The 57671-nt window shown below is 41.8% G+C and carries 49 protein-coding genes and 4 tRNA genes; 23 read left to right on the plus strand and 30 right to left on the minus strand.

The window, feature by feature from the left end:
* The 9 genes from AAEY87_RS00005 to AAEY87_RS00045 form a co-directional block, all read right to left on the minus strand.
* Nucleotides 1-185: GTP-binding protein (locus AAEY87_RS00005; protein ID WP_350655419.1), on the minus strand; the 185-nt coding region annotated here is incomplete at its 3' end.
* A 430-nt stretch (nt 186-615) separates the two neighbouring features.
* Nucleotides 616-690: transfer RNA gene (locus AAEY87_RS00010), tRNA-Thr, on the minus strand.
* Between the two features lie 116 nt (nt 691-806).
* A tRNA-Gly gene (locus AAEY87_RS00015) sits at nt 807-880 on the minus strand.
* Nucleotides 881-994: 114 nt separating this feature from the next.
* Nucleotides 995-1078: transfer RNA gene (locus AAEY87_RS00020), tRNA-Tyr, on the minus strand.
* A 66-nt stretch (nt 1079-1144) separates the two neighbouring features.
* Nucleotides 1145-1220: transfer RNA gene (locus AAEY87_RS00025), tRNA-Thr, on the minus strand.
* A gap of 238 nt (nt 1221-1458) precedes the next feature.
* A complete protein-coding gene (gene trpE, locus AAEY87_RS00030; protein ID WP_068034466.1) occupies nt 1459-2955 on the minus strand; it encodes an anthranilate synthase component I in 1497 nt (498 codons plus the stop codon).
* 310 nt (nt 2956-3265) lie between these two features.
* Entirely contained in the window at nt 3266-4507 is a 1242-nt protein-coding gene (locus tag AAEY87_RS00035) for an FHA domain-containing protein (protein ID WP_350655420.1), read from the minus strand.
* Between the two features lie 89 nt (nt 4508-4596).
* Nucleotides 4597-5451, minus strand: a complete 855-nt coding sequence (locus AAEY87_RS00040; protein WP_350655421.1) for an RsiV family protein — start codon at nt 5449-5451, stop codon at nt 4597-4599.
* Nucleotides 5452-5639: 188 nt separating this feature from the next.
* The gene (locus tag AAEY87_RS00045) at nt 5640-7262 is read right to left on the minus strand and encodes a peptide chain release factor 3 (RefSeq protein ID WP_068034460.1); all 1623 of its coding nucleotides are present in this window, start codon (nt 7260-7262) and stop codon (nt 5640-5642) included.
* Nucleotides 7263-7524: 262 nt separating this feature from the next.
* Between AAEY87_RS00045 and AAEY87_RS00050 the strand changes: the two genes are divergently transcribed.
* Nucleotides 7525-8874 (plus strand): MBL fold metallo-hydrolase, encoded by a 1350-nt coding sequence (locus AAEY87_RS00050; RefSeq protein ID WP_350655422.1) that lies wholly within the window; start codon nt 7525-7527, stop codon nt 8872-8874.
* A 243-nt stretch (nt 8875-9117) separates the two neighbouring features.
* On the opposite strand, the gene AAEY87_RS00055 is transcribed toward AAEY87_RS00050, so the two are convergent.
* On the minus strand, nt 9118-10035 hold the full coding sequence (locus AAEY87_RS00055) for a hypothetical protein (protein ID WP_350655423.1): 918 nt from the start codon (nt 10033-10035) through the stop codon (nt 9118-9120).
* Nucleotides 10036-10333: 298 nt separating this feature from the next.
* On the opposite strand from AAEY87_RS00055, the gene AAEY87_RS00060 reads away from it, so the two are divergent.
* The 4 genes from AAEY87_RS00060 (at nt 10334) to AAEY87_RS00075 (ending at nt 15632) form a co-directional block, all read left to right on the plus strand.
* On the plus strand, nt 10334-10747 hold the full coding sequence (locus tag AAEY87_RS00060; protein ID WP_350655424.1) for an organic hydroperoxide resistance protein: 414 nt from the start codon (nt 10334-10336) through the stop codon (nt 10745-10747).
* 240 nt (nt 10748-10987) lie between these two features.
* Nucleotides 10988-13942, plus strand: coding sequence for a DNA polymerase I (polA, locus tag AAEY87_RS00065; protein WP_350655425.1), 2955 nt, complete (start codon nt 10988-10990; stop codon nt 13940-13942).
* A gap of 114 nt (nt 13943-14056) precedes the next feature.
* The gene (locus AAEY87_RS00070; protein ID WP_350655426.1) at nt 14057-14653 is read left to right on the plus strand and encodes a hypothetical protein; all 597 of its coding nucleotides are present in this window, start codon (nt 14057-14059) and stop codon (nt 14651-14653) included.
* Between the two features lie 190 nt (nt 14654-14843).
* Complete coding sequence (locus AAEY87_RS00075; protein ID WP_350655427.1) at nt 14844-15632, plus strand: SDR family NAD(P)-dependent oxidoreductase; 789 nt, start codon at nt 14844-14846, stop codon at nt 15630-15632.
* Between the two features lie 79 nt (nt 15633-15711).
* Here the strand turns inward: AAEY87_RS00075 and AAEY87_RS00080 are convergent, their stop codons facing one another.
* On the minus strand, nt 15712-16953 hold the full coding sequence (locus AAEY87_RS00080) for a right-handed parallel beta-helix repeat-containing protein (RefSeq protein ID WP_350655428.1): 1242 nt from the start codon (nt 16951-16953) through the stop codon (nt 15712-15714).
* Between the two features lie 214 nt (nt 16954-17167).
* On the opposite strand from AAEY87_RS00080, the gene AAEY87_RS00085 reads away from it, so the two are divergent.
* Nucleotides 17168-17518, plus strand: coding sequence for a hypothetical protein (locus AAEY87_RS00085; protein ID WP_350655429.1), 351 nt, complete (start codon nt 17168-17170; stop codon nt 17516-17518).
* Between the two features lie 97 nt (nt 17519-17615).
* Here the strand turns inward: AAEY87_RS00085 and hemH are convergent, their stop codons facing one another.
* The gene (gene hemH, locus AAEY87_RS00090; RefSeq protein ID WP_068325926.1) at nt 17616-18635 is read right to left on the minus strand and encodes a ferrochelatase; all 1020 of its coding nucleotides are present in this window, start codon (nt 18633-18635) and stop codon (nt 17616-17618) included.
* 404 nt (nt 18636-19039) lie between these two features.
* On the opposite strand from hemH, the gene metX reads away from it, so the two are divergent.
* The 3 genes from metX (at nt 19040) to AAEY87_RS00105 (ending at nt 21952) form a co-directional block, all read left to right on the plus strand.
* Nucleotides 19040-20347: a homoserine O-acetyltransferase MetX gene (metX, locus tag AAEY87_RS00095; protein ID WP_350655699.1), complete on the plus strand. Its 1308-nt coding sequence runs from the start codon at nt 19040-19042 to the stop codon at nt 20345-20347.
* Nucleotides 20344-20961 carry a methionine biosynthesis protein MetW gene (metW, locus tag AAEY87_RS00100; protein ID WP_068034441.1) on the plus strand — a complete coding sequence of 206 codons (618 nt, stop codon included), beginning with the start codon at nt 20344-20346 and terminating at the stop codon, nt 20959-20961. Before metX ends, metW begins: the two co-directional genes overlap by 4 nt.
* 409 nt (nt 20962-21370) lie before the next feature.
* The gene (locus AAEY87_RS00105; protein ID WP_068034439.1) at nt 21371-21952 is read left to right on the plus strand and encodes a tetratricopeptide repeat protein; all 582 of its coding nucleotides are present in this window, start codon (nt 21371-21373) and stop codon (nt 21950-21952) included.
* A 101-nt stretch (nt 21953-22053) separates the two neighbouring features.
* Here the strand turns inward: AAEY87_RS00105 and AAEY87_RS00110 are convergent, their stop codons facing one another.
* Nucleotides 22054-22686 carry a peroxidase-related enzyme gene (locus AAEY87_RS00110; protein ID WP_350655430.1) on the minus strand — a complete coding sequence of 211 codons (633 nt, stop codon included), beginning with the start codon at nt 22684-22686 and terminating at the stop codon, nt 22054-22056.
* Nucleotides 22687-22933: 247 nt separating this feature from the next.
* On the opposite strand from AAEY87_RS00110, the gene trhO reads away from it, so the two are divergent.
* A complete protein-coding gene (gene trhO / locus AAEY87_RS00115; RefSeq protein WP_082785611.1) occupies nt 22934-23992 on the plus strand; it encodes an oxygen-dependent tRNA uridine(34) hydroxylase TrhO in 1059 nt (352 codons plus the stop codon).
* 98 nt (nt 23993-24090) lie between these two features.
* Here the strand turns inward: trhO and serA are convergent, their stop codons facing one another.
* Nucleotides 24091-25317 carry a phosphoglycerate dehydrogenase gene (gene serA, locus AAEY87_RS00120; RefSeq protein WP_068325921.1) on the minus strand — a complete coding sequence of 409 codons (1227 nt, stop codon included), beginning with the start codon at nt 25315-25317 and terminating at the stop codon, nt 24091-24093.
* 342 nt (nt 25318-25659) lie between these two features.
* On the opposite strand from serA, the gene AAEY87_RS00125 reads away from it, so the two are divergent.
* The gene (locus tag AAEY87_RS00125) at nt 25660-27102 is read left to right on the plus strand and encodes a D-2-hydroxyglutarate dehydrogenase (RefSeq protein WP_350655431.1); all 1443 of its coding nucleotides are present in this window, start codon (nt 25660-25662) and stop codon (nt 27100-27102) included.
* A 126-nt stretch (nt 27103-27228) separates the two neighbouring features.
* Here the strand turns inward: AAEY87_RS00125 and AAEY87_RS00130 are convergent, their stop codons facing one another.
* Nucleotides 27229-27858, minus strand: coding sequence for a BLUF domain-containing protein (locus tag AAEY87_RS00130; RefSeq protein WP_068034431.1), 630 nt, complete (start codon nt 27856-27858; stop codon nt 27229-27231).
* A gap of 534 nt (nt 27859-28392) precedes the next feature.
* Between AAEY87_RS00130 and AAEY87_RS00135 the strand changes: the two genes are divergently transcribed.
* Together AAEY87_RS00135 and AAEY87_RS00140 are read left to right on the plus strand one after the other, a co-directional pair.
* Nucleotides 28393-30030: a carbon-nitrogen hydrolase family protein gene (locus tag AAEY87_RS00135; RefSeq protein WP_068034429.1), complete on the plus strand. Its 1638-nt coding sequence runs from the start codon at nt 28393-28395 to the stop codon at nt 30028-30030.
* 192 nt (nt 30031-30222) lie between these two features.
* Complete coding sequence (locus tag AAEY87_RS00140; RefSeq protein ID WP_068325915.1) at nt 30223-30774, plus strand: protein disulfide oxidoreductase; 552 nt, start codon at nt 30223-30225, stop codon at nt 30772-30774.
* 97 nt (nt 30775-30871) lie between these two features.
* On the opposite strand, the gene AAEY87_RS00145 is transcribed toward AAEY87_RS00140, so the two are convergent.
* From AAEY87_RS00145 to AAEY87_RS00165, 5 genes are all read right to left on the minus strand, one after another.
* A complete protein-coding gene (locus AAEY87_RS00145; RefSeq protein WP_350655432.1) occupies nt 30872-31465 on the minus strand; it encodes a glutathione S-transferase family protein in 594 nt (197 codons plus the stop codon).
* A 168-nt stretch (nt 31466-31633) separates the two neighbouring features.
* Nucleotides 31634-32242, minus strand: a complete 609-nt coding sequence (locus tag AAEY87_RS00150; RefSeq protein ID WP_350655433.1) for an alanine dehydrogenase — start codon at nt 32240-32242, stop codon at nt 31634-31636.
* A complete protein-coding gene (locus tag AAEY87_RS00155; protein WP_350655434.1) occupies nt 32175-32681 on the minus strand; it encodes a hypothetical protein in 507 nt (168 codons plus the stop codon). The genes AAEY87_RS00150 and AAEY87_RS00155 overlap by 68 nt, the downstream gene beginning before the upstream one ends.
* 212 nt (nt 32682-32893) lie before the next feature.
* Nucleotides 32894-34264, minus strand: a complete 1371-nt coding sequence (locus tag AAEY87_RS00160; protein ID WP_082785610.1) for an NCS1 family transporter — start codon at nt 34262-34264, stop codon at nt 32894-32896.
* A gap of 61 nt (nt 34265-34325) precedes the next feature.
* Nucleotides 34326-35024, minus strand: a complete 699-nt coding sequence (locus AAEY87_RS00165) for an aspartate/glutamate racemase family protein (protein ID WP_068034421.1) — start codon at nt 35022-35024, stop codon at nt 34326-34328.
* A 218-nt stretch (nt 35025-35242) separates the two neighbouring features.
* Between AAEY87_RS00165 and AAEY87_RS00170 the strand changes: the two genes are divergently transcribed.
* From AAEY87_RS00170 to AAEY87_RS00185, 4 genes are all read left to right on the plus strand, one after another.
* Complete coding sequence (locus AAEY87_RS00170; RefSeq protein ID WP_068034418.1) at nt 35243-35959, plus strand: GntR family transcriptional regulator; 717 nt, start codon at nt 35243-35245, stop codon at nt 35957-35959.
* A 791-nt stretch (nt 35960-36750) separates the two neighbouring features.
* Nucleotides 36751-39594 carry an isoleucine--tRNA ligase gene (gene ileS / locus AAEY87_RS00175; RefSeq protein ID WP_350655435.1) on the plus strand — a complete coding sequence of 948 codons (2844 nt, stop codon included), beginning with the start codon at nt 36751-36753 and terminating at the stop codon, nt 39592-39594.
* A complete protein-coding gene (gene lspA, locus AAEY87_RS00180) occupies nt 39587-40237 on the plus strand; it encodes a signal peptidase II (protein WP_350655436.1) in 651 nt (216 codons plus the stop codon). The genes ileS and lspA overlap by 8 nt, the downstream gene beginning before the upstream one ends.
* A gap of 411 nt (nt 40238-40648) precedes the next feature.
* Complete coding sequence (locus AAEY87_RS00185) at nt 40649-41254, plus strand: O-acetyl-ADP-ribose deacetylase (RefSeq protein ID WP_350655437.1); 606 nt, start codon at nt 40649-40651, stop codon at nt 41252-41254.
* A 241-nt stretch (nt 41255-41495) separates the two neighbouring features.
* On the opposite strand, the gene AAEY87_RS00190 is transcribed toward AAEY87_RS00185, so the two are convergent.
* Complete coding sequence (locus AAEY87_RS00190) at nt 41496-41975, minus strand: hemerythrin domain-containing protein (protein WP_350655438.1); 480 nt, start codon at nt 41973-41975, stop codon at nt 41496-41498.
* A gap of 199 nt (nt 41976-42174) precedes the next feature.
* Complete coding sequence (locus tag AAEY87_RS00195; RefSeq protein WP_350655439.1) at nt 42175-42834, minus strand: DUF1294 domain-containing protein; 660 nt, start codon at nt 42832-42834, stop codon at nt 42175-42177.
* A 149-nt stretch (nt 42835-42983) separates the two neighbouring features.
* On the opposite strand from AAEY87_RS00195, the gene fkpB reads away from it, so the two are divergent.
* On the plus strand, nt 42984-43493 hold the full coding sequence (gene fkpB / locus AAEY87_RS00200) for an FKBP-type peptidyl-prolyl cis-trans isomerase (protein WP_350655440.1): 510 nt from the start codon (nt 42984-42986) through the stop codon (nt 43491-43493).
* A 49-nt stretch (nt 43494-43542) separates the two neighbouring features.
* Nucleotides 43543-44583: an aldo/keto reductase gene (locus AAEY87_RS00205; RefSeq protein ID WP_068034404.1), complete on the plus strand. Its 1041-nt coding sequence runs from the start codon at nt 43543-43545 to the stop codon at nt 44581-44583.
* Nucleotides 44584-44705: 122 nt separating this feature from the next.
* On the opposite strand, the gene AAEY87_RS00210 is transcribed toward AAEY87_RS00205, so the two are convergent.
* A complete protein-coding gene (locus tag AAEY87_RS00210) occupies nt 44706-45530 on the minus strand; it encodes a lysophospholipid acyltransferase family protein (protein WP_068034402.1) in 825 nt (274 codons plus the stop codon).
* A gap of 438 nt (nt 45531-45968) precedes the next feature.
* Here AAEY87_RS00210 and hflX point away from each other — a divergent pair, with 438 nt between their 5' ends.
* From hflX to AAEY87_RS00230, 4 genes are all read left to right on the plus strand, one after another.
* Nucleotides 45969-47447 carry a ribosome rescue GTPase HflX gene (gene hflX / locus AAEY87_RS00215; RefSeq protein ID WP_068325893.1) on the plus strand — a complete coding sequence of 493 codons (1479 nt, stop codon included), beginning with the start codon at nt 45969-45971 and terminating at the stop codon, nt 47445-47447.
* Between the two features lie 469 nt (nt 47448-47916).
* Nucleotides 47917-48351, plus strand: coding sequence for a CidA/LrgA family protein (locus tag AAEY87_RS00220; RefSeq protein WP_350655441.1), 435 nt, complete (start codon nt 47917-47919; stop codon nt 48349-48351).
* A 16-nt stretch (nt 48352-48367) separates the two neighbouring features.
* On the plus strand, nt 48368-49057 hold the full coding sequence (locus AAEY87_RS00225) for an LrgB family protein (protein ID WP_068034397.1): 690 nt from the start codon (nt 48368-48370) through the stop codon (nt 49055-49057).
* A gap of 503 nt (nt 49058-49560) precedes the next feature.
* Nucleotides 49561-50376, plus strand: a complete 816-nt coding sequence (locus AAEY87_RS00230) for a lytic transglycosylase domain-containing protein (protein ID WP_068038919.1) — start codon at nt 49561-49563, stop codon at nt 50374-50376.
* A 122-nt stretch (nt 50377-50498) separates the two neighbouring features.
* On the opposite strand, the gene tsf is transcribed toward AAEY87_RS00230, so the two are convergent.
* The 7 genes from tsf to AAEY87_RS00265 all read right to left on the minus strand — a co-directional run bounded on the left by tsf (nt 50499) and on the right by AAEY87_RS00265 (nt 57494).
* Entirely contained in the window at nt 50499-51383 is an 885-nt protein-coding gene (gene tsf / locus AAEY87_RS00235; protein WP_068034395.1) for a translation elongation factor Ts, read from the minus strand.
* A 332-nt stretch (nt 51384-51715) separates the two neighbouring features.
* Nucleotides 51716-52531, minus strand: coding sequence for a 30S ribosomal protein S2 (gene rpsB, locus AAEY87_RS00240; RefSeq protein WP_068034393.1), 816 nt, complete (start codon nt 52529-52531; stop codon nt 51716-51718).
* Nucleotides 52532-52964: 433 nt separating this feature from the next.
* Entirely contained in the window at nt 52965-53414 is a 450-nt protein-coding gene (locus tag AAEY87_RS00245; RefSeq protein WP_068034390.1) for a chemotaxis protein CheX, read from the minus strand.
* 41 nt (nt 53415-53455) lie between these two features.
* Nucleotides 53456-53905, minus strand: a complete 450-nt coding sequence (locus AAEY87_RS00250) for a chemotaxis protein CheX (protein ID WP_350655443.1) — start codon at nt 53903-53905, stop codon at nt 53456-53458.
* Nucleotides 53906-53935: 30 nt separating this feature from the next.
* The gene (locus AAEY87_RS00255; RefSeq protein ID WP_068034386.1) at nt 53936-54298 is read right to left on the minus strand and encodes a response regulator; all 363 of its coding nucleotides are present in this window, start codon (nt 54296-54298) and stop codon (nt 53936-53938) included.
* Between the two features lie 20 nt (nt 54299-54318).
* The gene (locus tag AAEY87_RS00260; RefSeq protein WP_350655444.1) at nt 54319-56529 is read right to left on the minus strand and encodes an ATP-binding protein; all 2211 of its coding nucleotides are present in this window, start codon (nt 56527-56529) and stop codon (nt 54319-54321) included.
* 68 nt (nt 56530-56597) lie between these two features.
* Nucleotides 56598-57494, minus strand: coding sequence for a substrate-binding periplasmic protein (locus AAEY87_RS00265; protein WP_350655445.1), 897 nt, complete (start codon nt 57492-57494; stop codon nt 56598-56600).
* Nucleotides 57495-57671: the final 177 nt, after the last annotated feature.

Raw genomic sequence — 57671 nt, forward strand, 5'->3', positions numbered from 1 at the left:
GTGATGCCACGTGCTTTTTCTTCTGGAGCTGAGTCAATAGACGCGTAGTCTTTGGCTTCGCCGCCTGAAGTTTTAGCCGCTACGGTTGCGATAGCAGCGGTAAGGGTGGTTTTACCGTGGTCAACGTGTCCGATGGTACCAACGTTGACATGTGGTTTTAGACGTTCAAACTTGGCCTTTGCCATGGGTATTTCCTCTTTATTGGTGAATCTTCATTAATCAAAGATCGGTAAATAGCTGTTTGACGGCTTATGACAGAATTAAAACCATCAAACCGTTGACGCTAGGGTAGAACTATTAAACTTTAGTTATTAGCATAAACATACTATATGGGCACTATGCTAACATTTTCAATCTTTTCAGTATATGCGGTCATTATAATAGGTAGTAACTTATGTCAGTAACTTATCATATCTTAGTAGCTTACATAATAACTAATATACTGACAGCACTAAAAGGCAACACCTCGGTGTTACCTTTAAATTATCATTTACCGAGTTGACTTTACATTTTTCAATATCAGCGCAGAACTTTATATTTTTGTATAACGTGAATATCTTGGTAACCCATAACTGCACACAACGTTAACGTTGCAAAAATCATATGAATAATAAATGGAGCTCATATTGAGAATTGAACTCAAGACCTCTCCCTTACCAAGGGAGTGCTCTACCGCTGAGCTATATGAGCGTATTTTAGGTAACCCTTATGGGTTTACTAAAAAAAATATCACGAAACAGTCAATAATGATAACTGATTGTCGTGATTAATTGTTCAATAATGATTTGCAATTGATGCCACATATATGGAGCGGGTGGCGGGAATCGAACCCGCGTCATTAGCTTGGAAGGCTAAGGTGTTACCATTATACCACACCCGCAATAACTCTTATGCAAAGTAACTCTCATAGTATAAATACAGAATAATAGTATAAATATAAAGAGTAATTATGTATAGCGAGTATGCTTGGCGTTATGACAAACTTAAGAAAATATGGTGGTGGGAGAAGGATTCGAACCTTCGAAGCTTTCGCGACAGATTTACAGTCTGTTGGGTTTGACCGCTCCCCAATCCCACCTTAGGTTGCTTTGAACAAAATCACTTTAATTTAAAGCAAATTCATAAAAAGCTACTTTGAAAGAGATGGTGCCGACTGCCGGGATCGAACTGGCGACCTACTGATTACAAGTCAGTTGCTCTACCAACTGAGCTAAGTCGGCTTGTTCTCTCAAAGTGGTGGCTATTCTATCAAATATTTTGACAGACGCAAGCTCTTTTTCGTTTTTTTTACGCTTATTTTGATAAAAAACTTCAAGCACTTGATTGTACTAGAGTTTTTTATACAAAAAAATGCTGTTAATTGCACTTACTATATCTCACTACTCTACTTTTCTAGGTACTGAGTAAATAGCACCTAGCAAATAGTACTGAACAAACACTATTTAATAACAATAGCCTCTAGCGAATGCGCAATCCATCACAGGCCATTTTTACTGCTTTGACCAGTGCCAAGGCCTTTTTGTTAGTTTCGTCCCACTCTGCCTCTGGTATTGAGTCAGCAACTACTCCAGCCCCTGCTTGGATATGTATTTTACCCCGGCGCATTACTGCGGTACGAATAGCAATAGCAGTATCCATATTGCCGTGCCAGCCTAGATAACCAACTGAGCCACCAAATACGGTACGGCGAACTGGCTCAACCTCGTCAATGATTTGCATAGCACGAATTTTGGGCGCACCTGATAGCGTACCTGCTGGGAAAGTGGCACAAAAAACATCAAGCGCATCTTTATCAGGCAATATTTTGCCTTCGACGTTAGAGGCAATATGCATCACTTGTGAATAGCGCTCGATAAACATTTTTTCGGTGACTTTGACACTACCATATTCACAAACACGGCCAATATCATTACGTCCAAGATCAATCAACATCAAGTGCTCAGCGATTTCTTTTTTATCAGAAAGTAGCTCTTTTTCAAGTGCCAAGTCTTCTGCTTCATCTTGACCACGTTTGCGTGTGCCTGCCAGCGGACGGACAGTTACTGTGCCATTTTCGATACGTGATAAGATTTCAGGAGATGCGCCGATGATATCAAAGCGCTTATGATCATCAAGCGTATAACCGTGCACTAAGAATAAATAAGGTGATGGGTTTAAGAAGCGCAATGCCCGATATACAGCTAGTGAATCACCAGTGTAATCTGCAGTTAAACGCTGCGCAGGAACAACCTGCATCACGTCCCCTTCCAATATATAGTCTTTTATTTTATTGACGTCAGCGCAGTATTTTTCTTGACCGGTTTGTGATTTGAACCTTGGTGTAGGCATAATTGGCGCGCTTAAATTGGGCATTTCAGCGAGCTTGTCTTCGATCTTTTCAAGCTCACGAATGGCAGCGCCATAACCATCCTCATTATTACAATCTGCATAGACGATAATTGACAAGGTATTTTCGAGATTATCAAAGACAATCACACTCATCGATAGCATCAGCCACATATCAGGTAGCGACATTGGGTTCGGCGCATCCGATAATCCAACGCTCGGCTCAATAACTCGTACCATGTCATAACCGAAATAGCCCACTAACCCACCGCTGAAACTCGGTAACGCTTTTACCTCATCTACCGTTGGCATTTTATATTGCGCCATAAGCTTGCGAATATAATCAAATGGATCATCAACCGCATCGATATCGATTTTGTCATCTTTTTTGATGGTCATATAACCATCCGTATACTGCAAAATTAAGTCACTACCCAGACCAATCATCGAATATCGTGCCCAACGCTCACCGCCTACCACAGACTCAAATAGATAAGCTGAACCGCTTAAATCACGTACTTTAGAAAACACAGAGACAGGGGTTTGTGCATCCATTAAACGTTTTTTGACGAGGGGCGCATGGCTATACCCCTGTGTCTTAAAGGCATCATATTCTTCAAAGGTCATCATAGTAAACAGTCTCTTAGCACAAATTTGGCAAAAGATAAAAGTAGTAAAAACAGGAGTAATAGAATCACAGTACAAGCTTAATATTACGATGAATAAAGCCTGAACTAGTAAGAAATTGGAGACAGACCAAACTTAATCAAAACTTGGCTAGCCAGTATAACAAAACTGGCTAACGTTAGTATGGTTTAGGATTACTGAACAGTTCGTACCTCTATCGTAGAACCTCTCAAAAAGGCGAATAGTAAGACAAATAAGCTAAACGATTATTGCTTAAATAAATTGCTAATACTAGGACGTGTTGAACGAATTATCAAACACCGCCCATATTAAATAACCACAAAGCGATTCCGATAATAAGAATGACGATAAATACCCAAATAAACCAGCTACCACTAGGTTTTTTCTCTACATATCCTGCATTGGCAGGATTATCGATAGCTTGATCCATCGCATTGTTGCCTTCAGTACCCAGATCACGAGCCTGCCCTAGGTTAGCAGTCCCAGAGAACTGTGCAGTTGCCGCTTGTTTGGCACGTAGTACATCTGGATCAGCTTCTTCTTGCAGTGTTGTTTTGGTCGTCTTGTCATGCTCTGGAGCGACTTCTGGCTCTTGATGAGCTACTGGCTGCTTCGTCGCTACAGACTCGTTGGCTGTAAGCTCATTGTTTAGTGGCTCATTGTTTAGCGTCTCTTGAGACTTATCATTAGACATCACTGTCTCCTTTTCTGCTGCCGTACTTGGCGCTGAAGTTGGTTGAGAAGCAGGTTCTGCTATCGGTGCAGCTGGCGTCTCTGCTGTCTCACTGTCCGCAGATGACAGCACTTCTGTAACTATCGTCTCTTTGACTACTGGCTCGTCCACCTTCTCGTTCAATACCCTTTCGGTCTTTACGCTATCCATCTTTGTGCTATCCACGCTGTCTACAACCGTATTTTCTTCGGTAGCGGGCGCTACGGGAGAGACTACTGGTGAAGAAACAACCGAATCCGCATCTATTACTGACTCATCAAGCGTCTTAGTTGTATCCTGAGCGTCAACCTGAGATGACTCCAGCACTGCTGGCTGTTCTGTAGGTGTAACGACCACAGAAGGGGCTTCTTTTTCTTGTTCGTCCGTATTAGCTACTTCAGCATCAGATGACGTAACGTCAGCTTGCGTACCAATTACTGGTTTAGCCACTGGGGCTGAATCCGTTTCGGCTTCCATTGGAGCGGCAACTTTAAAAACAAAGCTAGCAAAACCAACAGTATCATTAGAATTAAGATGCGTGGATTTATTCCCTTCAATACGTTTATCATTGATAAAGGTACCGTTCGATGAGTCCAAATCCTTAATATATAAATCACCGTTTAAGACACTAAGTAACGCATGGTTGCGTGATACTGACTTGCTTCCTAGCACTACATCATTATCATTCCCACGTCCGATAGATAAGCTATCATTAACGGTTAACGTTAAATCGCCAAGCGCCTCTGTTAGCGCATTAAGCTGCCAAGTAACCGTTTCTGCTTCTGTCTTTGACACATTATTCTCATCTAAGTTGCTTGTCATTTTGCTACTCCTTATTATAAAAATTTTGTTGAAACTGTTAGGTAATACCGCTTATTTAGTCATGCTGCAACTGATTAATTATTGCTATCTTATTTTGGAATGAAATGAGGTTTGATAATATTATCAAGTTTGCTATATGGAATACTAAGCACTGGCATACCGTAAGCATATGGCCCGATAGAGTAATGCTGGTAACGAATATCGATACCTTTATCAGTCAATGTTACATTATCACTTAAGGTAAATGGCCAGCTTTTCTCATAGCTACCAACGTCATCAGCGACCGTGCTAATCCACTTTTTATAAGCATCATATGCTAACGCTTCAAAACGCGATTCTTTGCCCTTCTGCAACATGTCTGCTAGCTGTATTTGCTTTTTGCTACTTTGATCAAATATGAGATATTCACTAAACGGCATACCATGAGCGCCACCCGTAAAGACATAAGAACTTATCTCAAACAACTCAAAATTATTTACATGACCCAAATATTCAGGCGTGATCATTAAGTTATAAACAAACGCACTGTCCTCAGGTAAATCAGCAAATTGTGAGGCAGTAAAGTCATCAATGGCCGCTTTAACATCTGCTTGATTGCTTTTGGATTTGATAGGTGCCGACTCAGACGGTTTACTGTTGACGACTAAATTATTGATACGTGCATTGACAATATCGTTTATCCAAGCGTGATTGGTTTTAAGATATTTGACCTCAATCTTTGGACAGTTTTCGCGCTCAACACAGCGCTCTTGTAAGCTTTTAGGCAAATTATAATCGAGATAGTCTGTCGTACTGATGAGGGTAGAGGCATTGGCAGGTAGGATAATTGCACTCAACAGGATAGCACTACCAAAAACCGTAAGCGACTGTAGACCACCATTTATAATGGCTCTGCGCTTAGTTCTTAGACGCTTTATGGTATGAGTCCGAGTAGCTTTTGACATATATCCTCTTTAATTAATAGACGACATTTACAGATATTCTACCGTAATCATCATTGGTTATTGTAGGAACACTGTTTTAGCCGTTAGATTTTTAGCAGTATTTCTTTATTTTAAATAAAACACCTAAACGAAAAAAGACACGGCTGGCGTGTCTCTTACTAAAAATATGTATGATTAAATAATTAATTTTAATGCTCGCGTGTACTACTGAATGTCACTTCTGGATAGCGATCCTGCATCAGCTGCAAGTTGACACGTGATGGTGCAAGATAAGTTAAATAACCACCACCATCTAATGATAATTGGTCATGGGCTTTGCGTTTAAATTTAGCCAATGCTACCTCATCATCACAATGAATCCAGCGTACCGTTGCGATAGATACCGGCTCAAAAACACATTGTACTTTGTACTCTTCTTTTAGACGATGTGCGACTACTTCAAACTGGAGCACACCCACTGCGCCCAAGATTAAATCGTTATTAATCTGCGGCATAAAGACCTGTGTTGCGCCCTCTTCGCTTAACTGCTGCAAACCCTTTTGTAAGGCTTTAGATTTGAGTGGATCTTTGAGCACCACACGGCGGAAAAGCTCAGGGGCAAAATGTGGAATGCCGGTAAAGTTCAGCACTTCACCTTCGGTAAAGCTATCGCCAATTGAGATAGTACCATGGTTATGCAAACCGATAATGTCACCTGGGTAGGCTTCTTCTAACGCTTCACGGTCACCCGCGAGGAAAGTCAGAGCATCGGCAATGCGTACCTCTTTACCCAGACGCACGTGCTTCATCTTCATACCTTTCTCGTACTTACCTGAGCAGACGCGTAAGAATGCAATACGGTCACGGTGACGCGGATCCATATTTGCCTGAATCTTAAAGACAAAACCAGTAAAATCAGGCTCAGTAGCGGAGACTTCGCGCTCATTGGTAGGATGAGCTTTAGGGGGTGGAGAATACTTCACAAGCGTATCCAGCACCATATTGACACCAAAGTTACCCAATGCGGTACCAAACAATACTGGTGTCATCTCGCCAGCTAAAAACGCATCTACACTAAAATCTTCCAGCGCCATTTGTACCAGCTCAAGCGACTCTTCAAAAGAGTCAAACATTAGCTTACCCAAACGCTCACGGATATCAGGATAATCATAGCCTTCGCGAGTTTCAGCGACGGTCATATCACCGCCGTGACCCTTTTGATAAAAATAAGTTTTGTTTTCAGTTAAATGGTAGACACCAATAAAATCCTGTCCCATACCAATGGGCCAAGTTAACGGAATACATTTAATCTTAAGGACAGTCTCAATCTCGCTAAGCAGCTCAAGCGGTTCACGAATCTGACGATCCAGCTTATTGACAAATGAGATAATCGGCGTATCACGCATCCGGCACACTTCCATCAACTTGATGGTACGTTCTTCAACACCTTTAGCACCATCAACCATCATCAGCGCGCTATCCACTGCGGTCAAGGTACGATAGGTATCTTCACTAAAGTCGGCGTGACCTGGGGTATCGAGCAGGTTGACCACATGGTCTTGATACGGGAACTGCATGACTGATGTGGTAATTGAGATACCACGCTCTTGCTCCATACTCATCCAATCTGAGGTAGCATGACGATCAGTTTTTCGGCCTTTAACTTCGCCTACAACCTGAATCGCTTGACCCCATAGCAAGAGCTTTTCGGTCATGGTGGTCTTACCAGCATCCGGATGCGAAATAATAGCAAAGGTGCGGCGTTTAGCAACTTCGCGGGCAAGCTTAGCTGGAGATAGCTTGGTTGCTGGGAGTTTAGAATCTGCGCTCATAATGGATAACTTATCGTTAAATTTTGGAAGGAAATAGCAGGATATAACAGTAGGTATGAAGGATTTTAGTGGGCGTATTGTAGCGGATTTACGCCTAAAATGCTATTTTTACTGGCGTTTACTGGTGTCTTGAAACAATATGCATACTCATAATATATAAGATAGTACAGCAATCATAATACTTACTTGATACCCTTTTCTAATATTAAGCTTTGATATTAAAAGTATGTACTCTTGATAACTATCTAGTAAGGAGATGGCTATGCTGCTCGAAAAGATTAAGACACCCGGACTTGCGCATTTATCTTATCTAGTCGGGTCAGGCGGGAAAGCTATAGTGATTGACCCGCGTCGCGACTGCGCAATTTACGTAGAAAAAGCGCGCGCAGCAGGGCTTGAGATTACCCATATTCTTGAAACCCATCGCAACGAAGATTTAGTTTCTGGCGCGCCAATTTTAGCAGACATGACGGGTGCTACCGTACTGCACGGACCGAACCCCGAACAGCCTATCGTCTATGCTCAAACAGTACGTGACGGTGATTGCTTCACCGTTGGCCAGCTTAAAATTCGAGTACTAGAAACGCCTGGCCACACTGATGACCATCTTGCTTATGCGCTATTCGATACCGCTTACCCAAAAAAGGCCGTTGGAGTTTTTACCGGTGACGCGCTATTCGTTGGTGATGTTGGGCGTACTGATTTCTACCCTGATCGACGCGAAGAAGTCGCAGGCCTGCTTTATGATTCGCTACAAAAGATCTTAGCGTTAGGCGATCAGGCTATTATTTACCCTGCCCACGGTGCTGGATCAGTCTGCGGATCAGGCATGGCAGAGCGCGAATTTTCTACTATCGGTCACGAAAGATTAAATAACCCACGTTTACAAATCACAGACCGCGACGCCTTTATACAATTCAAGATTAACGAAAATCACTACCAGCCGCCGTATTTCAGACTAATGGAACGACTCAATATGGAGGGTGGCGATGCGCCTCCGTTGGTTATTCGACCACGCAATATTTCGCTCCAACAACTCAATAGCTGTGACGCTGATCATTTAATCGATATTCGTGAGCCAATGGCATATGCTTCCGGTCACCTGCCCGGCGCTATGAGTCTACCTGTGGGCATGATTTCCGCCTTTGCCGGATGGTTCATCGGAGAGGGAGAAAGCTTAGCACTGATTGCATCTAATGAAGAGCAGCTTGCTACTGCTATGGAACATCTGGTGAGAATAGCTTTTGATAATGTTATAGGAGGTTATGTCGGTGTGGTCCCTGCTGCCGCGCAAGGTCAGAAGATGCAACAAACGCCTATGATCGGCACAACTGAGGTTGAAGATCGCCTTCATAACGCTGAAAACTGGACACTGCTCGACGTCCGTGACGCTGACGAACGAGCGACCACCGCGATTGAAGGGTCACAGCATATCTATGTCGGTGAGCTTAATGAACGTTGGCACGAACTCGATAAAAACCATCGTTATACATTGATGTGTGCCAGTGGCGCGCGAGCGACGGTAGCGGCAGGATGGCTAACGAGTCGAGGTTTCGACAAGCTTGATATTTATCTAGGTTCAATGGGGGCATGGAAAGCCGCGCATGACTGATATCTTAAACGCGATTATTTTTCTTCTCGAAGCGAATGCCTTCTTTTAGTTAGCAAATTTTTGAATAGTCGCGTTTAAATTAATTATTGCCTTAGGCTTAGCTGATACTTGGGCGATGGCAATAATTTCTTAAATAGCACTGACGGATTATTTATCTCAGACGAATAATCCGTAATCTGGCTCATATAATTTATTGATAACACGTCCTAGAAAAACTTATGTTAGAACTACTTTTTAGATTTTTTAATAATAGCGTTCGATTTGCTCTGCTAAGAAATCGCCAGCTACGTCATTGACCAATGTGCAATCAACAACCCCGCGACGACTGTCTGTATTAGGATTAGTCGTACCTTTAGTCACATAGTCCACTTCGTAAATATCTCCTTTATAATCAACACCGCTATATAAATACGCAGGCTGATTTTTGGCTTCAAAAAACTCTACTTTAGCCGCTCTTTCATCATTGCCTGATCCTACTCTAAATTTAGTAGTACTGAATTTGCGATTATCATTAAAACGCTCTTCCGTCGCCTCAATCCAATCGTCAAGCGTTTGATAGATGGTTTCATTTTTTGCATTAAAGGCTAAGAATAACCGCTCGCTAGTCGTTACAGGGATATAGCAAACTGACCCAACTGGGAAGCTAGCATCGGTTGCAATCCTAGGATAATTATTCAAATCAGTACGAATACCATTACTATTAGTTAGCGTATTGCCATCGTTGTAGCTATCGGCTTTAACCCCCGATAAATCAAGAGTCTGGTAAGTGGTCTCATAATCAAATTTATTATTACTATTGTTTTCATAAACAGGACGCTTAATCGTACGCCTATTTACTTCAATATTTTTATTTTCAAGCCTACCTTCAAAGTTATCTGCCAATACTGTTTTGTCTAAATCATTGATCCCTAGGTTACGGTAGTTATTAACAATATTCCTAACTTTAATCTCACGCTCACCAGTGCGATAGGTCTCATTGATGCGCGCAACAGCATTAGCATTCGCTTGATTATCATAACTACTATCGAAGCTCGTTATCGTAAACTCGTTGCTATTACCTGAACCAAAAATACCATTATCTTCATCGTTGCAGCCAGCGAGAGTGATAGCCAATAAGGAGATGGTAAGCGGAGCAAGTAGTCGTTTATTTACTTTTTTCATCGCAGAGTGTCCTTATTAGTGAAGATGGTTTAATAGTAAAGGTATTGAGCTATGGTTGTTCCTGACGCTCGTAGCATACCTTTAAATATTTATATTATACTCCTAGCTTACATTAATACTGCTGGAGCGTGTATATCAAGCATGTACTTAAATTTACTAACCTATAAGACTTGCTTACAAATTGATAGCATAGGTTTACTACCGCTATATAGAGTTGCGTTAAAAATTTGTTATGCTGGTCAAGTTATATGGCTAACAAAATGAATTTACTATAAAAACTGACAACAAAGGATGTGTTATGAAAACTTTATATTCTACCAAAGCCACTACTACTGGCGGCCGTGCAGGTTCAGCTAGCTTAGCTGATAGCGATCTTAGCATCAATATGGTAGCACCAGGTTCTGGAAAAGAAGGTAATAACCCAGAGCAGCTTTTTGCCATGGGCTATAGTGCCTGCTTTGATAGCGCACTTGGTGCCGTCAAACAAATGGAAAAGGCCAAATTTGACTCGACAACTCAAATAGAAGTAGATTTGCTGCAAGGTGAAGGTCATGATTATAAGCTAGCAGCGAAAATTCACGTGACTGGCGAGAATACAGACTTATCTGCTGATGAGTTCCAAGAACTCGTCAAAAAGGCTCATCAAGTCTGCCCGTACTCGAAAGCCACACGCGGTAATATCGATGTTGAAGTGACTTCAGAAGTAAAATAAGTACTCAACTACTATTAAGTATTCAATCACTGTAGTGTCATCAAATATAAAAAAGAACTCAGCTGGTCTGGGTTCTTTTTTTATTGACCATTGTTTTGGCTCGTACACATCGTGACTGTTTATTAGTTAGCCATCAATTTATTAGTTCGTCATCAATTCGGCAAGAAGGGTTTTTATCGTTATAATGAGTGCATCTTTTTACCCAATACTTGCTGCCCAATATTTGATAAGTGACTTTCTATGACCGACAACGATCACAATTCCCACTCGCCTATTAATCCCAATACGCTACCAAACTTTGCCTCCATGCCAAATGTGGCGACGATGGATACCAACCACGTAAATAAAGACCAGCCGCCCTTTATTTTGGTCGATGGCTCTTACTATCTATTTCGCACTTACCATGCCTTGCCAAAAACCATGCAAAACTCTCAAGGCTTAATCACCAACGCCATACGTGGGACGTTAAATGCGCTATTGAAATTAATGCGTCGCTATCATCCAACCCATATGGCGGTCTGCTTTGATACCAAATCGCCGACCTTTCGTCACGCGATGTCAGAAGAATACAAAGCCAACCGTCCAAAAATGGATATTGAGCTGGCTGAGCAGATTCCTTACATTCATCGTTTGGTGACGGCACTAGGGCTTCCTCTACTCCGTATCGAAGGCGCAGAAGCTGATGATATCATCGGTACGCTTGCCTATCGTGCCGTTGCTGAAGGCCATCATGTGGTCATCTCGACTGGTGATAAAGACATGATGCAGCTGATTAATGACTGTGTGATATTAGAAGACAGCTTTACAGGGAAGATTACTGATAGCGCAGGCGTGGTCGAAAAATTCGGTATTAACCCTAAGCAGATGATTGACTTTCTGACCCTCATGGGCGATTCGTCTGACGGCATCAAAGGCGTACCGGGTATCGGTAAAAAGACTGCCAAAGACTTGCTTAATGAATATGGCACTATCGACAATATGCTAACAAACGTCGCCGATATCAAAGGACGCGCTGGCAAAAATCTGGTCGAATATGCCGATGATATTCCGATGAATGCGCAGCTGGCAACTATCGTTACCGATTTAGAAATTGGCCAAGACTGGCAAGATTTAAAAATCAATACTGATCCTTGTGCTCACATTGATGAGCTAAGGGCATTGTACAATGAGCTTGAGTTTAGAAATGAGCTGGCCTCACTTGATCATCCCAATCATCCAGCCAACGGCTCGCAAAGTGTCGCCAATAGTCAGGCGGATGCTGAGTCACAAGCGCAAATCGCTAAATCTCTTCAATCAAACACCATTGATAATGTCACCGACAGTAAAAGCCATGATAGAGCATGGCATACGATTTTAGACGAACCCGCTTTTAACAGCTTAGTTAAATTATTAGAGTCTGCGCCGCATTTCGTTATCGATACCGAAACCACCAGTGTCTATTGGCGTCAGGCGGAATTGGTTGGCTTGTCTTTTGCGGTAAAAGCGCATGAAGCTTATTATGTTCCGCTCACGCATAGCTTAGAAGGTGATGAGCTGACTGCAAAGCAACTTGATCGCGACACAGTATTAGCAAAACTTAAACCTATTTTGGAAAATTCCAAAATAGGTAAAATCGGTCAACATCTAAAATATGACGCCCATATTCTCAGTCATTATGATATCGACTTAGTAGGCGCTATTCATGCCAGCCCTAATAACTGGAAGATGGACACCATGCTTGCCAGCTATGTAATTAACGCCGCCATCACCCGTCATGGTATGGATGATTTGGCACGCCATTACCTGCAAACACAGACCATCAGTTTCGAGGATGTCGCTGGTAAAGGCGCTAAGCAAGTTACATTTGATCAAGTGGCTATCGATATTGCCAGTGACTATGCTTGTGAAGATGCCGATATTACTTATCAGCTATTTGATGTCTTTAGCAAAAAACTTAATGAAGATGAAAACAACGCCAAACTACTGCACGAGTTAGAAATTCCAACTGCTGAAATACTCTGCCACATGGAAGCGCATGGTATTTTGATTAAGCGTTCATTCTTAAATGAGTTATCCAAACGTTTTGATGAAGAAATTATCGCTCTAGAAAAACGCGCTTATGAGGTCGCTGGCGAGGAGTTCAATTTAGGCTCACCAAAGCAGCTTGGTGAGATGCTGTTTGATAAGCTTGGCGTCATTGGTGGTAAAAAAACCAAGTCAGGGCAATACTCGACTGGTGAAGCGGTATTGTCAAAAATCGATCACCCACTAGTGGAAATTGTACTTGAATATCGCGGTCTATCTAAGCTTAAAAGCACTTATACCGATGCGCTTGATAATGTCGCTGATTCTGAGACTGATCGCGTGCATACCAGCTATCATCAAGCATTGACCAGTACCGGACGTTTATCATCTACTGATCCTAACTTACAGAATATTCCAATTCGTACCGCCACTGGTCGCCTGATTCGCCAAGCCTTTATTGCGCCACAAGGTCGCGTTATTTTAGCAGCGGATTACTCGCAAATTGAGCTACGTCTCATGGCGCATTTCTCAGGCGATAAAAACCTAACTCATGCCTTTAATGAAGGGTTGGATATTCACGCTGCTACCGCAGCTGAAGTGCTAGGAAAAGATGTCGCTGATGTCACCCCGACCGAACGTCGTAATGCTAAAGCCATTAACTTTGGTCTGCTCTATGGCATGAGCGCCTTTGGACTTGCCAAGCAACTACAGATGAGCCGCGGTGAAGCGCAAGATTACATCGATATGTACTTTGAGCGTTACCCAGGCGTCAAAGATTATATGATCAACACTCGTGCCAGCGCCCATGACAAAGGCTATGTCGAGACTATATTAGGCCGTAAGCTCTATACACCTGACATCACCCATAGCAATCGCATGGTCAAACAAGGTGCTGAGCGTGCTGCGATTAACGCGCCACTACAAGGCTCAGCTGCTGACCTAATCAAACTTGCCATGATTGCCGTCGATAAAGTACTACCTAAAGAGCAGGCGAAAATGCTGCTACAAGTCCATGATGAATTAGTATTTGAAGTGGATACTGATAAAGTGAATGAAATCAGCCAACTCATTACTGATGCGATGCAAGACGTCTTAACGGCTACCGCTGTTGAAAAAGGTTGGCATGTAGACTTTGCTGTGCCGTTATTGGTTGAGACTGATAGTGGTGTGAATTGGGATGAGGCGCATTAGATTGGCAATATTAATAATGGGATTTGACTAATTAGTTATTATTAATAATATTATACTATTCAAATTAGCGTTATAATAAACGCATATTAAATTACCCAGTCCTAATGAGATAATTTGCAGTTTAAAAGTGAGCCTTTGGGTTCACTTTTTTATTTCTTAAAAAATCAGGAGCCCTTTATTTTGGCTACAGATGGCATCATCGAAGTCCCCGGTATTATACTTATAATAGTGTGTTTAGTACGTTGCGCGCAGTATGTAATGCAGAGTCACAGCAAGCAAAGTCGTTATTTTTGGTTAGCATCAGTGCTCGTGTTTTTTGCAGTGATTCGTCGCGAGTTGAACTACTTACCAGAATTATTTATTCCAAGCGATTTTTCGCTTCTTAGTCATTCTTATGATTGGTGGGAAGATAGCGTACTTACAGTTGTCTATATCCTCATTGTTGGATTACTCACCTATTCATGGCGTTATCTCTGGGCAGTATTAAAAGATGTTGACGTATCAATATATGTCATCGTCGCCGTATTGGCGATAATACAATATATGGGTGAGAACGCGATTATATTCCCTTATGCCTTTGGTGGGATAATTGAAGAGTCGGCAGAGACCGCTATTTACGGCATTGCTTTGATTTATTTGTGGAAATTTAATTTAACTGATTTCAAAAGTCAGACAGCAAAAAATCTAGATTTAGAGACTGCAACGCGATAGCAAGTAGAGTTGATTATGGTATCTACCTTAGCGATTAACTTTGCTTATTAATTTGCTATACTAAATATAAGCACGAGGGACGATAGCAGTTTTGATTTTGTTAATATTCGCGCAATAGGTATAGCTGAATATTGCCACCTGACGTTGTACCTCGATTTACTCGTTATTGATAACTATTAAGTCACTCATTATGAATATACTTATTACTGGTGCATCGCGTGGTATCGGTCTGGCCACTGCCAAAAAGCTGGCAGCAAAAGGTCATAGCGTTGGGCTATTTGCGACTAATACTACGACGCTTGAACAAGCTACTAAAGACAAAGCCTTCAAAAAGGCTATCAAACAAAAGCGTATCGTAACTGGTCAGCTTGATGTCGCCCAGCCAGATATGTGGGAAGATGCTATCACTCAAATGATTGATAACTTTGGTAGTATCGATGCGTTGATTAATAATGCTGGCGTGCTGGTCAGCGGCGCATTGCCAACGACGGATTTGGATGAGCAACTGGCTTTGATTGATGTCAACTGTAAAGGCGTGCTCATTGGCTGTCATAAGCTTGCCCCTTATTTGGCTGATAGCAAAAATGGTAAAATCGTCAATGTATCTTCAGCGTCTGCTATTTATGGTCAGCCTGAAGTTGCTACGTATTCGGCTAGTAAGTTTTTTGTCCGCGGTCTCACCGAAGGCCTTAATATCGAATACCGAAAGCTCGGTATCAAAGTCATCGATGTCATGCCGCTATGGGTAAAGTCTGATATGACAAAAGACATCGAGGTCACGAGTATTGATCGTTTAGGTATTCATTTGACCGTCAATGACGTAGCGAAAACGTTGTGCAAATTGACTACCAGTCCTAATCGTAAGATAAAAGGTACGCACTATGCCGTTGGCTTGCCAGCGAAAGTCTTTCAAAAACTGGCACAAGTAACCCCTGATCCTGTGATTCGCTGGGTAAATACTAAAGTTGGTGCGAAGTAGGTTTTTAAGCTATCGTATTAAACGAATCTTATAATTACTTTGAAATATAAAAATCATAATTTATAAGAAGTACTGACGGCTACCGAATTTCGGTGGCCGTTTTGCTTGCGTCTCGAATTTTAATGGCTTGCTCGATGGTTTTATCGGTGAAGGTATTGTCTTTAATAAGCGTACCTTTTATCGCCCCTGCTGCACTTTCTTCGCGAATTTCAGAACCAATATTAATAGACACATTAACGTCATTAGCAAATTGATTGCCACTTATCAGCGTGCCATCGTCCTCGACGATAACGCCCTGCTCGACTTGCTCAAAACGATTATTAATAATCTGATTGTCTTTAGCGCTGTCTAAGTGATAGCTGGCAAAGGGCGTTTGCTTAACCAAATAAGCACCACATGCAAAACCTTTTAAATTGCGCGACTGCCTTGATGCGACCCAAACACCGACTGGTTCATCTTGAAAGATATTATGGCGAATAATATTGTCACGACTGGACTCGGTACGCTTAAAATGATTGCCCCGCGTCGGATCGGCAGCATGCTCAAAACAATTGCGATACAGCAATATACTACCTGCGCCATTATGGATGAATTGATTATTCTCAATAAGATTATTGCTTGAAGAATCCACCGCTATCGCCTCTCGATTAGGCTTAAAAGTGCGAAAGCCATTACCGATAAAGACAGAGTTTTTAATCACATTATCGCGACTACCAAATTCGAGATATAACCCAACGGTTCCTGCGTTTTGAATGCGTACTTTATCAAAAGTAATGCCATGTACATGATCGCCGACGAACATACCACTGTTAATACTGTTGCGACTAGTAACGTTAACCACGCGAATATTTCTTGGAGCGAGTGCCCGATTGGCAGCAGGATCGATAAAGCCTCGTACGTAGCGCTGATTTGGTTGGCTATACTGACGAATATGTAGCGCATGACCATAGCCATCTACATGACAATTGGCAACGGCAATATCTTCGATAGCGTTATCTGTCTTGGGTTTAATCGTAATTGCACTGGCCGTTGATTGGTCATCAGCCATCGTACTAAGCCTTGCTCCCCGACAGTCGAGTGAGCTGTGTGAGTCATTTAATTCAAAACGTATCGACTGTTCTGTCAAATCACAACTTGGACTAAGGGCGCTGTGTCCTTGTACTTTTACTATCTGTTTAGGCGTCAACTGTTCGCAATCAATAATGGTCGTGGCTGTCGGTAGCTTAGCGTCAATCATTAGCGACTGTTTTGAATGAGCCTTATCAGAACTGGTATTGGTACTAGCAAAGGGCAAACGTTCACAAGCCGTCAAACTTATCATGGCACTTATCAATGATAATTTAACAAACAACCTACTGTTTAATACCATCACGTGTTTCCTGTTTTACTAATCGTCTTACATTTTTTGAACATCCTGTGACACCTTACTACTATTTGTATTCATCATAACCCGTCAAACTGATCCTGATAAACAGTTAATCTTGATAAACAATTCTTGATAAACAATCATTACCAATAATAACAAGGATTCAATGATGGACAATTCAAAAACCCCACTACCAGAAGAGATGGATCATATTGATGGCAATACTCGTAACGATGATGACAGTCTAGATAATCAGGACAATCAACTGGTCGATTTAGATAATCCCATGTTGCACACTATCGATAATAATGATGTGATTGACAATAGCGCAGGATTTGACAATTCGCAAGCAGGCAGTGGCGCAACCCAAGGACTTACACCAATGCATCGTCAAAACGTCGATGAAGCGCAAGTGGATGAGTTGTTGGTTGAAGGCAATTTAGATGACAACGACTATCCTGATATCATCGATATCGCTGATAAAGACGCTGCTGAACGTACCAATGATGATGATTTTTAAGCCAGTCGTTCAATGATAAGGAAGTAGAAAAAGAATTTAGACAAAAAAATACCGGACATAATGTTCGGTATTTTTTATGATTTAAAAATTTAATTCATTAAGCCCAGCCATCCAATGTTCCCGCCCAACCTTTGACCAATGGCGCACTTAGCGCTTCTAGCAAATCAATGTGCGCTTCATCAAGGTTCAGGGCTGGAATATAATGATACTCTTGCCCGCCTGCATGCAGGAAGTTCTCACGGTTCTCAATTGCGAGCTCTTCTAGCGTCTCCAAACAATCGGCGGAGAATGCAGGACTGATGACTTGTACCGAACGCACGCCAGACTTACCCCAATCCTCTAACACCACATCGGTATAAGGCTTGACCCACTCTTGCTTACCAAAGCGCGACTGGAAACTGATAATCCATTCATCATCCTGTAGTCCAAGTGCATGCGCGACTTGGGCGGCAGTACATTTACAGCGCTTCGGATACGGATCACCTTTATCAGCATAGGGCTGTGGAATACCGTGGAAGCTAAACATCAATTTTTCAGGTTTGCCATGCTCTGCTTGAAAACGGCGAATAGAATCTGCCAATGCTTGAATATAAAGCGGATGCGCAAAGTAGTCTTTGACAATCGTATAGTTTGGCAAATTGCGTTGCTTTAACGTCCACTTCGTTAGCGCATCATATACCGCACCGCCAGAAGAGGCAGAATACTGCGGGAATAGTGGCAAGATGACGAAATGATCAACGCCTTCACTACGTAAAGTGTCCATTACATCCGGCAGTCCAGGATTACCATAGCTCATCGCAGGATGCACAGAAACTCGAAACGGCGCAACACTATCGGCCAAGCGCGGCTCTAACAGTTCAACCTGACTCTTTAGAATTTTACGAATGGGCGAGTCGCCTTCCCAAATGCTAGCATAAGCCTTTGCTACCCGTTTAGGACGACTTGGCAATACAAACAAGTTTAGAATAATCGCCCATAAAAACTTAGGGATTTCAATCACTCGTGGGTCTGATAAAAACTGTTTGAGATAGCGACGGACGGCAGGCGCAGTCGGCTCATCAGGCGTACCAAGGTTGACTAAGAGAACGGCAATACGTGGGGGCAGTTTAGGTTTCATAGGGGCATAATTTATTTAGTTATTAAGTCACTAGAGAGTATAGGTTAGATAGAGACACAACGAGCGAGTAGAAAATTTTATAACAGCATTATTATAAGATTTAAAATAGCTGCTAATGTTCGCCTTTAGTGTAGCATTTTATCGTGCAAAAACGCATGGTAAAGGCTACCGTTATACAATTTGATACGCGCTTAAAATAAAGACTGCGCTCGAAGGTTGTACTCATACGCGCATCGCCATACAATAGGCGAGCCCATTTCAAAAAAACAGTATAGGCAAATTATTCTGTCGGCATATTGCTTTTATTTCATTGATGATTGTTGTCTTGTGAGGTAGCTTTGAACGCACGCCCTGATAATACCAGTGACCAGTCCCCCACAGATGAGCCCAATGCAGTTGGCTCAGTGGGAATCGTCACGCCCCAAAACTTCCATTTCGCTGAGCCATTGACCTTGGAGTGCAACCGTACGCTGCCCTCGTTTGACTTAATGATAGAGACCTATGGCACGCTTAATAGTGATAAATCAAATGCCATTCTGATCTGCCATGCCCTATCAGGCAGTCATCATGCGGCAGGATTCCATAGTGCTGATGACAAAAAATCTGGCTGGTGGGACAATATGATTGGCCCTAATAAAGCTATCGATACCAATCAATTTTATGTGGTATGCGTCAATAATATTGGTAGTTGCTTTGGTTCTACCGGTCCAACGACGATTAATCCTGACACCGTAAAAAAAGCTGATGATAGTGAATCACAAGTTTATGGCCCTGACTTTCCTCTTGTCACAATTAAAGACTGGGTAAAGACTCAAGCCATGCTTTCAGATCGCTTAGGCATTAACGTCTGGCATGCCATTGTTGGCGGATCAATGGGCGGTATGCAAGCGTTGCAATGGTCAGTTGATTATCCAAATCGACTTAAACGCTGCGTAGTTATCGCCAGTACCCCGAAGCTTTCCGCCCAGAATATTGCCTTTAATGAAGTCGCTCGTCAGTCGATACTATCCGATCCTGATTTTAAAGACGGCCGCTATTTACAAGCAGGCACATATCCTCGTCGCGGTCTTATCCTCGCGCGCATGGTTGGTCATATTACTTATTTGACTGAAGATGCAATGAAAGCCAAGTTTGGTCGTGATCTAAAATCAGGCAAATTTATGTACGGCTATGACGTTGAGTTCCAAGTTGAAAGCTATCTGCGTTATCAAGGTGAACGTTTTAGCGAAAACTTCGATGCCAATACTTATCTATTAATGACCAAAGCCTTAGATTACTTTGACCCGACGCGCGATTATCCATCAACACAAGCAGCTGATAACACAGATCCGTCTATACAACTTGAAGACTCAATCGCCGCGTCAGTCAATACTAGTGAAAGTGAGCTTGAAGATAGTTTAGTAACTCACGATGGTAGCGAGCATGGAAACCATCAAGAACTTACCGCGATTAAGGCAGCATTCGCCCATACGCAGTGCCAGTATCTAGTGGTGTCTTTTACTACTGATTGGCGCTTTGCACCAGAGCGCTCGCAAGAGATAGTCGATGCCTTAATGGCTACGGGTAAGCCGGTCAGCTATATCAATGTTGACGCACCACATGGTCATGATTCATTTTTATTCGATATTCCACGCTATATGGGCGCTGTTAGAGGATTTTTAACCGCGCCGTTTATTGCTAAGAGCCTGACAGCCAAAGGAGAACGCTCATGAGAATGGATCATCAGCTGGCCGAACGCTGGATTGCCCCGCAGTCACACGTGCTAGATTTAGGCTGTGGCAATGGTGAGCTGCTCGCACATTTGCAACAAAAACGTGGCGTAACTGGCTACGGGCTTGAGATTGACGAAGATAAGATTAATGATGCTATTGGTAAGGGCTTGTCCATTATCGAGCAAGACCTTAACGATGGTCTAGGTCGCTTTGCTGATAATAGCTTCGATACCGTAGTCATGGCACGAGCGCTACAAGCCGTCAAAGCGCCAGACGTGCTCCTGCTCGACATGCTTCGGGTCGCTCGTGAAGCCGTTATTACCTTTCCTAACTTTGCCCATTGGCAAAACCGCCTTCATTTGGGGTTAAAAGGTCTGATGCCAGTTTCAGAAGCATTGCCTTACGAGTGGTACAACACTCCCAACATTCATCTGTGTACGTTCAAAGATTTTGAGCAACTGTGTGCAAAGCATGATATTCATATTATCAGTCGTTTTGCAGTCAGTGACTCTGATAAAGGTCATTCGCCATTGATGACAGCATTAATCAGACAAGCACCTAACCTATTGGCAGATGTTGCTATCTATCGTGTGACCAAACATAAATCCAGTTAAAATCATAAACTTAACCTTTTATAACTGAGCTAACTACTAGCTGACTAAGCGTTATTTTTCTGTATACTCTTTCATACGGCTTAATAACCGTATGATTTTGTTACATACTATAAAGCCCAAAATGACGTTAAAACGAGTAATTAGTATTTGAGTTTCGTAACTTTGGGTGGTAAGCTAGCAAAATAGTGTCGATGACACCCCCATTACAATTACTTATCTGTTGATTTAGCGTAAACACAGCGACTTATATTTATAGGTCTGCTACTGATTTATAGTTAATATAACTCTGCTAATAACTAGGTAAGTTCATACTGCAAAGTGTAATGTCTATGATAGCGCCGCCTAATCTTTTGAGTTTTGGCGGCAAACTTTATCCATTGCTTATCAACTGCCTAATTTTGGAGCTGCTATGAAATTATTAAAAGCCGCCTTGTTTACTGCTTTATTCTCTTGTGCTGGTATGGCGAACGCTGATTTAATCTCAAACGTGCCACTTGATACGTCACGTTTTGAGCTTATGCCTGTTAGTGAGCTGTCAGCTCGTGCCTCACAGGGTAACGATCATGCACAGTTTTATCTCGCTAAGCGTCTACAAAAAGGCGAAGGTATCGCTCAGAACACTAAGCAAGCAGTACAGTGGTACACGCGCGCTGCAGAACAAGGTGTTGCCCCTGCCCAGCTTAATCTCGCTATCATGTATCTACGCGGTGAAGGTGTAAAGCCAAACTTGCAGCAAGCACGTGGTTGGTTAGAAAAAGCAGCAATGCGTGGTGATAACCGTGCTAGCTATACGCTTGCTTTGTTAGATGAGAAGCAAAAAAATCTAGTTGATGCCTATAAATGGTATGACCTTGCTGCCCGTGACGGCATGTTAGATGAAAAAGTCCGTAACAAAGCTCGTGGTAAAATCGGTCAGTTGGCATTGAACTTATCAAGCTCAGACATCGCTAGCGCTCGTAGCCAAGCAGATCGTTGGTTCCAAAGTAAGTAAGCTTTAGATAAATAAGCTAATAATAAAAAATCCAGCCTTTGAGCTGGATTTTTTGTGTTTGTATAAGGATGAATGATTAAATTAACTGTCTTAGATAACTCTTATTCCCTCGGTGCGCGAGCCATGGTGTAGAACTCTGCATTGGACTGCATATTCATTACAATCGCCATTCTATTAGACAAGCCAAAGAATGCAGTAATACCACTAATGTCTAAAATATCCTCGTCATCATAGCCATATTCCATGAGTGCTACATAATCTGATTCTTGAACAAGCTCTGGTGTGCGACAGAGTTTTATCGAAAATGCTAGCATTTCTTTTTGTCGAGGGCTGATAGGCGCATGTAAATAATTGACTGCTATCTGGTCTGCCAGCAGCGGTTCTTTAGAGAACACACGCAGTAGCGCACCATGGGCGATGACACAATATTGGCATCCATTGGCAGCACTAGTAGCGACAATGATCATCTCCTTTTCGGCTGGGCTTAGCGTACTACTCTCCCGCTCCATAACTGCATCATAATAAGCAAAAAAAGCTCTGAACTCTGCTGGGCGGTATGCTAGCGCTAAAAATACATTGGGAATAAATTTGGCTTTTTCTTGCACCGCTAGAATACGTGCAAGAATATCATCAGGTAGGCTATCTAATGACGGTACAGGGTATCGGCTGATAGCTATGCTGTCGGAAGCGTTAGTAGATGGATTGATAGGTGTGTTGATAGATGGTTCGCTCATGTGTCATCTCCATTGACATTATTTGATTGCTGTAGGTAATTAGTCTACCTTTATAGATGAGTAATAAGTAGTCAAAAAGCCCCTAAATTTATACTGCTTACCTTTATAAAATATTCAAAACCCACTCTAAATTTGCTACACTACGCCCGCATTGTCCAATTCCACAATTGTGCCAGTGTTATAACACACCAAAACTTAAATTTAACTTATTGCACTAGGTTTGCGACCTAGCCAGCAGGAGATATGTATGAGCACTACCCCAAATAACGTAAGTAATGAGAGCAAAAAAGCGACTGAATACGATAGCGTGACCAACAATATCGTCGTCGCAGCTCTCTATAAATTTACGCGCTTTGCAGATTTTGAGCAGTACCGTGAGTCTATCTTAAACAGTATGCTCGACAACGATGTAAAAGGTACTTTACTGCTAGCAAGCGAGGGCATTAACGGTACGATTTCTGGTACTCGAGAGAGCATCAATAATGTCCTTGATTATCTGCGTAGCATTGAGGCGATTGGTAGTTTTACTTTTAAAGAATCTTATACTGACGCCCAGCCCTTTTATCGTACTAAAGTAAAATTAAAAAAAGAAATCGTGACGATGGGTGTTGAAGATATTGATCCATTGCAATCGGTTGGGCGCTATGTAAAACCAAGTGAATGGAATGCGCTCATCTCAGATCCTGAAGTATTACTAATCGATACTCGTAACGATTATGAAGTACAAATCGGTACTTTTCAGAATGCTGTAAATCCAAACACGGAAACCTTTCGCGAGTTTCCAGAGTATGTGGCAAAAGAGCTAGACCCAAGTAAACATAAGAAAGTGGCGATGTTCTGTACTGGCGGTATTCGCTGCGAAAAATCAACGGCCTTTATGCGTCAGCAAGGGTTTGAAGAAGTTTATCACTTGGAAGGTGGCATTCTAAAATATCTAGAAGAAGTACCTGCCAGCGATTCTATGTGGGAGGGCGATTGCTTCGTATTTGATAATCGTGTTTCGGTCAACCATAACTTAGAAAAAGGTGATTACGAACAATGCTTTGCTTGCCGTATGCCAATTACTGCTGATGACATGCAAAGTGTCGCCTATATCAAAGGCGAGTCTTGCCCGCACTGTATCAATAAAGCCACTGAGGAGCAAAAAGCGCGCTTCCGTGAGCGTGAGCATCAAATGCAATTAGCGAAAAAACGCGGTGAAGCCCATATTGGTAGCGACGTCAATGAAGTTATGGAAACACGTAAAGCAGCCAAAACTGAGGCACGCCGTCAAGCGGACGCTGCTAACAAAGCTAAATTAGGCTAGATTTACTACTAGTAAAATTGATAATAAAAAAAAGAGATGCTCAAGTGGCATCTCTTTTTTATTATGCTAATTGTAAAGTTAAACGATAAGCATCAACTCTAAAATAAAATCCGCACGCGAATCGTTTCTTCTACGTCTTTTAGCTGATCAAGAGCCGCACTAGAATCATTATAATCAACATCCATCATCAAGTAACCAACGTCGCCTTCAGTCATTAGACTTTGCGCTAAGATGTTAATGTGCGCTTCTGCAAATAGACGGTTAATTTGCGACAGTACACCTGGCACGTTTCTGTGAATATGCAGCAAACGATGCGTGCCTTCTTTAAAGGGAATAGAAACCTCTGGGAAGTTCACAGCCGTGATAGTATCGCCTTGATCAGAATATCTAACGAACTTCTCAGCTACTTCTAAACCGATATTGGCCTGTGCTTCTTGCGTTGAACCACCGATATGCGGAGTTAAAATGACATTATCGAATTTACGCAATGGAGATTCAAACTCTTCATCGGCAGACTTTGGCTCTTTCGGGAATACGTCAATGGCAGCGCCCAAAACTCTACCCGACTCAAGTGCCGCAGCAAGATCATCAATCTCAACGCAAGTTCCGCGTGCCGCATTGATAAAGTAACTGCCTTCTTTCATCTGTGCGAACTGCGCCGCTTTCATCATATAGCGTGTGCTTGGCTCATCTGGCACATGCAAAGTCACGATATCAGCGGTAGATAGTAGCTCTTCTAAGCTATCTACTTGATGGGCGTTGCCTAACGGTAATTTAGTAACCACATCATGATAGATAACTTTCATACCGAAGCTTTCAGCCAGTACAGATAGCTGTGAGCCGATAGAGCCATAACCGACAATACCGATTGTTTTGCCACGTACTTCATGTGAATTGGTAGCAGACTTGCCCCAGCCGCCGCGATGGACAGTGGCATTCTTTTCAGGGATACCACGATATAGCATAATCGCTTCTGCTAATACCAATTCTGCAACCGAACGAGTGTTAGAGTATGGCGCGTTAAAGACTGGAATACCGAGCTCGCGAGCCGCTTCAAGGTCGACTTGGTTGGTGCCGATACAAAAGCAACCAATACCGATAAGCTTGTCTGCGTGCTCAAGAACTTCACGAGTCAGCTGCGTGCGCGAACGGATACCAATGAAATGCGCGTCTTTAATTTTTTCAATCAGCTCATCTTGATCGAGGGCGTGACTAAGATACTCAATGTTTTTATAACCAGCATTGTCTAAAATCTTTAAGGCGTTCTCGTGCAAGCCTTCAAGTAATAAAAACCGGATTTTGTCTTTTTGTAATGATAATGCCATGTGAGGACTGTCCTATGGTTGTCTTATTAAAAATAATCTATGCTAGATGAAACGAAAACAGTCCGGTTATCTTACACAAAATTTAACGGTGATGTTAGCAGATTAGATGAATTATTGCTTATCAAGCCTGAAAACTTTTTATGCTATAGTGAGCTTTGTTATCTAAACATTGTTTAAACTGCTTTATTCACTATTTACAGCCTTTAAGCGTTCATAATATTACCTACCTTGTCCTAACTTATTTATCTAAAGCTGCTTTTAATTAGCCCTAACTTTAGTTGAAATTTTTCGGTTAAGAGAAGCCGTTAGGTGTAGCGCTAATGTTTATACAGAGACTCAACCATGACGCCATTTGCAACTCAGACTACAACTGTTACCGATAATGATAAGCTCGATACCATTCTGAATAGCTTGGTAAATGAGCACAATTTCGATAATACACAAATTAAAACCGATAGCGAAAGCTTAGAGCATTGGGGTAAAGACTGGACCAAGCATTTTGCGCCCGCGCCCACGGCTATTGTCTTTCCAAAAACGACGGAACAAGTACAAGCTGTCGTACTACTCGCTAATGAGCACAACGTGGTACTAACACCTAGTGGCGGTCGTACGGGTTTATCTGCTGGCGCGGTCGCTGCCAATGGCGAGATTGTCGTCAGTATGGATAAGATGAATCATATCGGACAATTCTACCCTGCTGATCGTCTAGTAGAAATCGAAGCAGGCGTGGTCACTCAGCAGCTACAGCAATTCGCGGAGTCCAAAGACTTGTACTACCCTGTTGACTTTGCTTCGGCAGGCTCAAGTCAGATGGGCGGTAACATCGGCACCAATGCTGGCGGTATCAAAGTGATTCGTTACGGTATGACCCGTCAATGGATTATGGGTTTAACCGTGGTCACGGGCAAAGGCGATATCTTGCAATTGAATCGTGGTATGGTCAAAAACGCCACTGGTTACGACTTGCGCCAGCTGTTTATTGGTAGTGAAGGCACGCTAGGCTTAGTCACTCATGCACAAATCAAGCTTGAGCGTCTGCCGCAAGACTTGAATGTCATGGTACTTGGCATGGACACATTTAATGATGTGATGAATGTACTGTCTGCCTTTCAAGCACAGATTGATTTGACTGCTTTTGAATTCTTCGACGATGTGGCAGTTGACAAATTAATGGCGCATGGTCAGGTTCAAGAGCCGTTTGAGTCGCGTACCAAGTTTTATACGCTGCTTGAGTTTGAAGCGCCTTATGAGCCAATTATGGATAAGGCCATGGCGATATTTGAGCATTGCATGGAACAAGGCTGGGTCGTTGATGGCGTCATGAGCCAAAGCATCGCGCAAGCTGAGGAGCTATGGAAACTACGCGAGTATATCTCCGAGACCATCTCAGTATTTACGCCATATAAGAATGACGTATCGGTATTAATCAGCCATGTGCCTGATTTTATCGCTGAGATTGACCATATTGTCAGCAGCAATTATCCTGATTTCGAAGTTTGCTGGTTCGGTCATATCGGCGATGGCAATTTGCATTTAAATATTCTCAAGCCTGAAAATATGAGCAAGGATGACTTCTTTAGCGAGTGTCAAATCGTCAATAAATACGTGTTTGAGACAGTGCAAAAATACGCTGGCTCAGTATCCGCTGAACATGGTGTCGGCATGACTAAAAAGCCCTATCTACACTATAGTCGCAGCGAGACTGAAATTGATTACTTAAGGCAAATCAAAAAAGTATTTGATCCAAACAATATTATGAATCGTGGAAAGATTTTTGATATGTGAATGGATAATTTTTAATTGGTATCATAAATTAATGACGCTAGGTAAGACTACTTAGCGTCATTTTCATTCAGCTGCAACCGCATGACTTATATGTAAGTTATATGTTTGTAAGCTATGTGATAGAACTTATAAATATAATAGAATCAGAGCGACGATAACTAATAAGCTTAAGACACTCTGCACAATTAAAAATGCCTGATGAGGCGCTGCGATGTGCTGAACCATATTACCCAAGGCATTATAGGTAATGCCAGCAGCTTTAATATGAGGCGGAGTCTCAAAGTTTTTAATGATTTGTAAAAACTGTTCGGTGCGCTTAGGAGACCAGCCGTGCGGACTAAAAGGCAGAAATGGTGCCAACTGTGCCGCTTGTTGTTTTGTCGCTGGTGACCATAACCAACGCTCCAAAAACAATAAACGCATACGCCAATCACTAAAGCTACGCTGATCGATAGCTTGTATCAGCAGTACCTTAACATTCTTATGACGAGTATCAGCAAAGATACGCTTTTGTAAGGTGAGTACTTCTTTTTTGCTACCTTCAATGCATTGTAAAAACTGTCCATTGCCATAGCATAAAATGCCAGTGATACCATGGTCTTCGTTGTGGTCGCGCGCGTGTTTTTCTACTTCATCGAATATCGACGTATTTATACGACTTTTAAAAGTGATACTACTAACGTAAACCAGCTGAATGAGTGCCGACTCTTCTGTATTCTCTAATAAGTTGACCGTATCAACAGGTTGCAAGGGCATGAAAAGTCCTAAAAATAGCGCTTTTGCGCGGATTACAAATAAAGCTGAACAAACGAAAGAAGTGATACTAAAATAAGTAACACGAAACAATTCACAAAAACGTAGTAAATATTTACTATGCTGGACTGTCATTACTTACTTTGCTTGATAGAATAACTATCCTAGTAAGCTATGCTATCGTCATAAAAAGTGCTGAAAATTAGCTATTAGTCTAAATATCTACTTATAATCAGATATTTATTCATGAACGAACGCCTATTTAAAAATAAACAGTTACTTAATTATGAGACAAACTCTAAGTTAATAGTTGTAAAACGTTAACTTACCTCTATCTATATGCTTACTAAATAACCAATATAGCAGTGATAACTCATTGTAAATGCAACGATAAATTATTGTAACGATTATGCGGAATGATTGGTATATTTTTATGACTTTTGTTACACAAAAATTCAGTGTTATAAATCCTATAAATACTTAATCCACTTCAAACCCAACGATTTAACATTCGTAAATACCCAAAACAGGAATACTATGAGCAAAATTGAAAAATTAGACGATTTTCATCTAACGATTGCCGAAATTAAGAAAAAAGATTACCCACAGTTAAAATCATTGATGGATCGTGTCTATGCTAACTTAGGCGGTTCATGGTCAAAGACTACTATTCACACTTTGATTGATGCTTTTCCAGAAGGGCAAATCGCTTTATTTGACCACGATCAGTTAATCGGTATCGTGCTGTCTATGCGTGTTGATTATACCAAGTTCTCGAACCCGCATACTTATGATGATTTAATTGGACAAAAAGAAATCATTAAAGACAACCCTGAAGGCGATGCTATCTATGGTCTAGATGCGCTGATTGACCCTGAATATCGTGGCTATCGTTTGGGTCGTAGATTATATGATGCTCGTAAAGAGCTATGCCGCCAGCTCAACTTGCGAGCTATCCTAGCTGGTGGACGTATTCCGAAATATCATGACCATCAGGATTTATCCCCTGGTGACTATATCGAGGCTGTTGAATCGCGTGAGATTCACGATCCTGCTCTATCATTCCAGTTGTCTAATGGCTTTATTGTCAAGCGTATTTTAACTGCTTATTTACCAGATGATAAACAATCTAAAGGCTTTGCAACCCTGCTTGAGTGGGCAAATATCTATTACGAACCCAGAGATTACAAGCCAAACACTCGTAAATCTGAAGTACGCATCGGTGGTATTCAATGGCAGATGCGCGAAGTTGAGTCGCCAGAAGAACTCCTACAACAAGTTGAATTCTTTGTCGATATTATGGCAGATTACAATTCTGACTTTGCTTGCTTGCCAGAGTTTTTTAATGCGCCATTAATGGGTCTGTGCGAATCAACGGATCAAAACGTTGCTATTCGATTTTTGGCTGGTTATACCGAATGGTTCAAAAATGAGATCTCACATTTGGCAGTAAGCTATAACGTCAACGTCATCAGCGGTTCTATGCCGCTAATCGATGAAAACGATGTCTTATATAATGTCAGCTATTTATGCCGCCGTGACGGTACCGTAGAAGAGCAGCGCAAAATCCATATTACCCCGCACGAGCGTAGTGCTTGGGTTATCGAAGGCGGTGATGAGGTAAAAGTGTTTGATACTGACGCTGGTCGTGTTGGTATTTTGGTTTGTTACGATGTCGAATTTCCTGAGCTTGCACGCTTAATGGCGCTTGATGATATGGATATTTTATTCGTACCGTTCTGGACAGATACGCAAAATGGTTATTTGCGTGTGCGTCATTGCGCGCAAGCACGTGCTATCGAAAATGAATGCTATGTGATGATTTGCGGATCAGTTGGTAACTTGCCGCAAGTTGAAAGCCTTGATATTCAATACGCGCAGTCGACTATTTTCTCACCTTCAGATTTTGCCTTTCCGCATGATGCCATTATGGCAGAAACCACACCTAATACAGAGATGGTATTTTTCTCTGATGTGAATTTAGATAAGCTCATTCATGTGCGTAACGAAGGTTCAGTACATAATTTGCTTGATCGCCGTGACGACTTGTTTAGTCTTAAGTGGAAGCGAAAAGCCAAAGTTTCTGCGAGTAAAATCAGCGATGAAGAGCGTCGCGAAAACTCTGGTAGTGTGTTACTAGGTGATCCGTTGCAAGGACGTGCTGAGAAGTCTTAAAAGCTTTAAAATACAGCTGCAAACTTTGAAAACTTACTACTCTAAGAACTTACTACTTTAACAACCTTTATTTTAATAAAACGGCTGACCATTCAGCCGTTTATTTTTATCCAAAAAACCTTTATTTCAGAAAACCCCTACTCCGAGTAATTCATTTAAGTAAATAGACTGAAGACAAGAAAAGCAGACGCTATGATTACTGATGTTGAAAAGAAAAAGATAAAGCCTAAGAAAACCCCAAAACAGAAGCTGTTATCAGTGCTTAAGACCGTACTGTTATATGGCCTAGTCTTTGTGGTGGTATATACTGCAATTAACTGGTGGCGACAACCTGTCATGCCAGCCAATCCGCAGCTGCAACTTACTGACTATCAAGGACAGGCAGTTGATTTGGCTGCTATGAGTGCGGATAAGCCAACGCTGGTATATTTCTGGGGTACATGGTGTCCGATTTGTAGCGTGACCTCGCCAACTATAGACAAGCTCGCAGCGGCGAATAACTATCCAGTAGTTACTATCGCTATTAAGTCAGGCTCTGATCAAGAACTTCACAGCTATCTTAATGAGCATGATTATAGTTTTACGACAATTAATGACCAAGAAGGCAATATTTTCGCCGATTGGCAGGGACAGGTCACACCTTCATATGTCATCTTAAAAGATGGTGAGATGACACAAGGATTGACAGGTATTCAGCCGCTTTGGTCGCTTAGATTAAGGTTGTGGCTTAGCTCAAATTTCTAATTTACTACAATTAATATAGATGGCTTACTTAGAGAGTTGCTTAATTTAAAATTCCATCTAATTGCATTAATAAGCCTACCGTAGGAGTAATTTTTCATCATATTTCAGGCATGGAGACAAAATTTGGTAGCGCCTTGATCCGCTCTATCCAGCTCTGTATCGCTGGATAAGACTCTAGTGATACGCCGCCTTCGTGGCTAAGTGCGACATAAGGGAAGCAAGCTAAATCCGCTATCGTCGGCCGATCAAGCTCTAACCAGTCACGATCTGCTAGATGCTTATTTAAGATATCAAGGATGCGGGTTGACTTGCTCCTAGCCAAATCAATGTCTAATGGATAGCCAAACTTATCATGCAATCGGGCATCATTAGGGCCTCTGGCAATCTCACTTTCAGCGACCATCAACCACTGCACAACCTTAGCCTCATCAGCAGGCGTCGTTGGATACCAGTCCGTTCTATCAAACTTTCTAGCAAGATAAACAAGAATGGCTTGTGAATCTCTAAGAATTAAATCGCCATCAATGAATACCGGAATTTCACCAAAGACATTACGTTTAATAGATTCTTCATTCTTATGTTCACCTTCTAAAAAATCCACCGAGCGCAATGTATAAGGTTGTTGAATCAATGCTAAAAACAGCCGAACCTTATAGCAATTCCCTGATAACTCTAAATCATAAAGTTCCATGTCTGTTATTCCTATATTGTCTATAGTGGTTGTTGTCTATTATCTACAGTATAATAATGAGTATTTGCCGTCAATTTAAATCATTGAAAACATTATTAAAAACATTGTGCTTTTATATTGAAACGCGATACATACTGACCCCACCAGCAGCCCTATTCTCTAAAGAATCTAACCAATCAAATCATCTAGTGTTTTATATTCATAACCCAACGTCTCAGCAACTGCCTTATAGGTCATATAGCCTTGAGTGGTATTAACGCCTTTTGCCAGTGCTGGATCATCAAGACATGCTTGCCGATAGCCTTTTTTAGCTAGTGCCAATACATACGGCAAGGTGACGTTAGAGAGCGCTATTGTTGAGGTACGTGGCACTGCTCCTGGAATATTAGCAACCGCATAATGAATCACCCCATGCTTAATATAAGTCGGACTATCATGAATAGTAATACGGTCGGTAGTTTCAAAGACGCCGCCTTGGTCAATAGCAATATCAATAATGACACTGCCAGCGCTCATTGATTTAATCATCTCCTCGCTGACCAGTTTCGGTGTTGCCGCTCCTGGAATCAACACTGCACCGATGACCAAATCACTTTCTTTTACACTTTTTGCGATGTTGACTTTGTTAGATATTAGAGTCTGCACATTATTATCAAACATCTCAGATAGCTGCTTGAGACGTTTAGGATCAAGATCCAAAATAGTAACGTCAGCACGTAAGCCAATCGCAATTTTGGCCGCTTCTGTACCGGCTACCCCGCCACCAATAATAGTCACTCTGCCCTTTTGTACGCCTGGAACGCCGCCCAGCAATTTCGCTCATCGGTGTGAGTAGTGGCAATGAGTTGTCTGTCAATTGCACTGTCTCGTAAGCAATACCGGTTACTTTATTATTGATCAACACTTTCGCAAGCCCAGGCTCGTTAGAGAGATGCAAATAGGTAAATAATGTTAAATCTTTAATTAAATACTTATATTCATTACTCTGCGGTTCTTTTACCTTAATGACCAGCTCAGCATTCCAAGCCTTATCAGCACTCTTAACGATAGTAGCCCCTGCCGCTTTATAATCCTCATCAGTAAATTGTGAGCCGATACCAGCATTACTTTCGACCAAAATTTCATGACCGTTGTCGACCAAGATGCTAACCACACTTGGGGTTAGGCCAACACGATTTTCATTATTTTTAATTTCTTTAGGGATGCCTATTTTCATATTTCATCTTCCTTGATGAGAGTAATCTTACATTTCAGTAAAAAAAGTAAGCGATAGGAGCTTAGCACTGTTTAACACCTCAAAATCAGCTAAGACCGTGACAACTTAAGGTTATCATGCAGCAACCAACTGCTTAACGCAACAATCCCTACGGTAGAACACTCTACGGTAGGGATTGTTGTTTATCTATCTCAAATTCTGAACGAAATTGTTTATGACATAAAACGCTGCGCAGCGGGCATTTTGAGCATCAAGATCCAATAGATAGCACCTGCTGGAATCAAGCTTGCGTACCATGAGATACTTGAGAATGTTAACGCGACCCCAGTACCAATAATCATAGCGATGACTGCAGCCATATTGACGCCTTTATAAGGGCCATCTTTGTCATAGAGCTTATCGATATCAAGTTTTTGTTTGCGCAAGAAATAGTAATCTACTACTAAGATTGCAAATATTGGGCCCAAGAAGGCTGAATAGGTTTGAATAAATAGATTCAATCCTGCGGCAGATTCATCTTTTACCAGCTCCCAAGGGAAGGTACAGAATGCTAGCAAACCAACAATAACAGCCGCTGTTTTATACTTAAGGTTAAAGATATCCATTAACGCATAAGCAGGTGGAATAACGTTGTTTAAGATATTGGTCGTGACTTGCGCAAAAGCGATGAAAAGCATGGTGATAATCAATAAAGGCTTGTTATCGACGGCGCTAGAAAACACTTGAATAGGATCGACCTCACCAGTCGCACTAGTGACCATCACCCCAATCAACCCCATAAATAGTGTGGCAGGAAGAATTGAGTTGGCATAAATAACCACTTGACGGAATAGCCCAACATTCTTACGCAATTCTCTTGAATAATCAGAGACGTTGAGCATCATCGTGCTATAGACACCCAAGAACAACATCGTTGCACCCCAAAACGGTGTGCCCCAAGTACCCTCAACATTGACAAGGTTGGTAGAAATCGTAGCGCCATACTTGTTAATGACACTAAAAAACATGTATGCAAGTGAACCGATAATAAAAACGGAACCAATATTTTCAAGCCATTTGATTCCATGGAAACCAAGGACGGATAAACCAATTTGTAGGAATTGAAAGCCAATGAAGAAGACGACAATATTGTTGTAGCCAAACAAAGTATCAGATACCAAGTTTAGGGCTCCAGCACCAATCCAGCTCTGAAAGCCAAACCATACAATCGCTGGCACTGAACGCACGAGTGCTGGAATACGGCTACCGGAAAAACCAAAGGCAGAGCGAGTCTGCACCATGAACGGTATACCATATTTATGACCGGCTCGGCCATTAATCATCAGCGCTGCGCCAATAACGCTACAACCAATCGTAATGGCGACAACCACTTGTAGTAGATTTAAGGTGCCGACGAGGCCTGATCCAACCGTGAATGTCCCGATGGAGACACACCCACCTAACCAAGCAAATAAATAAGACCATGAGCCCATAATCCGCGTGGTTTGCGGTGCCAGACTTTCCTCTCCAACCGCCTTTCCAACCGTCTTATGATCGAGGGCTTTCACTCCTGCCGCAGCGACGGCAACTTTCGCATTTTCCATTACGTTCTCCTTCCTTGAGAAAGTTTATTGGTTAATCGTGGGTTATCTCATTTCAATTTATTTAACTCTGAATCGGTGCCGCATAGGCGCCAACTTTGCTTGTTTTCAAGCCGCAACCAACCAAGGCCTCAACCATGCGCGTAGCAACAGCAACGCCATCAATGACAGGAACGCCAGTCTCCTCAGTCAACCACTCTGTCAAATCAGCCATACCAGCACAGCCTAAAACAACGGCTTCGCAGTTATCTTCACGTACCGCACGTAAAATCTCATCACGGACTTTTTCTCGTGCGCCAGAGCCAGGCTCTTCAAGTGCAAGTACCGGTATGGCAGCAGAGCGTACACGGCGGCAGCGATGGGATAAGCCATAACCATGAATAAGCTCTTCAATCACAGGTACAGATCGAGGTAAGGTCGTGACAACACTAAATGACGTCGAAATCATACTCGCCGCCTTGACTGCTGCTTCGCAAATTCCAAGAACAGGTCCTGAAAAAACTTCGCGGCAAGCGCCGATACCCGGATCATCAAAACAAGCAACCACCACCCCATCAATACCTTCTGCTTCAGCTTGCTGTAAACGTCTGATTAAACCAGGAACAGACAACGCTTCGTCGTGATGTCCTTGAATAGAGGCAGGAGCATCCGTTCCAGATGCGCCAATAATGGTAGTGCCAGCGCTGGCTTTTTGACGCGCACTTTCAACGATTTTATCTGTCATTGAAGTCGTTGAATTTGGATTCATTACTAAAATTTTCATAGAAGCTCGCTATTTCTCGTTTTCGTTGTCATTTTCGTTATTAGTTTCATTATTGATTTTTAGTTTTGTTGTTAATTACTCGTTATCAATTATTCAATATCGAACTGTCATCAAATAATTGTTGTTAACAAACATTGTTAACTATTATTGTTAACAAAACAATCAAAAATTTATAATATTTGTTGTGGCGATGAGGATGGGGCTCTATAATTGCGCCTATGAATATTGTAAAAACTAAAAAATCAGCTTCTGGGTTCGATGAGATACCAGAGCAAACGATCATTAACTCTATCACCGCTGCGGTGTCAGAGCAGCGTCTGCCAGCCGGAACAAAGCTAGGTGAGCAGATGTTGAGCGATCTATTTGAATGTAATAGAGCCAATGTCAGGCGTGCGCTTTCTACGCTTGCAACCATGCATGTGGTGCAATTACAGCCTAATCGAGGTGCTTTTGTATCCACGCCTTCGCCGAAAGAAGCTGGCGATGTGTTTGAAGCCCGCCGCACGATTGAGCGGACGCTTGCACGTAAGGTAATCAAGAACATCACTCCGCAAGATATTGCTGATATGCGCGCCACGATAGCCGCTGAGGCTAAAGCACGTGCGCAAGGCGATAAGCCCGCAGAACTTCGCTTGTCACGTACATTTCATATGCATTTGGCTACCATCGCTGACAACCAAGTCCTAGAGCGGTTTTTGAGTGAATTGACGCTACGTACTACCTTAATTATCGGCTTGTATAATAAGGTCGGATCGTCCAATTGTGCCGAAGATGAACATCTTGATATGGTACAGGCTATCGAAGCAAAGGATGAAGAACGCCTTCTATTATTAATTGACGAGCATTTGAATCATTTGGAGGCTGGGCTTGATTTTGAATGCTCTGCAAAACCATTCTTTAGCTTGGCAGAGCAGCTGACCATCGTACCGGTCTAACTTTTCAAAAAAACATGTGTTCAAGCACGTCAAAAGACCATGTACTATTTTAAGAGCATGGTTTTTAAACCTGATTAACGATAGGATTTCAGGCACTTTTAGATCTTTATAGAATCTATTTTTATTAGAAAGTCTTTCCTTCATCTCCTGTTATACATCTTGCCTTTTCTCCCCTAATTGTTCCTTAGTTATCCATGCTGTACTGGCATTTCTTTTGCAAGGCATTTATCTCAGTAGCGCGTTATGATTTTTGTACTTCTATTTAGGACTGATTATGGTGACGAATCAATTGGCAGCTAGAGACGATGTTAATGTCAGAGTCAAGGCTAGCAATTAAACATCCTAATCTTGAAATTGACTAGCACAACACGCATATCTCAATGCAGCAGACAATATAGTCGACTCACTCTAAAAAAAATACAATACTGCTGAGATGAATTTTTCGCAGCCTCTGTCTGGCTTGCGCACAGCAAGCGAGGAAAACTCATTCCAGCAGAACGGTGTTACAGTATGTACTCCTTTTATTTTGAACTGACTATATTACTAATACTCAGTACATTCCCGAAAATGATGTCAAGCCAACTCGCATCAACTACCCATTACCTAGCAACAGCTTCAATTTAGTGGTTGGTTCAATGGATGAAAGCCCCTATTTTTAGTCCCTTATTTATCCTATAATGGGTAGCTTTTATTTTTGCTAAACATGTCCGTTGGTTTATGAGTCACCTTATAATATTGCGCATCCTAACCCTTATCTTTCCACTGTATAAATAGAGACAAAGACAACGACTATGACCGAATCTATCGACTATAAAGACACGCTGAACCTTGCCGATACGCCCTTTGCTATGCGCGCAAACCTTGCCAAACGTGAGCCAGATTGGCTTGCTGAGTGGGAAGCGGATGATGTGTACGGCAAAATTCGCAAGGCGCGTACAGGTGCGACCAAATACATTTTGCACGACGGCCCTCCATACGCCAATGGTCAGATTCACTTAGGTCACGCGGTCAATAAAGTACTGAAAGATATTATCGTTAAATCAAAAACATTATCAGGATTTGATGCGCCTTACGTGCCCGGTTGGGACTGTCATGGTCTGCCTATCGAACAAAAGGTCGAAGCCAAAGTCGGCAAAGTCGGTCAAAAAGTCTCTGCGACTGAATTCCGTGGTCTGTGCCGTGAGTATGCGAGCACGCAGATTGAGCTGCAAAAGGCAGACTTTAAACGTCTAGGCGTGTTTGGTGATTGGGACAACCCTTATCTCACGATGAACTTCCATCAAGAAGCCAACATCGTACGCGCACTTGCTAAAATCTATGACAATGGCCATGTGACCCGCGGTATGAAGCCAGTGAACTGGTGCTTAGACTGTAGCTCTGCCCTCGCTGAAGCTGAAGTTGAATACCAAGACAAAGTATCTGATGCTATCTACGTTAGCTTTGATGTGCTTGATACCGAAAAGGTTGCTGCATTGAGCGAAATCGATGGCAATATTGCAGCCGTTATTTGGACCACGACGCCTTGGACATTACCTGCTAACCAAGCGATCGCTGTACATCCTGAACATGACTATAGTGTCGTCGCGACTGACAAAGGTAACTTCTTATTAGCAACTGACCTTATTGAAACGGCATTAACCGAGCTTAAGCTCAGTAATGAAGGCGTATTGGCAACCGTATCAGGGCGTGAGCTTGAAGGTCTGCGTGCCCAGCATCCATTGATTGAAGATCGTCAAGTGCCGCTTATCTTAGGCGATCACGTAACCACCGATAGCGGTACTGGCTTAGTACATACGGCACCCGGTCACGGTCTCGACGATTATATCGTTGGTCTTAAATATAACTTACCAGTTGAAAACCCAGTGAGCGGTACAGGTGTCTATTTAGAAAGTGCAGCGGTATTTGCTGGTGAGCATATCTATAAAGCCAATCCAAAAATCATCGCCACCCTACATGACAACGGACACTTAATTAGCCATACCAAAATTGAGCATAGCTATCCGCATTGTTGGCGTCATAAGTCGCCGATTATCTTCCGCGCAACGCCGCAATGGTTTATCAACATGGAAACCAAAGGTCTGCGTGAGCGTGCGCTTGCGGATATTCCAGCGGTCAAATGGACGCCAGCATGGGGACAAAACCGCATTGAATCTATGATGACCGGTCGTCCAGATTGGTGTATCTCACGTCAACGTACTTGGGGCGTGCCGATTGCCTTTTTCACTCATAAAGAAACGGGTGAGCTGCATCCTAATACGCTTGAGCTAATGGAAGTAGCCGCGAAAAATATCGATGCAGGCGGTGTTGAAGCTTGGTTTGATGCCAGTTGTGAAGACTACTTAGGCGCGGAAGCCGCTGATTATGATAAATCTACCGACACTTTAGACGTTTGGTTTGATTCAGGGACAACGCATTTTGCCGTTCTCGAGCAACGCGATGAATTAACCAATCCAGCTGATATGTACTTGGAAGGCTCTGACCAACATCGCGGTTGGTTCCAGACGTCACTGCTTACGTCTGAAGCGATGTACGAGCGCCCACCGTTTAAGCAAGTGTTAACACATGGTTTTGTGGTTGATGAAAACGGTCGCAAGATGAGTAAATCACTGGGCAATATTATCACTCCGCAAGACGAGATTAATAAAACAGGCGCAGATATGCTGCGTTTGTGGATTGCGTCAAGCGACTATCGTTATGAGATGAGCGCGGGTAAAACGGTCTTTAAAGGTGCGATTGACATGTATCGCCGTATTCGTAATACCTTGCGTTTCTTGCTGGCCAATACCGATGATTTCGATCCAGTAACCAACAGCGTTGATATCAATGAACTCGTCAGCCTTGATAAGTTCATCATTGAGCGTACGCAAACCGTGCAAGCACAAATCATTACTGCGTATGATGCCATGGACTTTCACCAAGTCACGCAACATATTGCAGCGTTTTGCTCGCAAGACTTGGGTAGCTTCTATTTAGATATAATCAAAGACCGTCAGTACACGACCCAAACTGATGGACAGCCGCGTCGCTCTGCGCAAACGGCTATTTATCATATCGCCCAAGCATTGATTCGCTGGATTACGCCGATTTTGTCGTTCACCGCGCAAGAAGCTTGGGAAGTACTACAAGGTAAAAACGGGCAAGACGCTGGCTACGTATTTACTGAAGAATGGTACGAGTTCCCAGAGTTTGAGTTAAGCGCCATCAGTACCGATGACTGGCAACGTATCATGCTGGCTAAAGATATGGTGAATAAGCATATTGAAACCGCACGTGGTGAAAAAATCATCAATGCTAACTTATCAGCTGACGTTGACTTATATGCTGACGGTGCGATGCATGAAAGCTTAGCCAAGCTTGGCGAAGAGCTGCGTTTTGTACTAATCACCAGCAGCGCAACCTTAAAGCCGATGAGTGATGCACCTGCTGCTAATAAAGATAATGCCGCAGAGCAAGCCGAGAACAGCACCAAAGAAATGTCAGACTTAGTGGTAAATGTTAGCGCCGCGACTGGTACCAAGTGTGTGCGCTGTTGGCACATCCGTAATGACATCGGTACAGAGGCAGCACATCCTGAACTATGTGCTCGCTGCGTAACCAACGTCATCGGTAACGGCGAGGTGCGCCATTATGCCTAACTCTGCGCCCACTCCAACGCCAAACCCGACAGAATCATCTGAAAATAAGAAGCCGGATATCGAGCTCGATAATGCACCTAAACCTGCTCATGCAACCACGGGTAGCTCAACGACGCCCAGAAGTCGCTTGACCAAGACCCCAAAAATGATCGCAAATGGCAGTCGTGCCTTTATGTGGTATTTGCTGTCGTTTGCCGTGCTTATCATTGATCAGTGGACGAAATGGCTGGCTGAAACCAACCTGACATTCCATGAGCCAGTGCCCGTTATCGAACCATTTCTTAACTGGACCTTAGCGTACAATTATGGTGCTGCGTTTAGCTTTTTAGCCGATGCAGGCGGTTGGCAAAAGTGGTTTTTCTCGGGTCTTGCTCTAATCATGTCGCTGTTCTTGATAGGCTATTTGATGAAGGCTCCACGCCAAGCCAAGCTGCTATCTACAGGTCTAGCACTAGTGCTCGGCGGTGCAGTTGGTAATCTGATAGATCGCTTGCTACATGGTCATGTCATTGACTTTATTCATGTGCACAACGCGGATGTCTGGCATTATCCGATCTTCAACATTGCCGATATGGGAATAAGTATTGGTGTGGCGATGATTGTCATTGATATGCTGTTTTTAGAAAAGAAGCGTGAGGTTTAGCGATTATAATCGTAAATAGTTTTTAGATTTAGCAGGTGGGTTCACGAATACGTAACCCGCCTTTTCTTTTGTCTGTTATGTTTGATAAGTTAAGGTGTTGGAGCTGCTCCTGCTATATATTCCTGCTCATCTAACCAAGCGTAAGCAATTGGTAACGCATTTTGAACACACTTCAAGCAATTCTAATTCTCAACGTTGAGATTTTACCAAAGAGATTAATCGCCAAAAACTCAGGATTTCTTTGCTCACCTTTTTTAGCTGTTTATTTGCCTATTTATTTGTTTATAGAGCTTTAAAACTATGCTTATAAAGTGCAACTTATTATAACCATACAACATACAAGCAAACGATGGAAAATAATTTAGAATAAGTTATAAAATAAGATTGTTGCACAAATAAAAGGGTTTTTCTATGTCAAACACTCAAACAAAACCTATTTATCAAAAGAAAATCTCTACTTCTGAAAACCCTAACATTGAGCGCTCTAATGCCGTAACTTTGTCAGTATTACAGGCAGATATCACCACGCTAGAGGTTGACGCCATTGTGAATGCCGCTAATTCAAGTTTGCTTGATGGCGGCGGTGTCGATGGCGCGATCCATCGGGCAGCGGGGCCTGAGCTACTAGAATACTGCCGCACACTAAATGGCTGCGCGACAGGCGATGCCAAGATTAGTCCGGCGTTTAATCTGCCCTCTCAGTATGTGATTCATACCGTAGGCCCTGTTTGGCATGGTGGCAATAATGATGAGGCAGCGTTACTTGCTAGTTGTTATCAAAAATCTCTAGAACTAGCGACTCAAAATGGTCTGACTAGCATTGCCTTCCCAGCTATTAGCACTGGCATCTATGGCTATCCGCTGGATCAAGCGACCAAAATTGCGATTGATACTGTGGAAGAATATGTACAAAGTAGCTTGGAGAAGGAAGCTGACTTTTCAATCCGTGAAGTGATATTTTGCTGCTTTTCAGCGACCGATGCCGCGCTTTATAAGCAAGTGTTAAAATCGTATTGAAGCGACATTCATAAAATGGTTTACCATAAAAAAACAACCCCTATTTATAGTGGTTGTTTTTTTGCTCTAGATTTATAATTTGTAATTGATTGACTTTAAAAACGATTCAGTGCTACTGGGATAAATTTTGCGCAGCCTCTGTCTGCGCAGGCACAGCACGCAAGGAAAATTTATCCCAGTAGCACATAGCTATTAATGTATCAATTTTATTTAAAAGTGACTATATTGAAAAACTTAGCAATCAATCATCAGCATGGGTTTGTTCAAATTCAGCATGTTCAACTTGGTACAAAGCACCAAGACGTTGCTGCAAATCTGTATCTAAAATCTTTTCCGCTTGTTTAAAAAACTCATTTTCTTCTTCTTCTAAATGATGACGTACTTTATGAATCAGATCTGCACAAGTCTTATCCCACTTCTCTTGTCCAATACGACCATCATCTAAAGTCTCCATCATCTCATCCATTTCATGATGCTCAGTAATAGCGTGACGCGACAACTCAAGACCTTCATCATGCTGCATGACCGGTACATATAGATGACGCTCTTCAGCAGCGGCATGTGCCTGTAGCTCTAGTTTAAGATCCTCATAAACGGCTTTACGCTGTGCATCACCCTCTGTTTTTTCGAGCTTGTCGCATAGCTCGCGTTGAACCTCATGTTTTTCAATTAACGCCGCAAAAATATCTTGTTTTAAATCAACATCAGAGTCATTACTCATGGATTTTCCTCTTTTAAATTATCTATGTATCAACTATTTAAATAGTTTTATTAAATGCATCAATATAATAACAATATTAAAAGCGATTATTGTCATCTATCAGTTAGCAATAGACTGTCGTTTGGTTAACATCATCTACTAGATCTTGATGGGTTAAGCCAAGCCACAATAATCAAACCAAGCCACACCAAAAACTGACCTACAACAGCGCTTCCAAAATGCTAAATTGTCCACCTGACAATATAAACAACAACCCTGCCATATTAATCACTACCGTCAAATAGTAAGTCATCCGAAACTCAGGCTTTTGTGATTTATGACGCAAATACGTCTGTGCGACCATCGCTCCGACCCAACCCCCAAGCGCACTTAATAGATGCAACGTTGTTTCAGGCGTACGCCAATCACCATTTTGGGCAGCGGCTTTATCTTTGGCATACATTGCGTAAGTTATGAATCCTAAAGCCACATACCAACCTATCACTAGCCAGCTGAGTTTATCGGTTGCAGCCAATAGGATTAATACGCCATAAAAACCAATACCGAGGAACAAACGCTTCTTTTGTCCCTCTTCGAATTCTGCTTGTACACTGCGCTTTTGATTACGTTGCCGAATTTGTTGATTCTTTTGTGCCATTTTTTGTTTTACGAAGCTCAGCTCTTGTACTTGTTTAGCTTGCAGGCGACCCTGATTATCTCGACCAATCGTAAAGACGACTGACTCGCCAATCTTGGGGCGACGCTGGGCTTTGAATTCACTGACATGAAAGAATACGGACTCACCAACCTCAGTTTCAATAAAACCAAAGCCTTTATCTTCTTGCCATTTGTTAATATGACCTTGCTGTTTGTTTGTCATCAATATTCCTACTCACTCTTATGTTCGCCAAATATAGTACACTATTTGCTTTACACTATTTACGCTTACATATCTTTATAGATAGCTTATCATTTCTTATATTATCGACTGACTTAACTTCCTACTCTCGCAATAGATGGCTTTTTACTATGACCCAACCTACAGATTCGTCCCAATTTATTAATCCTAATGAGGACACGCGCATCACCTTTGGCAGCCTCGTTAAGCTACATTTTGAAGTGTCGCTAGAAAACGGCACCACTGTTGATTCAACCTTCAACCGTGATTCACCCGTGACGCTAACTATTGGTGATGAGAGTTTATTACCAGGTTTTGAGCAAGTACTGATGAACTTACGTGCTGGCGACACTCGCTCCGCCCACCTTGATCCTGAGCAAGCTTTTGGTGAGTGGAATCCTGAAAATATACAGCATTTTAGTCGTACTCAATTCGCTCTCGTCACTGACAGTCCAGAAATTGGGATGTTGGTCGAATTTGAAGATAAAGGTAAAAACACCCTACCCGGTACGATTAGTGCTATCAATGATGATGAGATAGAAGTGGATTTTAATCATCCTCTTGCTGGTCAGTCAGTATTGTTCAAAGTAAAGGTCTTTAAAGTGACTCCACCTGGCGTCACTGGCGTCCAAATAATGTGATAGCCTAAAAATAATATATGGAATAAACAATCTCAAAAAGGATACTCGTATGCAATATCAAATGCTTCCGCAAATCGACGAAAAAGTTTCTAAAATCTGTCTAGGTACGATGACATGGGGACAGCAAAATACTGAGGCTCAAGCACATGAGCAAATGGATATGGCGCTAAGCGAAGGCGTAAATTTTTGGGATACTGCAGAGATGTATCCTTCACCGCCGGACAAAGACAAACAAGGTGACACCGAACGTTACGTCGGCACTTGGTTCAATAAAACCAAGCAGCGCGACAAAGTCATACTCGCTAGCAAAATGTCGCCAATGAGCTTTTTACGTGACGGACAAACCCGTTATACCGCTGAACAAATAAGTAGCGCTATTGATGGCAATCTTGAGCGTCTGCAAACGGATTATATCGATATCTATCAGCTGCACTGGCCTGAACGTCAATCAAACTATTTTGGACAGCGTGGTTATACTGAAGACATGGCCGCGCAACCGTTAGAAGACTTAACGCCATTTTTGGAAACCATCAGCGCTTTAAACGATGAGATTAAAAAAGGTCGTATTCGTGCTTATGGACTATCCAATGATACCGCTTGGGGTTTGATGCGCTATCTGTGGGAAGCAGATAAAAATGGTCTAAAAGCACCGATTACTGTGCAAAATCCATATAGCTTGCTTAACCGTTTATATGAAGTAGGAATGGCAGAGATTTCGCATCGTTCGAACGTCGGTTTACTCGCTTACTCACCGCTTGGCTTTGGCGTACTATCAGGTAAATATCTCGATGGCAAACGACCTGCTGGTGCACGCTTGACTAAATATGACCGTTTTGAGCGCTACGTTAATGAACAGGCAAAAGAAGCGACGGCTCAGTATGCCAAGATAGCAGCTGATGCCGGATTAGATATGGCTCAAATGGCACTGGCATTCGTCAATTCACGCTCATTTGTCACCAGTAATATCATTGGGGCAACGACTCTCGAACAGTTAAAGTCAAATATCGACAGCATTAACTTGACCTTGACCACCGATGTAATTGACGCTATAGAAGCGGTGCATACACGCCAGCCTAATCCGTCTCCATAGAGTTGTATGACTAACCTTACTTAGTGGTTATCACTGACATAAAAAAGGCGCAAATCGCTAGTGTTATCGCTGCGATTTGCGCCTTTTCTAATTCTAATAGCAATTTCAAGCACTTCAATAAATTACGAAGTTGAAGCCAATTTTTCTATTTTATTAGCAGGTTGACTTAACACGCGATTATGTAGCTCCGCTAAACCATCTTGCATACGCTTCTGTAATATATTGGTCAGCTCACTCTTACTACGGCCGTTCGGGTCTAACGGCTCAAGCGGCAATACATAAGCGGTCACATCTTTACTATCTAACACCCGTTTTATACTGGTTTTCATCGTAAGCTTGCCATAATAAGGCAACTCTTCACTCAACGTGCCGTCCTTATTAACATAGCATAACACTAGCGGCTGAATAGGCACGTCAGCGTCGATAGCCGATTGCAATAAGGTGCCATGAATACGTTTTACCTTTTTGCCATCAGTTGTGGTCGCTTCGGGGAAAAATATCACCGAAAAGCCTTCATTCAAGAAGCTGGCAATTTGCGTCGTGACTGAGCCTACGTCACCAGAGCCACGTTTAATAAACACTGTTCCTGCTGCATGAACAAGCTTACCGAAGATAGGCCAATCACCAATCTCTGCCTTTGATAAAAAGAAAGCTGGACTGACTGTGCCGACTACCGGAATATCCATCCATGAGACATGGTTGGATACCCATAGACCATGATGCTGCGGCACAGGCTCAACTTGGACAATTTTAACGCCAAAGGAGCCTGCCATCTTGCGGCAAAAGGTCTGGATATAGCGTGGTAGCGTCTCACGTGGTGGCTCACGAAAGGCACCAATACGTTGCGCTGTCCGCATACCACCGGCAATAGTAGAGGTCATACCAGCGATTTGCTTACCACGACCTAGCTGTTTTCTGAGCGAAAAGCCTGACTTAGATTGGCTCATCTGTGTCCCTCATGATTAGATAACTGTTTGAATAATTATTTATTTAAATTAGAAAATTTGGGTTAAGTCCGTAGGTTAAAACGTACATCTTAACGGCAAAAAACGAGATAAGTATAACAAAATTTTGTCAGTCAGTGACGATTTGTTCACTCAGTCCTAACATGCTTCTTTTGGCCTAATACTCTTTATTATTTTACTAAAATTTCACTCTGTTTATTTAGCGTTTTTTATCATTGTTATTATTCACTTTGAAGACTGTACTATTAATAATGATAAGTTTTACAAATAGCTCTGTAACATAAAACAATCGTTAATTATCTTTATACGCTTTAATATCAAGACATCAGACCACATATAGACCTTATCTTAACGCTGCTTTAATGAGCCAATCTCATATAATAGTAGCGATTTATTTACTCTATTCATAGGTGATACTCTTTGGATTATTTTGAAAGACATTCAGGTGGCGAACGCGCCATTATCGTACATTTAGACATCCGTCAAATCCAAGATCCTGACGATCTAGGCGAGTTTGAGCTGTTGGCGGATTCGGCAGGTGCAGATCGTTTAGCACTCGTCACTGGCTCACGCTCAAGACCAGATGCCAAATACTTCGTTGGCAGCGGTAAAGCAGAAGAAATCGCTGAACTGGTACGTGAACATGACGCCGATATTGTTTTGTTTAATCATAGCTTATCGCCATCCCAAGAGCGTAATGTTGAGGCGTTGATTAAATGCCGCGTACTTGATCGCACTGGTTTAATTTTAGACATCTTTGCTCAGCGTGCGCGTACTTATGAAGGTAAGTTGCAGGTAGAGCTGGCACAGCTGAACCATTTGTCTACGCGCTTAGTACGCGGTTGGACGCATTTGGAACGTCAAAAAGGTGGTATCGGTCTGCGTGGTCCAGGTGAAACTCAGCTTGAGACAGATCGCCGCTTACTACAGACACGAGTCAATCAGCTTAAGAACAAGCTTGATAAAGTAAGACAAACTCGCGCGCAAGGTCGAGCTAAGCGTCAAAAATCAGACGTGCCAACGATTTCATTAGTGGGCTATACTAACGCGGGTAAGTCAACTTTGTTTAACCGCTTAGTTGATGAAAACATCTATGCAGCGGATCAGCTATTTGCAACCTTAGACCCTACTTTACGCCGCTTAGACTGGCAAGGCGTGGGGCGAGTAGTGTTGGTCGATACCGTTGGTTTCGTCCGTCACTTACCGCATGAATTGGTTGAGTCTTTTCATGCTACTTTGGAAGAGACGCTAGAGGCTGATTTATTGCTACATGTCATCGACTCATCTAGTGAAGATATGCATGAGCAAATCCAAGCGGTTAAAGATGTCTTGGCTGAGATTAGTAACGATGTACCAGTGCTCAATATCTATAATAAAATTGATTTGACAGGTGAGCCTGCGCATATAGGCTATGCGACCGAGGGCGAACCCAATCGCGTCTATGTGTCATCAAAAGACAATCTAGGCATGGAAGAGCTGTCACTTGCCGTGCAGCAATTACTGACGGGTACCCTAACCACGTTTGACTTGACCCTTCCTTATGATGCCGGTCAGCTCAAAAACACATTATACGAGCTGGGTGTTATCCAAGCAGAAAGTTACGATGATACGGGACATGAATGCTTAACCATTCGTCTGCCAAGCGATAGACTTAAGCAATTACTGGGACAAGCGAACTTGTCACCATTAGACGTCTTACCATTAGCGCAAGCAACATTATTGATGCCTACGCTTGAGCCATTTGAAAAAGCTATCAAAGACGATCAAGTTACTGATGGCTTTGAGAATGCTAATACTCAAGAGTCTGATGACTTTCTTGAGACTGATACTAATTTTGACATCGATACTGATGCCAACTTGGATACTGATGAACCATCCACTACTGATTCATCGTCTTAGACCTACTTGATGAGAGTCATGTTTTAATCTAAAACAAAAGCCTGTACTTGCTATCATCTAGCTTGTAAAGGCTTCTTTTATTCTAGCCATGCTAACTACTTACGTAGCAAAAACTTTTAGCAAATTCAGGTATTGAACCTTGCTGGTCAGATATGACCATCTAGCAAGGTTTATTAGTCTATCTATTGTGTATATAATCAAGCGAAGTTTATTACAGAGTCAATAAAATTTATTATTGACTGCACACTACTGCCTGTCGCTTATAACCATATTCTATATAGTCGATTCAATTTAAAAGCGGTACAAGGCAACCGAGTGCGGATGTATATGTAATACTTCAAGCGAGATTAACGCAGTAACTCTTTTATAGTGGATTGACTATAACATAGCTTTCTACGCCAACAGCTCACAACCCTTATCCTATCTTACTGATGACATTTACTAATTGCTATCTTGGCAAGGAATGCTTATGAAGACGACTCACTCATCGACTATGCCACCATGGATTGCGTTAATATTGACGCTAGCTATGGTTATTGTTGTCCGTGAAACAGCGGTTGTTATTTGTCAGTGGGCGGGTATTGAAAAAGCCGCCAATGTAGTTGGTTTAGTAGCGATGTTTTTTATTCTTGTAGCATGGCGATTGCTAAAAGGTTTACCGGGCTGGTTGACCAAAGCTAGCAATACACTACTAGTGGATAGTGGCTTTGCCTTTTTGCCAGTATCAGCTGGTGCAGGCTTGCTACTTTTTGCATTAGGTGATGAGTTATGGGGCGTCATGCTAACCATATTGATTAGTACGCTGATACCGCTTTGGGGTCTGGGGCTACTTGCCAATCGTTGGCTAAATCATAATGCAGACATAAATACTGACACTACTAACCAGCAAAAGGGACAGCAATGAGCTGCGGAGGAAAATTATGAGCTTTGATAGTGTATTTATGGCTACCCTTGCAGCGATATTACTGACTCTAGCGGCGCACGTGATTGCTCGCGTATTAGCAAGGAAGATATCTTGGCTGCCTATGGTTATCACTGCGCTTGTATTAGTCATCGTGTTCTTATTCATTCTGCGGTGGGATTACAATAATTATTACGGTGTTGCCAAACCAGTATTCGATCACTTATTAGGTTATGTAACCGTATTGCTAGCTGTACCACTGGCAGCGATGAGTTTTAAAGGTCTACCTGTCAAAAGCTTAACTCTAATTGTGGTTATTGCTAGTCTGGTTGGGGCATTACTACCGATGTCATTGGCTTATATATTCTCACTGAGCCATGACACTATACTGGCCTTCGCTACCCGTTCTGTGACCACGCCTATTGGCCTGAGTGTGGCAGATTTGATTAAAGCACCTCTGGCAATGGCTAACTTAATTATTATTGTCTCAGGACTGATAGGTGGCACTTTGGCTCGATTTTTATTTCGCGGTATTGATGACGACCGTGCTAAAGGCTTGGCTTTAGGACTAGCGGCTCATGCCTTTGGTACCGTAGAAGCTTGGCAAATAAGTCATACTGCTGGACGCTATGCTGCGTTTGGACTGGCGGTAAACGGTTTGCTTACCGCAGTTTGGGTACCTATATTCATTGGGGCTTTAGGTATCTAGATATCTTGTATTAAGAGCTACTATATTGAGAGCTCTTGTATCAAGAGCTATTAACTATCAAGTTCACCACTTATCACAGCTATTATCTTCATTAATAATACAAACTTCTGTTCAACCTAACTTTAAGACTATTAACGCTTTATTGATTTTTACCATTTTGCAATCATATTATAGATAGAATTATTCATCTCTCGTTACTAGTTTTAACCAATAGATAGGTAACATTAATATTTTGATTTGGTTAAGATTTTCTTACAAATTAAGAGCTATCAAAATAGTCATCTTCGTTAAGATTATAGGGTTAAAAGTTATTTTATGTTATAGTAAGCAACTATTATCTTTTGTATCTATTGCAAGTGATTTTTATTAGACGTGATTTTTGTTGGTTATTTATTTTAGCTACTGTTATGAAATTCTATAATCGCGGTAACGACTTTGATAAGCAAAATATCGCGCCTATGAGCAAAGCAATTTGCTACTATTCGATGAAAAGTGATACCTTTATGATAAATATTGCACCCTTCTTTAACCGTTTTTTATCTCCTGTTTTATGGACTACTGTTGCCCTATCTACTCTATCTGTTACTGCTCAAGCCGGTAACATGTATATTTATAAAGACAAAGGTGGACAAGTTCTCCTCACTAACGTCAATCCAAGTGGCAACTTTGATAAATTTACCAAAAAAGTAAAAGTTACTTATTATAAAGATTCAAAAATGTATGATGGTGCCAGCAATAGCACTGATTATGGCAGTAGCTCTGCGAGTAGAAGTGGTACTCGTGATGCCTATGACAGTTATATCCGCGCCTCTGCTTCTCGTCACGGTATTGATCCTGGCTTAATGAAAGCAATGATGCATACTGAATCAGCCTTTAATCCAAATGCACGCTCTCCTGTAGGAGCACAAGGCTTAATGCAATTGATGCCTGCTACGGCTAGTCGCTTTAAGGTTAGTAATCCTTGGAATCCTGCTGACAATATCGAAGGCTCGGCCAAATATATCGCTTGGCTCATGCGCCGCTTCAACAATAATGTTGAATTTGCGATTGCAGGTTACAACGCCGGAGAAGGCAACGTAGATAAATACAATGGTATTCCGCCTTTCAAAGAAACTCGTAACTATGTCAAACAAGTGATGAGCCGTTATCATAGTTTATATAAAAACGATTCTGGTCTCTCAGGTAACACTATGAGCGCCAGTAATACAACGATCAATAGCAATGATAACAGTGGCGGGATGCAAACCGTCAGTTATGGCACTAGTAATAACAGTGGCAGTGCCAGTTATGCTAACTCTGCCTATGCTGCACTACGGTAATTAAAAAGCAGTTATAATATTGAACGTTAGTAATAGACACAAAAAAGCCCGTTAATCAAATAACGGGCTTTTTTATGCTAAATTGAAAACATCGATTAGCAATGGGTACAATAAATTAAAACTTATTTATTGGCTAATGCTTGTGTAGCAGCAACTTCAGCAGCGAAGTCTTCTTGCTTTTTCTCGATGCCTTCACCAACTTCTAAACGTTTGAAACCAAGTACTTTTACGCCTTCAGCTTTTAGAACGTCACCAACTTTTTTCTCATTGTCCATAACGTAAGGCTGACGTAGTAAAGTTACTTCGTCTAGGTATTTACGTAAGCCACCTTCAATCATTTTTTCAACGATGTTGTCAGGCTTGCCAGACTCTTTCGCTTTTGCTTCAATGATATCTTTTTCGCGTGCTAGTACGTCAGCTGCAACGTCTTCGTCATCTACTGCGACAGGGTTAAATGCAGCAATGTGCATGGCAAGGTTTTTGCCAGTATCTGCACTGCCGCCTTCGTAAGATACAACCACACCGATACGTAGACCGTGACGGTATGATGCAATATTGTCGCCTTCAATAGTTTCAACACGACGGATTTGAATGTTTTCGCCGATTTTTTGTACCAATGATATGCGAGCTTCTTCAACAGTTTGACCATCGCCATAAGGCAATTCAGAGATAGCAGCAACATCAGTGACGTTGTTTTCTAACGCAAGATTGGCAACTTTTTCTGCAAATGCAGTAAAGCTATCATCTTTTGCAACGAAGTCAGTTTGGCAGTTAACTTCTAATAAGAATGCTTTATTGTCGCCTTGAGCGATGATAATAGCGCCATCAGCTGCGATGTTACCCGCTTTTTTAGCCGCTTTTGCTTGGCCAGACTTACGTAAGTTATCAATGGCAACTTCAACATCGCCGTTTGATTCTTCTAACGCTTTTTTACATTCCATCATGCCAAGACCAGTACGGTCGCGCAGTTCTTTTACCATTTTGGCAGATACTTTTACTTCTGTCATAAGAGTCACCTTAGTATTGTTATGTATAGGAGTGCTTAATTTCTATGTAATATATTTTCGATATTTGTTATTACTGTGTCGCTCTTATCGCAATGAGAGCGCTCATTATTGGTCGTTATCACAACTATTGCATGTCAAGTATTGTATATAACGAGAACAAATATAAGCGATAATACTCGCCTATTAACGAGCTTCCCATCAACAATAAGGCATGACGAGTAAAACTACATCATGCCTATTGTGAGCTTATACGCTGTTAATAACCTTATATGGATGTCAATAAAAACACTATCAAGACACCCTTACAAAGTTAAACCTTAGGGGTCAGCTATTTATTCTGCTGGAGTTGCAGCTTCTTCTGCTTTAGCTTCAGCTGGTGCTTCTTCAGTAGCAGCAGGCGCTTGCTCTGAAGTTTGCTCTTGCTCAGCTTTGCCACCAGCTTGAGTCTGTGCATACTCTTTACCAGCGATAATCGCATCAGCAATAGAAGTTACATACAGCGTCACAGCACGGATAGCATCATCGTTTGCAGGGATGATGTAATCAACGTTGTCTGGGTTAGAGTTCGTATCAACGATACCGATAACTGGGATACCTAGGTTTTTAGCTTCTTTGATCGCGATCGCTTCATGATCTACATCAACGATAAAGATTGCATCAGGTAGGCCGCCCATATCTTTAATACCGCCTAGTGAACGCTCAAGTTTTTCCATATCGCGAGTACGCTCTAACGCTTCACGCTTAGTTAGCTTAGCGAAAGTACCATCTTCTGCTTGCTTTTCAAGCTCTTTTAGACGGTTGATTGACTGGCGTAGTGTTTTCCAGTTAGTCAACATACCACCTAACCAGCGATGGTCAACGTATGGCATGCCAGCACGAGCAGCTTGCTCACGGATGATACCGCTAGCAGCGCGTTTAGTACCAACAAATAATACTTTGTTTTTCTTAGCAGCTAGGCCATTCACGTAAGTCAATGCTTCGTTGAATGCTTTTACAGTATGCTCTAAGTTGATGATGTGAATCTTGTTACGTGCACCAAAGATATATGGACCCATTTTTGGATTCCAAAAACGTGTTTGGTGACCAAAGTGAGCGCCGGCTTGTAGTAAGTCACGCATTTCAATTTTAGTTGGATTCTTTGTAGCCATGTCAAATGTCCTGTTGGTTGGGTTATGCCTCCACATCACAAAAACTGCCTATCTAGCGACACGCATTTGCTTACGATCTATGCTTTATATGTGCAACATCGTAATTATCTATTAAATGCAAATTAATCAAGTCGCCAGACACCCAGCAGTTTTTTGCCATGATGTGTGTGTCATTGGTTGGTTTAAAAAATTGAGCTATAGTCAAAAATATAAGTAAATTATAGAAATAGCTGCGCTACATTTTATCATATAACTCATGATAAGCTCCAGCAGTTTATTGAAGCAGATATAAGTTATAAATAATTGTTTTGATTGGATACTTTATCTCTCTCATTAATTAAGGCTAACACGAAGCACTTATTAATAAAGCATAAAAAAACGACGCATATACGTCGTTTTTTTAATCATAGCCAGTTTTGCTGATTAATTTAGATTAAGCGATACAGATACCTATCACTGCCTCATAGCCGCGCCATGTGAAGGGTGTAATGTAACTATGCCGGTCTTTTGGCAGATAAGACACGCTTGGTGCACCTTCAACAATCTTAGGTGGCGAGATGATGAACTCCGAACCAAATTCAGTACGCGCGTTACCAGATATGGTATTGGCCATTTCACCAAGTAAGTCTTTCATCATCGTAATTGATGAATCAGGCTCACCCATAACTTTGATAACCTCGCGCAGCATAATGCTTGGAGCGCTCACATAAACACAGCCTTTAAGAGGGCCTGATATTTCAATAACACCGCTATAGTCATAACCAATAGCGCTTCTGTTGTTATTTAAATAAGGAGTGCTAATAGCCACTTGTGCGTCATCGATCTGCGTAAAAAATGCATTAATCGAACTTAGAAACACACCTAACTTCTCTACTTTAACCATAATATATTATTGTCCATATTCATCACGTGCCAGCAGGATAATTAATCCTGCAGACAGACCACAATCTCGCCGACTTGCGACAGCCAAGTGATGGGAATGATAAAGGAACGCTCACCGCTAGGTAATACAATACTTTGCGGTGAACCTTTAAACACGAACGGTACCGAGATATGAAATTCTGCACCAAATTCATTGCGGGCATTGCCAGCTATCGTATTGGCAACCTCACCCGCAAGGTCCATGTAAATCTCTTCACTCTCGTCAGTTTCGCCCATACTGTTTAATATAGAAGCCAGTAATTCGCGCGTTGCTGAAAAGTACACCACGCCTTTTTGAACCCCTGATATACCAATTACACCTGTATAGTCATGGACTTTTGGCTGTTTATTTTCTAATAAGTAGGGAGTATCAGCGATAAGCTCTGCACCCCCAAACTGATTAAAATAGTTGCTAATAATGTTCAAAAAAATCTGTAGCTTTTGTTCTTTCATAATTACATCTACTTAAGTCGTTGGATGATATCAGTCTTGCATCAGCTCATACAAAGATTCTACGAGATCTTCTTCTGAAAAAGGTTTACAGAGAAACCCGCTGGCGCCCAACGATAATGCTTCAATACCTGTAGATTTATCAGACAAAGCCGATACAACCAAAATCCGTACATCAGGATCAATAGCAATAATCTTCTCGATACATTCAAGACCATCCATTTGCGGCATGGTTAGATCCATCGTGATGACATCTGGGCGATGCATATTGAATTTTTCAATGGCTTGAACACCACTGGTTGCTGTAGCAACCAACATGAAATTTCCTGAGTCATAAGCCCGCTGAATCCGGTTCCGGATAATATTGGAATCATCAACAATCATTAGTTTATACATAACGTATCTATTATCCTTAATTAAGCGTTAGGTAGCGTAATGACAAAACGCGTCATCTTGCCATACTCACTATTTATATTGAGCTTACCATCGTATTCTTTTACTTGAGCCTTGATGATGTCTAAACCAACACCGCGACCGCCGTCTTCGTCTGCATTCTCCTTGGTAGAAAACCCAGAAGAAAATAGTTGCTTTAGTAAGCCACTATGATCAAGCTGACTCGCTTCTTGTACATCGAAACGACCTTCTTTGACTAGCTTTTCACGAATACTGTCATAGTCAATGCCTTGGCCGTCATCTTGTAAAGTAACAACGAAGTCTTGGCCAGTACTTTGCATTTCTAGACCAATGGTACCAACAGCAGGTTTACCCACTGATTGACGTATATCAGGTGTTTCAATACCGTGTACTACAGCGTTACGTAGCAGCTGGATACTAATTTCTTTAACGGTATTTCTGAGGCGTTCTGGTATTCTAACTTGCCCTAAAGTAGTACTATCAAGCTGTACTTGCTTACCTTGTCTTGCTGCAATATCTTGCGCAAAATCATGATAATAAGCTAGCAGATGACTATCTGACTCTTCCTCTAGGTCAATATCATTACCTTCAACTTCTAAATCATTCATCGAAAAGTTCGTTGCTTGAGTCTCGGCTACAGGCGTACTCAAATCTGCCACTACAGAGTTTGGTATTGTTGCCGCACTGCTATTCGCTGCACTTGCTGGTGACGAACGATTTATACGTTCTCCTAATTTTTCGATAGTATTAGATAGGCTCAATAAGTCATCTAAATGCACTGCCAAAGGTAGGAAATCATTACCTGATAGCTTGCCTTGATTTTGTAGCACGTTAAGCTGATCTTCTGCCTCTGATGCAATCTTAGTAAAACTATGCAGTTTTAATGCTGAAGCCTCACCTTTCAAGCTATGCATTTCACGATAGATAGAGTTTAACTTAACCTCAAGCTCGTATTGCGTGCTCCCAGGATTCTTCAAGACATTATTGATTTTTTCGATATGATTTTTGGTATTAGCGATGAACTCATTAATGATTTTTGGATTTACGTTCAAGATGGTTGTTAACATCTCAATCTGCATGTCATTCTGTGAGCGCTCTTTTTCTAGACGTTGTTCTAAGTAAACAGCGTCTGAGACATCATTAACGTTGACCAAAATACGAGCAATATCTTTATCTTCATAAACACGTGAGAATCTAAAATCTAAGAAACGACTGTCTGAGCCATGCTCACCAGACGTGTTATGTAGCAAGACTTTATGTAGAGGATTAAGGTCATTGACGAGCTTTTCTTTAACGCGCGGGTTATATAGTTGCTCAACGAATTGACGCGTGGTCTTTAGGTCTTTATCAGAAATACGGCCACGTAGTACGTTGGCAAAGTTTTCTCCTGCCAAGCTATCAGCGCCAATAATACTATTAAGTGCCCGTGAATGCTGCTGACCAATATTTAAGTCTTTATCCAGCAAGAACAAACCTGTATTAACCGTTTGCATAATCTCTTGTGTTTCGCGACGTGCAGCCAATGCTTCAGCATCAGTATCACGCAAGCGACGTACAAAGAAGAATACGAAGATCAAAAAGTAAGCAAAAATAGCCGCAACGCCAAGTAACTGAATCAGGCGAATGGTCGTAGCTTGGCTTTCTGTTTCTTTATAAACCTCGCTAGTGAGCTTATCTAGAGCATTATTCATCCGTAGACTAGAGGTTTTTGCCTGTTCATAAGCCAATGCTAGTTCATCTGAAGAGTCAACACGAATATCACTAGCACCCTCAAGATAGTTTGCAATCAATGGCTTAAGATTACTCCAGTCTTGCTTTGCTTCTTCTAAGGCTGCCAATTCAGTTGCCGTCTTGATACTTGGAATATTATAAGCACTCCCCGTCGCATCAACGTATTCCGAGCCTTCACGCATACTAACCAGTAATAGATCAATCTCCTTAGTATTATTCTCTAGTCTTTCTCTCACACGCTTTTGATGAGGAGAGTTGATATGCTCACCCACACTGCTTTGTAAATCAAACAAGTCTTTGATGATAGATTGAGCATTGTTAGCTGTTTTATTAGATATATTTACTAGTGTGGTATTGCGCTCAAGAACACTTGAGGTATAAAACGTAAAGGCGAGCAACACTCCAATCAATGCCAAGAAGGCAGCAATCGACAGAATCAAACCACGATAACGTGAATTACCGTTTTGAGTTGATATAGTCATAGCATATTCCTTTTAATGTGTAGATAAATTCATATTTTTTACTTATTTAGAAGTAATACGTTCCATAACTACTGCACTTGAGTCTGCTGCAACATCTCCTCTTGCTGTAAGGATATTTTGGTCAAATCTGTGCCGAACCATTTAGTGGTTAACCTTGCATAAGTTCCATCTTCTTTAAGCCCTTTTAATCCTATATTTACTTTTTTAAGCAAATCAGGTTGGCTTTTATCAATTAGAAATACTTTGTGAGCACCATCTGCTCTAATACTTTCATAATCGAAATACTGTGGCTGCAGACTTGGTAAATCGTTTAAGGTATAGCGGAGTACGCCTGAATCATCTACAACCGCATCAACTTTGTCTTGTACCATAGCTTCTACTGCTGCAAATGTGGTTGGATATTGTTCTATAGCTTTAGTTTTATAATTTCCCTGAACAAAATATTCATATGGTTCTGAATTACTTAATACACCCAGCCTTACATTACTTAGATCATTCAAAGATTGAATGTTTAATGACTTATCCAGATACACAAGGCTGGTAGGAAGCGGTGCATAAGCATTTGAAAGCAAATACTTACTAGCGCGCTCATTACTATAAGTTAACCCTGCTGCTACCATATCTCGACTTTTATTATCCAAATTGTTAAACAATCCTTCCCAAGGATCATTATAGACTTCAATTTTAAAGCCTTGGTTTTCACCAATATACTGCATGAGTTCTATATCGAATCCAGTTACATTTCCGTACTCATCCTTGAATTCATAAGGAGCATAGTTTGCCTCAGTGCCTACTTTGACGACTGGAGCGCTATCAGGTAATTTACTTACAAAAGCATCTTTATTTTCTGTCACTACTGGACTGTTGGTATTTGCGCTGTCTTGCGTAGTAGCATTATTAGGATTACTACAGCCAAACAAACCAACACTTAGTACGATAGGAAGTACTCGATATAATTGCTTCATGATCTGTCCTTGAAAATTAAAAAACATCTACGTTTTAGTTAGTAATGATCGCTAGCTTTGATATTTAACATCCATTCATTTATGCAAAATGAAAAATACTTTTGCTTACGTATGTTTTGTATAGTGTATTAATGTGCCGTAGTGAATGCAGATAGCCTTCAATGATAAAATCTTTTG

The organism is Psychrobacter sp. S1-30-MNA-CIBAN-0213 (assembly GCF_040309845.1).
Lineage (GTDB): Bacteria > Pseudomonadota > Gammaproteobacteria > Pseudomonadales > Moraxellaceae > Psychrobacter.

What these genes read in the sequence shown, in the direction of transcription:
- trpE (WP_068034466.1), bottom strand. Translation starts at nt 2,955, where the DNA reads ATGATGACCTTTGAAGAATATGATGCCTTTAAGACACAGGGGTATAGC.
- AAEY87_RS00035 (WP_350655420.1), bottom strand. Translation starts at nt 4,507, where the DNA reads ATGACAAGCAACTTAGATGAGAATAATGTGTCAAAGACAGAAGCAGAA.
- AAEY87_RS00040 (WP_350655421.1), bottom strand. Translation starts at nt 5,451, where the DNA reads ATGTCAAAAGCTACTCGGACTCATACCATAAAGCGTCTAAGAACTAAG.
- AAEY87_RS00045 (WP_068034460.1), bottom strand. Translation starts at nt 7,262, where the DNA reads ATGAGCGCAGATTCTAAACTCCCAGCAACCAAGCTATCTCCAGCTAAG.
- AAEY87_RS00050 (WP_350655422.1), top strand. Translation starts at nt 7,525, where the DNA reads ATGCTGCTCGAAAAGATTAAGACACCCGGACTTGCGCATTTATCTTAT.
- AAEY87_RS00055 (WP_350655423.1), bottom strand. Translation starts at nt 10,035, where the DNA reads ATGAAAAAAGTAAATAAACGACTACTTGCTCCGCTTACCATCTCCTTA.
- AAEY87_RS00060 (WP_350655424.1), top strand. Translation starts at nt 10,334, where the DNA reads ATGAAAACTTTATATTCTACCAAAGCCACTACTACTGGCGGCCGTGCA.
- polA (WP_350655425.1), top strand. Translation starts at nt 10,988, where the DNA reads ATGACCGACAACGATCACAATTCCCACTCGCCTATTAATCCCAATACG.
- AAEY87_RS00075 (WP_350655427.1), top strand. Translation starts at nt 14,844, where the DNA reads ATGAATATACTTATTACTGGTGCATCGCGTGGTATCGGTCTGGCCACT.
- AAEY87_RS00080 (WP_350655428.1), bottom strand. Translation starts at nt 16,953, where the DNA reads ATGATAAGTTTGACGGCTTGTGAACGTTTGCCCTTTGCTAGTACCAAT.
- AAEY87_RS00085 (WP_350655429.1), top strand. Translation starts at nt 17,168, where the DNA reads ATGGACAATTCAAAAACCCCACTACCAGAAGAGATGGATCATATTGAT.
- hemH (WP_068325926.1), bottom strand. Translation starts at nt 18,635, where the DNA reads ATGAAACCTAAACTGCCCCCACGTATTGCCGTTCTCTTAGTCAACCTT.
- metW (WP_068034441.1), top strand. Translation starts at nt 20,344, where the DNA reads ATGAGAATGGATCATCAGCTGGCCGAACGCTGGATTGCCCCGCAGTCA.
- AAEY87_RS00105 (WP_068034439.1), top strand. Translation starts at nt 21,371, where the DNA reads ATGAAATTATTAAAAGCCGCCTTGTTTACTGCTTTATTCTCTTGTGCT.
- AAEY87_RS00110 (WP_350655430.1), bottom strand. Translation starts at nt 22,686, where the DNA reads ATGAGCGAACCATCTATCAACACACCTATCAATCCATCTACTAACGCT.
- trhO (WP_082785611.1), top strand. Translation starts at nt 22,934, where the DNA reads ATGAGCACTACCCCAAATAACGTAAGTAATGAGAGCAAAAAAGCGACT.
- serA (WP_068325921.1), bottom strand. Translation starts at nt 25,317, where the DNA reads ATGGCATTATCATTACAAAAAGACAAAATCCGGTTTTTATTACTTGAA.
- AAEY87_RS00125 (WP_350655431.1), top strand. Translation starts at nt 25,660, where the DNA reads ATGACGCCATTTGCAACTCAGACTACAACTGTTACCGATAATGATAAG.
- AAEY87_RS00130 (WP_068034431.1), bottom strand. Translation starts at nt 27,858, where the DNA reads ATGCCCTTGCAACCTGTTGATACGGTCAACTTATTAGAGAATACAGAA.
- AAEY87_RS00135 (WP_068034429.1), top strand. Translation starts at nt 28,393, where the DNA reads ATGAGCAAAATTGAAAAATTAGACGATTTTCATCTAACGATTGCCGAA.
- AAEY87_RS00140 (WP_068325915.1), top strand. Translation starts at nt 30,223, where the DNA reads ATGATTACTGATGTTGAAAAGAAAAAGATAAAGCCTAAGAAAACCCCA.
- AAEY87_RS00145 (WP_350655432.1), bottom strand. Translation starts at nt 31,465, where the DNA reads ATGGAACTTTATGATTTAGAGTTATCAGGGAATTGCTATAAGGTTCGG.
- AAEY87_RS00155 (WP_350655434.1), bottom strand. Translation starts at nt 32,681, where the DNA reads ATGAAAATAGGCATCCCTAAAGAAATTAAAAATAATGAAAATCGTGTT.
- AAEY87_RS00160 (WP_082785610.1), bottom strand. Translation starts at nt 34,264, where the DNA reads ATGGAAAATGCGAAAGTTGCCGTCGCTGCGGCAGGAGTGAAAGCCCTC.
- AAEY87_RS00165 (WP_068034421.1), bottom strand. Translation starts at nt 35,024, where the DNA reads ATGAAAATTTTAGTAATGAATCCAAATTCAACGACTTCAATGACAGAT.
- AAEY87_RS00170 (WP_068034418.1), top strand. Translation starts at nt 35,243, where the DNA reads ATGAATATTGTAAAAACTAAAAAATCAGCTTCTGGGTTCGATGAGATA.
- ileS (WP_350655435.1), top strand. Translation starts at nt 36,751, where the DNA reads ATGACCGAATCTATCGACTATAAAGACACGCTGAACCTTGCCGATACG.
- lspA (WP_350655436.1), top strand. Translation starts at nt 39,587, where the DNA reads ATGCCTAACTCTGCGCCCACTCCAACGCCAAACCCGACAGAATCATCT.
- AAEY87_RS00185 (WP_350655437.1), top strand. Translation starts at nt 40,649, where the DNA reads ATGTCAAACACTCAAACAAAACCTATTTATCAAAAGAAAATCTCTACT.
- AAEY87_RS00190 (WP_350655438.1), bottom strand. Translation starts at nt 41,975, where the DNA reads ATGAGTAATGACTCTGATGTTGATTTAAAACAAGATATTTTTGCGGCG.
- AAEY87_RS00195 (WP_350655439.1), bottom strand. Translation starts at nt 42,834, where the DNA reads ATGACAAACAAACAGCAAGGTCATATTAACAAATGGCAAGAAGATAAA.
- fkpB (WP_350655440.1), top strand. Translation starts at nt 42,984, where the DNA reads ATGACCCAACCTACAGATTCGTCCCAATTTATTAATCCTAATGAGGAC.
- AAEY87_RS00205 (WP_068034404.1), top strand. Translation starts at nt 43,543, where the DNA reads ATGCAATATCAAATGCTTCCGCAAATCGACGAAAAAGTTTCTAAAATC.
- AAEY87_RS00210 (WP_068034402.1), bottom strand. Translation starts at nt 45,530, where the DNA reads ATGAGCCAATCTAAGTCAGGCTTTTCGCTCAGAAAACAGCTAGGTCGT.
- AAEY87_RS00220 (WP_350655441.1), top strand. Translation starts at nt 47,917, where the DNA reads ATGAAGACGACTCACTCATCGACTATGCCACCATGGATTGCGTTAATA.
- AAEY87_RS00225 (WP_068034397.1), top strand. Translation starts at nt 48,368, where the DNA reads ATGAGCTTTGATAGTGTATTTATGGCTACCCTTGCAGCGATATTACTG.
- AAEY87_RS00230 (WP_068038919.1), top strand. Translation starts at nt 49,561, where the DNA reads ATGATAAATATTGCACCCTTCTTTAACCGTTTTTTATCTCCTGTTTTA.
- tsf (WP_068034395.1), bottom strand. Translation starts at nt 51,383, where the DNA reads ATGACAGAAGTAAAAGTATCTGCCAAAATGGTAAAAGAACTGCGCGAC.
- rpsB (WP_068034393.1), bottom strand. Translation starts at nt 52,531, where the DNA reads ATGGCTACAAAGAATCCAACTAAAATTGAAATGCGTGACTTACTACAA.
- AAEY87_RS00245 (WP_068034390.1), bottom strand. Translation starts at nt 53,414, where the DNA reads ATGGTTAAAGTAGAGAAGTTAGGTGTGTTTCTAAGTTCGATTAATGCA.
- AAEY87_RS00250 (WP_350655443.1), bottom strand. Translation starts at nt 53,905, where the DNA reads ATGAAAGAACAAAAGCTACAGATTTTTTTGAACATTATTAGCAACTAT.
- AAEY87_RS00255 (WP_068034386.1), bottom strand. Translation starts at nt 54,298, where the DNA reads ATGTATAAACTAATGATTGTTGATGATTCCAATATTATCCGGAACCGG.
- AAEY87_RS00260 (WP_350655444.1), bottom strand. Translation starts at nt 56,529, where the DNA reads ATGACTATATCAACTCAAAACGGTAATTCACGTTATCGTGGTTTGATT.
- AAEY87_RS00265 (WP_350655445.1), bottom strand. Translation starts at nt 57,494, where the DNA reads ATGAAGCAATTATATCGAGTACTTCCTATCGTACTAAGTGTTGGTTTG.